This window comes from Staphylococcus sp. HMSC061G12 (assembly GCF_001838465.1).
In the GTDB taxonomy this organism is placed as follows: domain Bacteria; phylum Bacillota; class Bacilli; order Staphylococcales; family Staphylococcaceae; genus Staphylococcus; species Staphylococcus simulans.
This window is the reverse complement of the sequence record NZ_KV837152.1, coordinates 30,689-88,359: the sequence shown is the minus strand read 5'-3', so window position 1 is coordinate 88,359 and position 57,671 is coordinate 30,689. Positions and strand designations below refer to the sequence as shown.

Sequence of the window (57,671 nt, the reverse complement as noted above, 5' to 3'; positions counted from 1 at the left end):
TGAACAACGTGGTTTGACGTATGTAGCTTCACCTGTCGGTGTAGTATGTGGTGTAACACCGACAACGAACCCGACTTCTACAACAATTTTCAAAGCAATTATCGCAATTAAAACAGGTAACCCGATTATCTTCGCTTTCCATCCAAGTGCACAACAATCTTCTGCACTTGCGGCGAAAGTCATTTATGAAGCAGCACTCAAAGTAGGAGCACCAGAACATATTATTCAATGGATTGAACATCCATCATTAGAAGCAACTAAATTATTAATGAACCATGACAAAGTGGCATTAGTACTTGCGACAGGTGGTGCAGGTATGGTGAAATCTGCGTATTCAACAGGTAAGCCAGCATTAGGTGTAGGACCAGGAAACGTACCGGCATATATCGAAAAGTCTGCGAAAATCAAACGTGCAGTCAATGATGTCATTGTATCTAAGACTTTTGATAACGGCATGATTTGTGCTTCTGAACAAGGTGTCATTGTAGATAAAGAAATCTATGATGAAGTGAAAAAAGAATTTGAAGCACATCAATGTTATGTAGTGAAGAAAAAAGAATTATCTAAATTAGAAAGTATCGTGATGCGTGAAGATCGTTGTGCAGTCAATGCAGATATCGTAGGTAAACCAGCCACTGAAATTGCGGCATCAGTCGGAATCAAAGTGCCTGAAGGTACGAAAATGTTAATTGCGGAACTTGAAGGTGTAGGACCAGATTATCCGTTATCTCGTGAAAAATTATCTCCAGTACTCGCAATGGTGAAAGCAGAAAACCGTGAACATGGCTTAGAATTATGTGAAGGTATGCTTAATTTAGGCGGCTTAGGTCATACTGCAGTCGTGCATACAGAAGATGAAGCTTTACAAAGAGAATTCGGTATTCGCATGAATGCTTGTCGTGTGTTAGTCAACTCTCCATCAGCTGAAGGTGGTATCGGTAATATCTATAATGAAATGATTCCATCATTGACATTAGGTTGCGGCTCTTATGGACATAACTCAGTTTCTCATAACGTTTCAGCTGTCGATTTAATCAATATAAAAACAATCGCTAAAAGGAGAAATAATATGCAATGGTTCAAACTTCCACCTAAAATTTTCTTTGAGAAAAACTCACTTATGTATTTAACGCAAATGAAAGAAGTTGAACGTGTTGTAATCGTGACAGACGAAGGCATGGTAAATCTTGGTTATGCGAAACGTGTACAAGAAGTACTAGCACGACGTAATGATGCACCTGATGTGCGTATCTTTAGCGATGTTGAACCTAACCCATCAACTAACACTGTCTATAAAGGTTTAGAGTTAATGGTTGAATTCCAACCGGATACAATTATCGCAATCGGCGGCGGATCTGTTATGGATGCGGCGAAAGGTATGTGGGCATTCTTCGAACACCCAGATTTATCATTCTTTGGTGCGAAACAAAAATTCTTAGACATTCGTAAACGTGCTTATAAAATTATGCCAGCACAACGTGCGAAAATGGTTTGTATTCCAACCACTTCAGGTACAGGTTCAGAAGTTACACCATTTGCGGTTATCACAGATAGTGATACGCATGTCAAATATCCATTAGCAGATTATGCCTTGACGCCAGATGTAGCTATCGTAGATTCACAATTTGTATTAAGTGTGCCGAGAGGGGTTACTGCTGATACAGGTATGGATGTGTTAACACACGCAATTGAATCTTATGTATCCGTAATGGCGAGTGATTATACACGTGGTTTAAGCTTACAAGCGATTAAAATTGTTTTCGATGATTTAAAAGCTTCAGCGAATGATGGAGATCCAGATGCAAGAGAACGTATGCATAATGCTTCAACACTTGCAGGTATGGCGTTTGCTAATGCATTCTTAGGAATCAGTCACTCAATCGCACATAAAATCGGTGGAGAATACAACATTCCGCATGGTCGTACGAATGCGATTTTATTACCGCATGTCATCAGATATAATGCGAAAGATCCGCAAAAACATGCGATGTTCCCTAAATATGATTACTTCAGAGCGGATCAAGATTATGCAGATATTGCAAAATTCTTAGGCTTAAAAGGTAAAACAACAGAAGATTTAGTGGAAGCTTTGGCAGATGCTGTTTATGAATTAGGTCAAAGCGTAGGTATCGAAATGAATCTTAAAGCACAAGGTTTAACACAAGAAGTATTAGATAAAACAGTAGACCGTATGGCTGAACTTGCATACGAAGACCAATGTACAACTGCTAACCCGAAAGAACCATTAATCAGTGAACTAAAAGATATTATCATCACTGCTTATGATTATCAAAAATAAGTCGCTATGACCTTTCCAAATGACTAAAATTCAATCATCCATTCAAAACACGTCCTTGATATAAGGGACGTGTTTTTTGATACATAGAAAAAGACCGATGCTTTTGACATCGGTCTTAAAGTGAATACTTTATTGTTCGTTTTGTTTGTTGATCCAGTCTGTAGATAAATCCATTGCTGCACGTGTCGCATTTGTTTTGTCTAAATCGTTAACCATCACAAAGTCATGGACTGTACCTTGCATACGTGCATGTGTCACATCATTACCAGCTTCTCTTAATTTGTGCGCATAAGCTTCGCCTTCATCACGTAAAACATCTGCTTCAGCGTTAATAATCAACGCTTTTGGTAAGTCTTTTAATTCTTCTAATGATGCACGTAATGGTGAAGCAGTAATTTCTGCGCGTTCATTTTCATCTGTTGTATATTGATCCCAGAACCACTGCATACCTTCTTTAGTTAAATAGTAACCTTCCGCAAATTCATTATAAGAATCTGTATCAAACGCTGCATTTGTTACAGGGTAATAAAGTAATTGTTGGTGAATTGGTAAGCCATTACGTTGTTTTGTCATTAAAGTCATTACAGCTGACATATTACCGCCGACTGAATCACCCGCCACTGTTAAACGGTTTAAGTCTAAGCTTTTATCCTCTGCGACATCTTTTAATTGTTGTAAGACATCGTAGTTTTGTTCAATTGCTGTTGGATATTTCGCTTCAGGTGATAAATCATAATCAGGGAATACAACGACTGAATTTGTACGCACCGCAAGTTCTCTGACAAGTTTGTCATGTGTATGCGGGCTTCCGAATACCCAACCTGCACCATGAATATAATAAATCACTGGTAATTTTTCTTGATTTCCTTTTGGACGAATGAATCGAACAGGAACTTCGCCATAAGATTTTGTTTCAAATGTTGTATCTTCAATATCTACATCATATTTTTTAATATCTGATGATTGTACATCTTCTAATAATTTTCGACCTTCTTCTGGAGGTAACTCATATATACGTGGATGTGGGTCATTGGCTTTCGCAAAGTCAAGTGCTGCTTGTTCTAAAATAATTTTTTGAGTCATAATCAAGCTCCTTCATATATAGAATGTCTCTTTCTCTGGTAAAAGTATACCACTACGTTTACGAACTTAAACATAGATATGCTCAAAAAATGTTATTTTTGTAAATCATCTTCAAGAGAAGCAGTTAAAGCCTTTAACCAATCCAGTGTCGGACCTAGGTCAGAGCGATAGTAACGTTCAAGTCCTTTTTGTTCAACAGAAAGTATTCCTGCATCTAACATCAACTTTAAATGATGTGAAACTGCAGGGCGTGAGATGGTTACTAGTTCAGTTAATTGATTTACAGTTAAAGGTCCTTTTTTACATAACAGTACTAATAGTTCTTGGCGTCGTCCATCTTGTAAGATGTTTAAAATCGGTGTGCCTTCATTAAAAAGTTGAAGTGTTTCTTTAATCATAGTCGGCCTCTTTTCTAGCATTAATGTGATATTACTGCCTATTGTAGCACGTCTATAAGGTGTAGTGGAGGTTTGAAAATAAAATTATTTTTGAACTCTCGTTACAAAAATACATATATTCAAGATTGATATTGTAATAGTATTACAACTGTGTGATAATGTAAGCGATTACACATAATTGATTGCTTGATTTGATTCTCAGTCTTACATACTAAAAAGCAGTTGATTTAAATGAAAATAAAACTTTTAAAAGAGGTGGTTGGATTGGACTTAGGGTTTTCTGTCTATTTAGGAGAAGCGTTTGACGAAACATATATCGACAAAATGTTGAATCATGGATTTCGATATATATTTACATCACTTCAAATTCCAGAAGATGACCAAGATACGTATTTGAGGCGGTTAAAACAGTTAGCCGTAATAAATGGGAATCGTGCCCAAATTATTGCTGATGTGAATGGACAAACACTGCGTCAACTAGGTTTGTCTTTGAGTGAACCAGAATCGATTCGTGATGTGGGCATTGATATTGTTCGTTTGGATGAAGCGGTCGATATAAATAGTTTGGCAGAGTATGTAGAAGCAAAATATTCAGTGATGTTGAATGCGAGCACAGATGCATTTCAAATTCTACGTGAGCTGAGTGATCGCGCAATTTCTCAAGAGAATATCTTAGTTGCACATAATTATTATCCTAGACCTGATACAGGCTTGGAACGTACTTTCTTTCAACATATAAACGAGCGATTAAAAGGAGCATTTCCTGAAATTCAAATCATGGCGTTTGTCCCTGGTACTCAATTAAGAGGACCTATCTATCGCGGTTTACCAACACTAGAAGACCATCGTCAGTATCATCCATTAGCCGCAGCAGTCGAGCTGGAAGAGGATTTGTGTGATATTGCTTGTGTGGGAGACAGTCAAATTGACGATTTTATGATTCATCAATTCGATACGTATTTCAGATTAAACCGTGTTGTTTTACGAACAAATTTAAGCTCAGACAGTAAATATTTAGGGACTTATCATAATCGACCAGATGTCGCACGTGATGTTGTGAGAGCCATTGAAGCACGAAAAACATTTACTGAAGAAGTATCGCCGCATAATGTAGTAGAACGTCGTAAAGGTGCTGTGACGATAGACAATGCATTATATGGTCGTTATATGAATGAACTTCAAATTGTAAGGTGTGATTTACCTAAGGATGAAGCGGTCAATGTATTAGGTTATGTCGACGCCCGTGATTTAGATTGTATAAATATGATTGGGTCGAATACCGCATTTGAATTCGTTTCAGTGGAGGAGGAAAGTCATGGACATTAATAAAATGACAACTGAGCAACGTAATGAGAAAACGATGCATCTAGATGAATTAAGCACTGAAGATTTTGTTGCTTTGATGAACCAAGAAGATCAAACTGTAGCACAAGCGATTGCGAAAGAAAATACGTCTATTGCACGTGTGATTGATATTGTTATTGAAGGATTTAAGCAAGGCGGCAGATTGATTTATATGGGTGCAGGTACGAGCGGCAGGCTAGGTGTGTTAGATGCTGCTGAGTGTGTACCGACTTTCGGTGTAACTCGAGATGATGTGATTGGTTTAATCGCAGGTGGTGCTAAAGCAATGACTGAAGCTGTAGAAGGTGCTGAAGATAGTAAAACACTTGGCAAACAAGATTTAAAGCACCTTAAACTTAATGAAACTGATACAGTGATCGGATTAGCAGCGAGTGGCAGAACGCCTTATGTCATTGGCGGTCTAGAGTACGCGAATACGATAGGTGCGAACACAGCAGCGATTGCTTGTAATAAAAATACAGCGATTGGTGCAGTTGCGGATATTGCGATTGAAATAGAGGTGGGTCCTGAAATTCTGACAGGTTCTACACGCTTGAAGTCTGGAACAGCACAAAAGTTAGTGTTGAATATGATATCAACTGGCGCAATGGTCGGTATCGGTAAAGTTTATGAAAACCTAATGGTAGATGTTCAACCGACAAATGAAAAATTGAGAAGACGTGCGTTAAATATCATTTCAGAAGTGGCTAATACTTCAGAATCTGAGAGTAAAAAGTTATTTCATGACAGTAACGGTCATGTGAAAGCGGCAATTGTTATGGGATTACATGATATTACGTATGAAGAAGCTGTTGAACGTTTAGAAAAAGCGAATGGTTTTATCAGAAAAACATGAGGAGTTGAACAACAATGTCAAAAGAAAAAAAGATTGCCCAGGAAATATTAAATAATGTTGGCGGCAAAGCAAATTTAGAACGTGTGATTCATTGTATGACACGTGTACGTATGGATATTATTGATTACTCTAAAGTGAATCTAGAAGGACTCAAAGCAATAGACGGTGTCATGGGAGTAGTAGAAGATGAAACACTACAAGTTATTGTAGGTCCAGGTACTGTCAATAAGGTCGCAAATGAAATGAGCGAAATGATTGGCACACCTTTAGGTGAAAAAATCGTTCATCATGAACCTTCGCAACAAACAAATAAAGAACATGTAGAATCAGAAGCACAACTCTTTAAAAGTCAGATGAAGGAAAAACAGAAAAAGTCTAAATGGAAAAAAGTACTGAGAGTCATCGCGAATATTTTTGTACCTTTAATTCCGGCATTTGTTGGTGCAGGATTAATCGGTGGTATAGCGGCAGTGCTGACGAACCTATTGTCTGCTGGTTATATTGAAGGTGCGATGTGGAAGCAGTTGACTTTAGTCTTTGATATTATCAAAAGTGGTTTGCTAGCATACTTAGTCATCTATGTAGGGATTAATGCGGCTAGAGAATTTGGCGCAACGCCAGGACTCGGCGGTGTGATTGGTGGTACTACCATGTTGACAGGCATGACACCTGAACAACCATTGCATAATATCTTTAACGGTGAAGCATTAGCGCCTGGACAAGGTGGGGTCATCGGTGTCATCTTTGCGGTTTGGTTACTATCAATTGTTGAAAAACGTCTGCATAAAATTATTCCGAATGCGGTGGATATTATTGTGACACCTACGATTACTTTATTAATTATGGGACTTGCGACGATATTCTTAATTATGCCGATAGCGGGTGTAATTTCAGAAGGTCTATTAGGTATTATTAACTGGGTGCTAGATATTGGCGGTGCATTTAGCGGATTTATCCTTGGTGCGACATTCTTGCCATTAGTTATGTTTGGTTTACATCAAGTTTTAACACCGATTCATATAGAAATGATCAACCAAGATCATGCAACTTTCTTATTACCGATTCTTGCGATGGCTGGTGCAGGTCAAGTTGGTGCGGCATTAGCACTTTGGGTAAGATGCCGTAAGAACAAAAAGATTATTCGCTTATTAAAAGGTGCATTACCTGCAGGAATATTAGGTATTGGAGAACCTTTAATTTATGGTGTAACTTTACCATTAGGCCGTCCATTCATTACAGCATGTATTGGTGGAGGTATCGGCGGTGCAGTCATCGGCGGTATCGGACACATTGGTGCTGTTGCGATTGGACCGAGTGGTTTATCATTGATTCCTTTAATTTATGACAATATGTATTTAGGCTACATTGCAGGAATATTAGCTGCATATGCGGGAGGATTTATCGCAACATACTTCTTCGGAACAACAAAAGAAATGACTGCACCTCAAGATGTTGAAGAAGAGGTGTAAAACATATGGGAAATGAACAACTATTAATTTATATTGAAGAACAGATGGAACAACTGACTAAAAACGAACAACAAGTGGCACGATATTTGATTGAAGCACCGGAAGCGGTATTAGAAATGAGTGCACAAGCGTTAGGTAAAGAAACGCAAACAAGTTCAGCTACTGTTATCCGCTGTGTGCATAAATTAGGATTCAAAGGGCTAGTGGATTTGAAGTTAGCCATTTCGAGTTATTTACCTAATCATCAGGCTAGTGTGTATCAAGAAATGGAGCAAGATGAACCTGCTAATGAAATTAAAAGTAAACTGTTCAATCGAGCAGCGTATACTCTGAAAACAACAGAAACTTTATTAGATGATCAAACGTTAGAAACAATTGCTGAAAAATTAAGACAATGTAAGAAGTTAGTTGTGTTTGGAGTAGGCGCAAGCCATATTGTGGCAGAAGATATTTTTCAAAAATTTACAAGAGCTGGTATGAATGTTGTTCATAGTTCGGATGCACACATTATCGCTACAACGCTAGCTGGAAGTAAAAATGAAGGTACTTTAATGATAGGTATCTCAAATTCAGGCCAAAATCGAGAAACATTAAAGTTAGCGCAAGTCGCGCGCCATTATCATGTTCCGGTTATCGGTATGACCAGTCGAAAAGATTCAGAACTCGCCAATGAAGCGGATGAGTGTTTGTTCCATGACGCAAGCTCAGATCGTAGTTTACGATTAGCCGCAACAAGTTCGTTAATCGCACAGCTCATCACTGTTGATACTTTGTTTTACACATATCTTGCGAAAGACTATACAAATCATATCGCACATTTAAGTCAGACAAGAGATGCAGTTGATTTATATGTTGATGGAGATTGAGGTATGATGATAGTAATGATGGAGTTAAAGGAATGAGAGAAATGTATGCTTTAGAAACAAATAATGCAATCATTCGTTATGACATGATGGGACATGGACCGATTTTGTTATGTATTCCTGGCGCTAGCGGAATCAATGATAGTTATTTGGATTTAGCACATAAGCTAGAAGAGCATTTTACTGTTGTCTTACCTGATAGACGAGGTTATGGAGCAAGTGAATTGTTAACGGCTTTACCAAGTTCTATCGCAAACACCAAAGATACGTATTGTTTATCCATGGATGTTGAAGATATTAAAACATTAATACAAACGCTTAGTAATCATCCTGTTTATCTTTTTGCGACAGACACAGGTGCTGTGCCTGCATTAGAATTTGCGTGTATGTATCCAGAATTGGTTAAGACATTACTTGTTCATGAGCCTTTAAATACTTCTGTACTTCCAAACAGAGAAGATTATGTGCCGCAAACTGAACAAATCGCACGTACTGCAATAATTGAAGGAGTGCCGGCTGCAATGCGTCAGTATGAACGTTTGATTAATCCTTCGCACTCAGATATGCAGGTGTTAGTAGAGAATACGATTGCTCCTTGTGCGGTTTGTTCACCGAGCACTTCACAAATACGCAGTAGTGAATCAACAAACATTTGGCTTCAATATGAACTCCGGCAATATTTGAATTATCAAATTGATATAGAAACTTTGAAGGCCAAAGATGTTTCAATCAAGTTCTTGCAAGGTGAACAATCGAAAGAATCGCTAGGGTATGAAGCGGCTAAATATTTTGCGCATAGCTTAAATGCAAATCTGTTTCAAGTTACAGGTGGACATTACGGTTATGCACAACAACCTAAACAATTTGCGAAAGCTATTAAAAAGGTACTGCGTTCATAATGATAGAGTTCAAGACCTTCGTTATATGAAGGTCTTTTTATTATGACCTGTGATTTTAACTTTTAGAGTGTTATAATACATTCAAATTTATTTTTGAATGAGGTGACAAAGTGATACAGACCGCTTTGACTGCAGTTATACTTTATACAGCGACTGCTTTAGATTTATTAGTGATTTTGTTAATTTATTTCGCACGTGCACAAACCAAACGTGAGTATCGTGATATTTATATTGGACAGTTTTTAGGTTCAGGTGCCTTAATTGTCATCAGTTTGTTTTTTGCGTTTGTCTTACACTATGTACCTGAGAAATGGATGTTAGGTTTATTAGGTATCATCCCTCTATATTTAGGAATCAAAGTTGCATTATTTGATGATTGTGAAGGGGAAGCACGTGCCAAGAGAGAGTTGGATAAAAAAGGACTGTCCAAATTAGTTGGCATTGTTGCGCTTGTTACCCTAGCGAGCTGTGGAGCAGATAATATCGGTTTATTTGTACCGTACTTTGTCAGTTTGACTTTAGCGCAAGTTATTGTGACATTAATTGTATTTGTAATCATGATTTTCTTATTGGTATTCTCTGCACAAAAATTAGCAAAAGTTCCGGGTATTGGTGAAACTGTGGAGAAATATAATCGATGGATTATGGCAATTATCTATATTGGCTTAGGTTTATACATTTTGATTGAAAACAAAACCATACAAACATTGTTAAGCTTTGTTTCATAGAAAGGATGGGAGATAGGTGTCTAATGAACAATGTGACATCATGTATGTGCATGAAGATAAAGTGAAAAATGCTTCTGACTTTTTAAGTGAAACACACACTATTAAGGCAATGAATACTTTAAACGCAATAGGTGATAAAAAGAAATTAACGATTTTATTTGCGTTGCTTGAAGAAGAGAAACTGTGTGTTTGCGACATTGCGAAATTGCTTCAAATGAGTATTGCCTCTACTTCTCATCATTTACGCATACTCTATAAAAAAGAAGTTATAGATTTCCGAAAAGAAGGGAAAATGGCGTATTATTTCATCAAAGATCCTCAAGTTGATAAATTGCTGCGCTTTATGTTGACAGAAGTAGAAAACGAAAATAGTTAAATATATAAATAACTGTTGTGAATCAATTTTGCAGAATGATAGCACAACAGTTATTTAAAAATATACAACGCTATTTATTTTGTCTTTTACGATTAGTGTTATAAATGATAGAAGCAATTGCCACATAAATTAATGGACCGACAATTAAAATAATAGAAGCCATGTTTGCTTGGATATAAAATTTAAATAATAGAAAACCTAAAAAGGCAACCATTAAATACACAGGTATCATGAAGGGTTTCCAGAACATTGAGTCATTCATATTTAATGTACACACCTTTCTATTAGGGAGTATGTAGAAAAAAGAGGCGGATTTAACTCTGCCTCTTGTTTATGTTTTCAAGTTATAGCCCTAATTGCAACCAGCGTTTTCGCGCAAAGAAAAGTACGACGAAGTTGATCGCAAAGAGTAAAAGGAAATAAACAACCAGTAATGTAATATCGTAAGAAGTCAGTGCTAAGGTATCTCCGTTCAATGTAGCATCGACGTTAGGATACATGACATTGCTTGCTTCAAAAGGCGCAAGGATGCCGAAGATGGTTGGATTAAGCATTACTAAGACAATAGAAATAACCCAATAGATTAGACTGACAATAACGCTGATTAAAATTTTAGAAATTAAAATACTGATTGTTCCAATGATTAAGATATACTGCAAGATTAATAAAGAAAACATGATGATTAAAAAGAAATAATGCGAGAAATTACCAAACATCAAAGAAATGGCAGTGATGCCAATACATACAAATACAAAGCATTCTAAGAAAATGACAAACATCTTTTTGTAAAAGAAGGTGAAGTCTGTATTTCCTAATAACTTATAAAATAAGATGTTTTGATCTGCATACTCTTTATTGAAGTAATAAGCGATGATGAATGAAAAGAGTATGAATCCAGTTTCTACCGCAATCGTATATGTGTTGAAGAAATATTCACCATATGACAAGCTTTGACCATCATTCATAAAGGTGGTAAAGCCATAACCTAAAACGAATAGTAATAAAAAAAGCGAACCAAGAATCAGTGTTATTTTGTTAAACGCTGTTTTTCTTAACTCTAACCTCATTTTGTACACCTCAAGTTTTTAGAAACAAATGTATTCATCGACAACTGCTTCTTTAGAATCATATTCTTCAATCGTCAGGTCTTTAAATAAAAAGTACTTACCAGGCAGGTATGTTAAATCTTTTGCGCTATGTGTAATATTGATAATTACTTTTTCAGGATTATCCGAAATATAGTTATTAAAGAAAGTATAGAAGTCGTGAACTGTTGTTTCATCTAAGTCTTTTGTGATCTCATCTAAAATGATGATAGGTTTGTCTTCTGATAGAAAACTTAATAGCTTCAGCTTTTCTTGTTGTCCTTTGTTTAATTTTCGAATAGGGATGTGATCAGGAATAGTTTCAATCCCTAACAAGTCACCCAAGTAATCGATTTTGACGGTACAAATAAAATAACTCTTGAGTAATTGAATGAGAAAATCTTTAGTGATATCTCTTGGAATACATGATGCATTACTAATCAAAGTTGTGTTTTCTGTAATCTCTGGGCGCATATGACCGCTGTGATTAAGTACGAAATCTTTAGCTAATTGAGACTTGCCAACTTCATTTCTGCCAATAATATGATTGATTTCACCTTTGTGAAATACCAAGTCAGTCGGCTGTAATAGGATTTTGCTTTTGATACGCAATACATACTGTTTGATTTCCATTTAACTCGGCTCCCTCGCTAAAATTGTAAAGTTTTCGAGTGATACTATTTAACAAGTTTTAACAAAATTTTTAGGAATTCTTAAATATAGCGTATCATAAATATCAAATCATTATAATTTGTCTTTTGGTAATAATTTGTGAATTTTTTGTCATGCGTGAGAAAATTACAAAAAATTATTAGCTTACAAGACATACTGCTCAATTCTTTGATGATTACTTGAGTATTAAAGTATTTTGTGTATAATTACTGATATTAAGCGGCTTTAAGAGGTTCGGATGTCTTAGCTCAGACAACCGTGAGGCTACCGCGCTATAAAATGAGTAGTAAATAAAAAAAGAAATCAAGATGTCATTGCATCTTGATTTCAATAGTTAGTTATTATCAGAACGTTCTTTGATTAGGGCTTTTCTCATTTGTTGTCTAGAACCATACGTACTTTCTCGTACCAGTTCTTCGTTACGCATACCTGCACCAATGGCTCCCGCAATTGTTGAAAGAGAAGCTGCGAACCATGCGATAGACAGATAAAGAGTAAATGTGGCAGGATGTCCGAGTTCTAAGGTCTTTCCTAGGAAGGGTGCTGGTAATAAAATAGAAGCTGCAATCAAATATATCGTAAAGAGTGTTACATAATAAATAATGACTGACGTTGTCAGTGTGGTCAGAGTTGTTAAATTATACAACCGCGTAATACGTTTATTAATACTGAAGCGTTCACTTTCCCATAAGTTATGCGCTAAGATAATCCATAAAATCATACCGAAAATCGCAAAGAGGGACATGACTGTTAATCTCCATGTGGTAAAAGTATTACTTAAAGACCACATGGTGGAGAAGATTAAACCGGATGCGCCGGTTGTAAATGCGATTGCGATTACACTATTCATACTTTGCATTAATCTTAATGGGTTATTCGCAAAGGTCATTCCACTGAGTAAACGGAAGTAACCAGATGTTTTAGATGCGACAATATAACGGATATGCATCGTATGTGTATCATCAGTGTAAGTACGGATTTTTCTTAGTTTTGAGAAAGGAAATATTTCTCGATAGGTTGCTTGATGATTTTCATCTTCATTGTTTTGATTTGGGTTGTCACTGAAAAATAGATTGATTTCATGAATAATTGTCAGCACTGTTCTTTCTAGACGTTTGGTAACAGGACGCCAACCATAAGCGGGAATTGAAATAATACTAGCCCCGTTTTCTTCGTTGATATCAACAGCGATGACTGACTCATTATCATGAAGTAATGGTAAGTCAGTTAAACTGATAATATAGTTCCAGTTATAACGATCTAAGTAGTCTTCGGTTTTTTGATAGGCTTGGTCTGCATCTTCTGCAGATCCTGTTAACGCATCAACAATGACTTCAATTTTCCATTCGTATTGAGATGAAATGTAATCATTTAATAAACCGGGTAATGTGTCTACTAATTTATGCGAAAGTTTATTCGCAATACCAGGTGAAGCGATAATGCCTACGACAAGTTGCTCCATAAATTTACAGCCTCCTTTCTTTAATTGTTTTGATCGTTATCATCATTATCTTTTTGGTGTGATTCTGATGAATAGTAATTGGAAGCTTCCCATTCTTTTGCTTCTTCATAGCGTGCACGTTGACGATAAGAGTAAGTCATAGCACGAATTTTCTTTTCGTTTTCGACAGATGCGCCTAAAGCACCTGCTAAGAAACCAAGTGATGTCACAAACCATACAAGGTACAAGAACTGTCCGAGGGTACGCTGGCCTTCATTAATCGTCTGCATGTTATATAAATCATTCGGCACGAATAAAGCGACACTGATTGTAAGCAGTAAGAATAAGATGAGATAGCTGAATACAATAATAATCAATAGAGTTAAGACAGTTGTTACATTGTAAACTGTTCGATAAGTTTTAGTTGTTAACGAAGTTTCGTGTTCCCATAACGAGTGTGCATACATAATCCAAAGGGTCATTCCGCCAATGGCTAGCGTGGTCATAAAGATAAATCTTAAGTTAGTATATTCAATACTTAATTGCCATGGGGTAGAGAAAATGGTTAAGTATGTAGCTGTCGCAAAGGAAATGGAAATAATCTTTTTGAAGTTTGGAATTTCTTTAAGCGGTTGATTGGCTCTGGTCATTCCAGCTAATAATAAAATCCAACTTATAATAAGTGGGTTTAAAATAAACTTGGTTGTTGTTTTGGAGTGTGAAGTATCATCTCCGGCTTCTTGATCATCTTTCGATTCCATATCATTCTCTTGTTTATCATCGAATATATTTCTAATGGGCTTTACACGTGTAAATAATGAAAGATTTAATTTTTTCGTTTGATAATCCTCATTCGATTGATGTAAATATATAATTTCCGCAAAATAAAGCAGACATTGTTTCAATTTACGTTTCACACCAAATAAACCTAAAGCCGGAATTGAGATTAATCCAGTAGCCATAGGTTCATCTAAATTACCTACTATTACTTTACGTTGTTCGACAATGGGTAAGTCTGTCACAACAATCGCATAGTCCCATTTATGATGGGTTTTAAGAGATTGAGCTGCGTCTAAACTTTTGTTGACGTCTTCAGCAGAACCAATTAATGGGTCAGAAACACATTCGAAAGTCCATTTGATATCTTCTTTTAATTTACTATTTAGTGAAGTAGGCATTTGTTCAGCTAGTGTCTCTGATAAATCCATAGGAAACCCTGGAGCAGCAATGATTCCTACTTTAATCTCACTCATAAATTGCCTCCTTTCTCTCTACAAAGTTATGAACAAAATTAATTTTGAATTCATTTATAATTACATAATTAATAAGTTCCCGCAATGACAAGAAACAAAACTTATTAAAAAGACGAATTTGATAAGGATTACATAGTGAAAATGTAGCTTCTAATGTATAATATTTATAAAGAATAAAGTATCGGGAGGTATACATCATGAAACGACAACATTTATTGCTTGGACTGCTTTGTTCAACTCTACTTTTAGCAAGTTGTGGCCATAAAGACAACAATGAAAAACAAGCAGACCAAAAACAAGAAGAAACAACCGACACTCAATCACAAGACCAATCACCTAAAGAGAAAAAACAAACACATACGACGTACCACACTAAACAAGATATAAAAATAGAAGTGCATGAAGCGGAGAAAAAAGATAAAGCGCATGCTGACACTGATACAAATAAGAATGTACAAGCTAAACAAACACAACAAGAAGCTGATAAAGCAACAACTGAAAAAGATACACAATCCTCAGATTCATCAAAGAAAAATGAAGAACCAAATTTAGAAAGAGATGGCGGTAAAGTTAAGGGGCCTGAGGATCTTGCACCTGGTCCTGAAGCAGATATGGATAGAAAACATATCGCGATGATGTTGTTAGACCCTAAATTAAACAAAACTTACGTTAATGCTAAAGATTTAAAACAAAAAACTTATAAAACAGATGACGGTCAACAAGTGCGCATTCCGAACTATGTACTTTTCCAATCTCTAGAAGTACCTCAAGTAGAAAATGGTCCTGAAGGTATGCAGTATTATTTTGTAACACATACAAAAGATCCTGACAAGAAAACAGTAATCGGTGTATCTGATAATGAAATCGTTATTGGTAAATCAACAATCAGTTCTGAAGATGCAGTATCTCAAAAAGTAAAATTAGATTATAATCAATTCATTCAAGAAGAAGAGACACAAGTCTTTAAAGTGAAAGAACTTGAACAGTTGAAACTCGATTCAAATGAAATCAATGCGCTAACACGACATATCTATCAAGCAACACCGCACACATTACAGTTTGTCCCTGAGAATTGAGGCGTAAAAGATGAAACAACTTAGAATGATACTCACAATGATCTTGAGTCTACTTTTATTAGCCGCATGTGGAACACAATCACAAGAAGATAAACAAAATTCTAAGTCATCAGAACAGAAAACAGAGACAAAAGAAACAAACGCTAAACAAGACAAAGTAACATCAGAAACAAAAAATAATAATCAAACCAATACTTCAAAAGAAAGTACAGAGAATCAAAAAGAAGAACCGCAAACACAAAAAGGACCTTTAATAGAACAAGAGATTAAACACAATGTAGCATTGATGATATTGAATCCGAATTTTGATCAAAAATATATCACAGGACAAGAAGTGTTAGAAGGTAAATATTCAGGTAGAACAGATGATGGTAAAATACATCATTTCAAAGTAAATGAAGTCCATTTGATTCAGCCAGAAAGTGAAATGAAATTAATTCATGCGCCAACAGATATGGTTTATTATATATTTGACCCGCGTTCTGGACCATATTCTGTTTTAGTTGGTATTTCGCATGAAAAAGTTATAGTATGGGGAACACAAACATATTATGCAGATTATAATCAAGAGATTGAAAATGGGTTCATGAAAGAATATAAGGTTGCAGATTTGAAAAAATTAAATATTCCTAAGTCACAAATACAAGCGGTAGAAAGTAAAATCATGATAGGTAATAATGAACAACAACCTATTATTCGATTAGACTAATAACAAGAAGTGAGCTTTGGCTCGCTTCTTTTTAATGGAAATAATTAATAAAAGTTTAAAAGAATGATACGGTGAAGTTAAGAGAGATAAGAACTGTGACAATTAATGGTAAAGGATTTTAAAACGTCTATCAGATTTGGAGGTCTAATTATGAGCCGTTTTGGTTATGCGATAAGAATAGGGTTAATCGCATTTTTAGTCTATTGTACAATGCAATACATAATTCCAATGCCAAATGAAAAGTTATATATCCTCATTTATTCAGCCGTATTAGGCATATTAGTCATTTTATTTTCATATTTCTTAGTAGGGAAACCTCCAAAAGTAATGAAGCATTCTAAGAAGGATAAAGAATTTTAGCGCGATTTGTGATATTAAAAATTAATACAAGTTAAAGGAAGTGAGCTTTGGCTCGCTTCTTTTTTATGCTTTTTAACAAATAAACGATTTTAAATTTTTTGAAAAAATGAGACTTCGTTACTTTAATGTTACTTAAATATGAATTATAATGATTAAGTATCATTAATTTAATGTGGCAATATTTTGTTAATTAGAAAGGAGTGGGCTTTTCATGGAATGTGTGTTGCCGATTAAAGATAAATCAGATATTGAAGCTATGTATGAAACGTTACGTGAACATAACCAGCGTGATTATTTGTTGTTTCGTTTAGCAATACATACAGGTTTAAGAATTAGTATGTTAATTCATTTAAAAGGACTAGATGTTTTAACACAAGATGAGCATTGTCAGGCTGTGATTAATGTTTGGCGACAACCTGGGATATCTGAAATTAATGTGCCATTGCCTCAATCGTTATGTGAGGAATTGGATGAATTTATGAAAGATAAAGGAATTGGTCATGACGATTATCTATTTCGTTCTATGAAAACAAAGCGTCCGCTCTCTCGCCAACAAGCGTATCGTATTATTCATGATGCTGCTGTCCAAAATGGACTCTCTCAAATTGGTCTTCAATCTTTACGTAAAACTTTTGCTTATCATGCGTACCAATCGGGTACACCGCTTACAGTGATACAAAAATACCTCGGTCATCAGACTTTATCTGAGACCCTCAAATTTATAGATGTTCCGCAACAAAACCGCACGATTACGATTCAATTAGATCTTTAATTTTTATTTTTTAGATATGACTTTAACTCAACTATAGAAAGGAGTCTCACTTCTTATGAGCCTTATTTGGCTGTTTGTCTTTATTATTGTTGTGATGTTGTTCGTACTCATGACAAACCTGCCGAATCGTTCTGCACGACCAGCGTCAGCATCAGAACAAGCACAACAAGAAATTACGCATAACACGGGTCGATACAGAACAACTTTAAGCAGACAAGCTGGATGGATAGCGTTAAGTGCGCCCGTTATCAGCGCAATTTATTTTATAACCATGATTCCACGCATCGCCGCCAATCAACTGGTTATGGTTTCATTGCCGTGGATGCCGTCAATCGATGTGAATTTTGCGTTCAGATTAGATGGCTTGTCTTTAATCTTTGCCTTGTTAATCACTTTAATTGGTACAGGTGTTGTATTATATGCGAATGCATACCTATCAAAAGCACATGATGATTTGCCAAGGTTCTACGTGTATTTATTAATGTTCATGTTTGCGATGTTAGGCGTTGTGCTAGCAAATAATACCATACTGCTGTACGTATTTTGGGAGTTAACGAGTATTGCGTCTTTCTTATTAATTGCTTATTGGTATAACCGACCAACAAGTCAGGCAGGCGCAATGAAATCATTCTTAATCACTGTCTTTGGCGGCATGTTTATGATGGTTGGGTTTGTGATTTTATTTAACATTACCGGTACAAATACTATTTCTGAATTAGTGCAAATTCCCGTTCGCCAAACGATGTATGAATCTCCTTGGTTCCCACTTGCGGTTGTCTTTATTTTATTAGGTGCCTTTACGAAATCGGCACAATTTCCATTTCATATCTGGTTGCCAGATGCGATGGAAGCACCGACACCTGTCAGTGCTTATCTGCACTCTGCGACAATGGTTAAAGCCGGATTATACTTACTATTTCGTTTTACACCGATATTAGGTTATGAGCCATGGGTAGCTTATATTGTTATCACAATTGGTATTATCACTTTAATGGTCGGTTCCTTTGTGGCAGTTGGACAACGTGATTTAAAAGGATTGCTTGCTTATTCCACAATCAGTCAACTCGGCATGATTATGTCGATGGTCGGCTTTGGATTTTTAGCATATAGTCACCAAACACAAGGGTTCCAAGCCTTTTATGTTGCGAGTTTATTTGCGGGACTGTTTCATTTAATCAACCATGCGCTCTTTAAGAGTGTGCTCTTTATGGGTGTTGGTATTGTAGATCATGAAACAGGCACACGTGATTTATCGCGTTTAGGCGGTTTACGTAAACTATTGCCAGTCACAACTGTGATGATGACCATCAGCGCAATGGCGATGGCAGGTCTCCCGTTATTTAATGGTTTCTTATCAAAGGAAATGTTCTTTGCGACATTGGTCAGCGCGAAAAAACTTACGATGTATGACCAAGTCTTTGTTTCTGTGATGTTGATTGTTGGTGTGGTTGCCAGTCTCTTTACGTTCATTTACAGCTTACGTTTAGTGAAAGATACTTTCTTTGGCCCGTTACACAAAGAGGGATTACCGCAAGTACCTGAACACGAGCCGGTAGGACTGTATATTGCGCCGGCAGTGATCACACTCGGCATGCCATTATTCTTTATTATCCCGAACGTCTTAGGGCGATATTTAATCGGTCCTGCCTTACGTGATATCGGACATTCAGATAAAGTGGCACCATTTATTCCGCACATTGCCGCATGGCACGGTTTAAGCCCTGAGTTATGGATTACCTTAACGATTTATGTAGTGGGTATTTTACTCTTATGGCGTTCACGTTGGATGAATGTTTACAACAAGTTACCAGAGTTTCTATCCATTAACAGTATCTATCGCGGTATGTTAAGCGGAAGTGAGCGTTTTAGTAGAAGCGGGATGCAGTTGATGATGAATAACCGATTAAATCAATACTTACATGTGATTTATTTCTTATTCTTCGGTATGTTGGCTTATGGTTTTATTCGCGTCGGTTGGATACCTGTTGAAGGTTTCAAAGTGAAGCCGATTACGTGGTTTGAAATTTTAGTCACTGCCAATATTGCTTTCTTATCTGTTGCATTAGTGTTCTTACGTGAACGTATGGCGATGATTATTATTAACGGTGTTATCGGTTATACGATTGCGATTGTCTTTGTCTTAATGAGAGCGCCAGACTTGGCGATGACACAGTTAGTGATTGAAACGATTACGACTATCTTATTCTTATTAGTCTTTTACCATTTACCAAACGTACGACGAGATAAAGTACATGTCGGGAAAGAAGCGGTCAAGCTATCTATTGCTTTATTAATGTCGCTCTTTGTCGTGACATTTGTGATTATTGCACAACAAGAACAAGCGTTTAATAAGATTTCAAGTTTCTATGAACATAGTGATAAATTGGCAGGTTCTAAAAATATTGTCAACGCAATTCTCGGAGACTTCAGAGCACTAGATACCATGTTAGAAGGCATTGTCATTATGATAGTGGGTCTCGGTATCTATTCCTTAATTAAATTCAAAATCAGAAAGGGTGATTCAGATGCACGAAAATGACATTGTATTAGAAACGATTTCTAAAGTAGCAGTTTTCATTATTTTGACCTTCGGTTCTTATATTTTCTTAGCGGGTCATGATAATCCAGGTGGCGGCTTTATCGGCGGTTTAGTTTTCAGTTCAGCGTTTATCCTGATGTTTCTAGCCTTTGATGTGGAAAAGGTCATTCGTTCACTGCCGCTTGATTTCAGAGCAGTAACGATTACAGGTTCTTTATTATCCATTGCTACCGCAATCGTACCAATGTTTTTTGGACACCCTTTATTGTCACATGAGGATGTTTACGTCACATTGCCTTACTTAGAGAAAGTGCATCTTTCAAGTGTGACATTGTTTGAATTCGGTATTTTATTAACAGTCGTCGGTTCAGTGACGACAATTATGCTTGCGATAAGTGGTGATAAAAGTTGAACGTCATACTTATTATAATTATTGGTATTTTAACTTTTGCAGGCACGTATATGATTTTATCGAAAAACTTAATTCGGATTGTTTTAGGTACTGCCATTTATACACACGTCGCAAACTTAGTCATTTTAGCGATGAGCGGCTTTGATAGTACAAAAGTACCGATTATTAACGATGAAGGCAGTAATTATGTAGATCCCTTACCACAAGCGTTGATTTTAACCGCAATTGTCATCGGATTTGCGGTTTCCGCATTCTTACTTGTCTTAGTCTATCGTACTTATAAAGTGACACGGGTAAACCGAATTGAAGCGTTACGCGGTGAGGATGATGATGTCGATGAATAATATGATGTTAATCCCACTGTTGTTGCCTTTAGTCACAGGATTAATTTTATTCTTCTTTAAAGAACGTTTAATGGTTACGAGACGTATCGCGATTACGATTCAAATCATCAACACAGCAGTTTCAGCTTATTTATTAGCGTATGTCTATCAACATCAACCGCTAGTAATCAATTTTGGTGATTGGCAGCCGCCATTCGGCATTCAATTTGTCGGCGATACTTTAAGTATTTTCTTTGTCACAATTGCCAACTTAGTGGTTACTTGTGTTATTTATTTCGGTTTTGGTAAGCGTGAACATCTTGCGAACCGTTATTTCTTACCATCCTTTATTTTATTTATGCTGACAGGTGTCAACGGCAGTTTCTTAACTGCTGATATTTTCAACTTGTACGTGATGTTTGAAATTATGTTGATTGCGTCGTTCGTCTTATTAACACTTGGTCAAACACTAGAACAATTACGTGCGAGTGTCATTTATGTCGTAATGAACGTTGTCAGTTCTTGGTTCTTCCTTATCGGTGTCGCTTATTTATATGGCACACTCGGCACATTGAACTTCGGTCATTTAGCGATGCGGATAAGTGGAAGTGACCAACCGCCGATAATGACAATGATTGCGATTATTATGATCTTCGTGTTCGGCGGTAAAGCAGCTTTAGTCATGTTTATGTGGCTGCCTAAAGCCTATGCCGCATTGAATACTGAATTAGCTGCGTTATTTGCGGGATTGATGACAAAGGTCGGTGTGTATGCGTTAATTCGTGTCATGGTGTTGTTATTTGATCAACAGCCTGATATTACACATCAACTCATGTATTATATGGCAATCATTACGATGATTATTGGTGCTATCGGTGTACTGGGTTATGAAGATGTGAAAAAAATAGCTGCTTATCAAGTTATCTTGTCTATCGGCTTCTCAGTCATGGGTATCAGTACCTTGAATCAAGCAGGTGTGACAGGTGCGATTTTCTATGCCGGTCATGACATGATTATTAAGACCTTATTATTCTTAGTCATGGGTGTCTTTGTTGTCTTAACAGGTTACCGAAGTTATAAACAAATGGGCGGTTTGATTCATACGCATCCGTCATTAGGTATTATTTTATTTATTGTCACATTATCTATTGGCGGCGTACCGCCATTCAGTGGATTTCCTGGGAAATTACTGATTATACAAGGTGCACTCGCTGAAGGGTATGTGGTCGGTGTCGCACTGATGATTATCACCAGCTTGATTGCGATGTATAGTTTATTGAAAGTCTTTTTCTATATGTATTTCGGTAGAGAAGAGATGCCTGTAGTCCAACGACAACCAATCTTGCCGCATAAGTTGATTGCGATGATTTTGTTAACAGTTGCGACTATCCTGATGGGGCTTTGTGCCGAATGGATTTTAGATGTCGCACATCATGCGGCTGAATTTAATATAAACCCTAGTGACTATATCAAATCAGTTATCCCAAATGTGGAGGTGGAATAATGTTAGCCCAACTAACCCTGAATATTTTAATTGCTGTATTATGGACGCTCTTTCAAGACGAAGATAAATTCCACTTGTCTACATTTATTGCGGGATATCTGATTGGTATTGCGATTGTATATTTAATCCATCGATTCTTCTTTAAACGTGTCTTCTACTTAAAGAAAGTCTGGATTATTTCTAAATTCATTTTGATTTATAATATGCAGCTGTTGATATCGAGTTTATCAACCATCAACTATATCTTATTTAAATCACATGACATGAACCCAGGTTTATTAATTTATGAAACGTCATTGAAAAGAGACTGGGCGATTACTTTACTGACCTTGTTAATTATGTTGACACCAGGCTCGCTCGTACTCAGGGTATCACCTGATGGCAGTCGTTTCTTTATTCATGCGATCGATGTTTCTGAAAAAGACAAAGCAGTTTTAACCAAGCAGATTAAGAAATATGAACGTTTGATATGGGAGGTGCTCAAATGATTGAAATGGTCATAGATTGGATGATACGGAGTGCTTTAGTCATTTACGGTATTGCGGTGATTATCGCTTTGATACGTGTGATTAAAGGACCGACAACACCTAATAGGGTGGTCGCATTTGATAGTATTGGTGCGATGATTATCTCTATTGTAGGCTTACTCAGTATCGTCTTAAACACCTTAACTTTCTTAGATGCGAGCTTAATTATCGCTATCCTCGCATTCTTGAGTACCATTGGTATCTCACGCTTCGTAGAAGGAGGACGAATCTTTGATAATAAACGAAATCGTTAGTTTATTCGCAGCTGTCCTTATCTTGTTGGGATCTATTGTCGCTCTCATTAGTGCCATCGGTATTTTAAAGTTTGATGATATCTTCTTGCGTGCACACGCCGCAACGAAAAGTTCAACCTTATCTGTGTTGTTTTCATTAATTGGTGTATTTATTTATTTCTGGTTTACACGTGATTACTTCAGTGTCAGAACGCTATTAACGATCTTATTCTTATACATGACGTCACCAGTCGCTGGACAAATGATTGTACGTACGGCTTATAACGTTGGTTCGTATATGTATATGAAAGACAACACCCAAAAAGGGGCTTCTTTGAATATTGCTTATAATAAAAGAGAAGCTAAGAAAAACAGAAAGTTACGAGCTGAACGCAGACGAAAAGCAACAGAAGCGTTCACAAAAGGTGAGCATCAGCCGACAATTCGTTATAAAAAGAAAGATGACTAATCTAATACGCACGCTATAGTGAATTTCTAAACTATGGCGTGCGTATTTTTAGTTTAGCCAACCTCAATACTGTTTTGTCGTAGAGTTCCAAAATAGAAAGTGTCTAGATGTTTATAATCCAATAATTGTTCCAGAATCATGGTATATAGACACCGCTTTGTACAATGTTATTTAAAATTTTAAAAGTATTGAACAATCATATATGCAAACGTACGCAAATGGAGTATAATCAGTTTGACAGATTATTCAGATTAATTTGTAACCTATTGACTTTGTGAATGTATTCACATAATATATTAGATAGGATATGAATTACTCTACTATACAACTTTTAGAATTGAGGGAGTAATTATGACAAAAATTAAATTTTTTGGTACACGTGATTATGAAAAAGATGTAGCTTTGAACTGGGCTAAAGAGAATGATGTTGAAGTTTCATTCTCAAATGACTTTTTAAGCTATGATACTTTGGATCAGCTTGAAGGGTTTGACGGCGTTACAACAATGCAATTCGGCAAACTTGAAAAAGAAGCTTACCCTAAATTAGAAGCAATGGGCATCAAACAAGTTGCACAACGTACTGCAGGTTTTGATATGTATGATTTAGAATTAGCGAAAAAACACGGTATTATTATCTCAAACGTGCCTAGCTATTCTCCTGAAACAATTGCGGAATACTCAGTAGCTGCTGCATTAAATCTTGTACGTAGATTCCCACGTATTGAAAAACGTGTTCAAGACTATGACTTTACTTGGGATGCGACAATTATGGCAAGACCAGTAAAAGACATGACAGTCGCAATTATCGGTACAGGACGTATCGGCGCATTAACTGGTAACCTTTTCGCAGGCTTCGGTGCTAAAATTGTAGGTTATGATTTATATCCAAATGATTCATTAGATTTCTTAGAATATAAAGATACGATTGAAGAAGCAGTTAAAGATGCGGACATCGTTTCTTTACACATGCCAGGTTCTGCAGACAACCACCACATTTTCAATAAAGAAATGTTTGCGAAATTCAAAGATGGCGCAATCTTAGTTAATGCAGCACGTGGTGCAGTTGTAGATACAGAAGCATTAATCGATGCGGTCAATGAAGGCAAATTAACAGGCGCAGCTGTCGACACTTACGAGTTCGAAATGCCTTACTTCACATTTGACTTTACTGGTAAAGAACTTGAAGATGAAACATTCAAAAAATTAATCGAAAATGACAGAATTCAATTAACACCACATATCGCATTCTTCTCTGATGAAGCGGTACGTAACTTAGTTGAAGGCGGATTAAATGCTGCACTTAATGTCATCAAAACAGGCGATACACCAACACGCTTGAACTAATTATTGTGAGTCGAAGTTATTTTATATAAAGGAAGTCGGATCAGCTCAACTGATTCGGCTTTTTAATTTGTATCATATACACAAAAACAGGTGAAGACTTCAAATCTCCACCTGTTTGATGTGTTGTGTATTAATGTTTAATGCGATTTAAGCCACGGTTTTTAAAGCCGCCGACTTTATATGCGATAAATAATAAGATTAACCAGAATGGTGAGAAGTATAAGGCTACTCTTGTATCTTCAGCTAAGAATAAAATCGCGATAACAATAACGAAGAAGACAAGGGTACTATATGAACCAACTACACCAAAGAAGTTTTTAAATTTTGAAGCAGCATGTAATTCAGGATGTGCTTTACGATATTTGATATAACAAACTAAAATAATTGTCCAAATAAAGATAAAGAAAATTGTTGCGACTGTAGTTACGACTGTGAATACAGTATCTGGAATAACATAGTTCAATAATGCTGCTAAGAATAAGACAACCCCTGAGAAAATCAATGCATTGTATGGGACCCCGTGACGATTGGCTTTACCTAAAGCTTTAGGTGCGCTGTCTGAAACAGCTAAACCATAAACCATACGACTGTTACTGAATAATCCGCTGTTTGCGGCACTAGATGCTGAAGTTAATACCACAAAGTTAACGATACCCGCAGCAGCTGGAATACCGGCTAAAACGAATAAGTTAACGAATGGACTTTCTTTAGGATCTAATTTATCCCATGGTGTGATACTCATAATAACCATTAAGCTTAAAACATAAAAGATGATGATACGAATACCGACGCTGTTGATGGCTTTCGGTAAGTTCTTTTCTGGATCTTTTGTTTCACGTGCAGTAACACCGACTAATTCAATCCCTACGAAACTAAATACTGCCATTTGGAAAGCGAGTAAAAAGCCCATAACCCCATTAGGGAAGAATCCGCCGTGAGAGTAAAGGTTGCTGAAACCACTTTGAATATGGTTAGGTGATGAGAATCCAGTAAAGATTAAATAAAGGCCAATGACAATTAAGAATAAAATCGCAATAACTTTAATAATCGCAAACCAGAATTCGATTTCCCCATAAGCTTTAACGGTCATTAAGTTTAGTGCAAGTAGTAAGATAACTGTGATAATCGCTGTTAAGTATGGTGGGAAAGACGGCCACCAGAAATTAATATATTTGGTTACAGCTGTGATGTCCGCAATACCTGTAGCTACCCAACAAAACCAGTACGTCCAACCTGTAAAGAAACCAGCCATATGGCCTAAATAATCTTCCGCAATATCAATAAATGAATTGTATTGACTGTTTGATAAAAGAAGTTCACCTAATGCACGCATCATAATGAACAAGAAGAACCCGATAATGATGTAGGCCAAAAGAATGGATGGCCCAGCTAACGCAATACTTTTCCCTGCCCCCAAGAAAAGCCCCGTACCGATAGCGCCCCCGATGGCGATCAGCTGAATGTGACGATTGGTCATACTGCGTTTTAAATCATTGTTTTCCATGATGTTACACCTCTTTGTAGTTTTTATATAGAGAATGGATGGCGTGCAGAGTGAAACTGCGAACTGCATATCATCTATTTTCTTTTTATGTTGTACGGAATAGAATATGTGTATGGAAGTATTATACACTAATTTTAATGAGTTGCGTGACTAATTTTTAATTTTTCTAAATCAAATTTCAATGAAAGCGTTTTATATATGATTTTAGAAGATAACATCATACATTATGAGATTTAGGGTAAAAAATGACTGAGCGAGTGAATTATTAAAAAGATAAAATAAGGCGCAGAATCAAAGGAGAAGGTAACAGTGAAAAAATTAATAACGGGATTGCTTTTTGCGTCTATGACATTGATATTATCAGGATGTGCTTCTTCAGAAGTGAAAGAAGTCAAACAAGAGGCCAAACAAGAACCGACGCAAAAAGCACCGCCACAACAAGAACACAAGAAAGATACTGGATCTGCGACATCAGAAGGACAACAAGTGGATTTAAATCCGTCTATCTTTGACAAAAAGAAAAAGAATCAAAAATTGACTAAAGCAGAATTAAAACAAGATATCCAAACGTATTTGAATGCTGATCATGATATCACACGTATTTATGAACACTATCAACAAAAGCTTCATTCAAAAGAAGGGCTTTCTAAACGCGATGCAAAACATATTGAAAAAGCCAGTGAGCTAGCAAGTACGAATGATAACAACTTTGCGCAGTATATTAATGAAAATCGTTTACCGAAAGGTTATGACGGACACGCGCATAAAATTAATCGCTACATTACAAACTCTAACCAATACCTCAGAGATATCGATGAAAAAATAGATACCGCAATTGCTTCTTCAAAAAATGGACGTGTTTCTGTAAAAGAAGTCGGTGCGATTGAAAAAGGAAACGATAAACCTAACAAACGTGAACAAAAGAAAATTGAAAAAATATTGGAAGAAGAAAATATAGATACACGAGCATTCAAATAATCATGAGGGCATTCTTTTTGGAATGTCCTTATTTATTTATGAACCTTTTCTTGAGTGAAACAAGTGTATAATGGAGTCAAGTTCTTAAAGTATAGATGAATAATAGAAATAAGAAGGTGATCTATATGACATCAGTTCTAGAAATTAATAATCTCACAAAACGCTTTGGTAAATTCGAAGCACTCTCTAAATTAAATATGAGGGTTGAAGAAGGAGAAATCTTCGGCTTTATTGGTCCGAACGGTTCAGGTAAATCAACGACAATTAAGACGATGTTAGGCCAATTAAAACCAAGTTCCGGGAGTGTTACGTTATTTGGTAAGGATGCGTTTAAAGAAGCAGTAGCCATACATGAACGCATTGCGTATGTCCCAGGTGATGTGAATTTGTGGCCGAATTTAACTGGAGAAGAAGTTATTGAGTTCTTATTAAGCTTACAAAAGTCAGTGAACCATGAACGTAAACAAATGTTAATTCGAGATTTTGAGTTGGATATTCACAAGAAATGCAGTGCGTATTCTAAAGGGAATCGACAAAAAGTTGCTTTGATTGCCGCACTAAGTATGGAAGTAGATTTGTATATTTTTGATGAACCAACGTCTGGTTTAGACCCTTTAATGGAACGTGTCTTCCAACATCATGTAAAAGCGTGCCGTAAGTGTGGAAAAACAGTGCTATTATCAAGCCATATTCTTTCTGAAGTAGAACAACTATGTGACCGTGTAGGAATTATACGTAAAGGTGAATTAATAGAAACAGGCACATTAGATGAAATGCGTCATTTAACACGTATGCGCTTTACCGTCATGACACAAGAGATACTAACACATTTAGACGCGCAACCAGGTGTACATGATGTAACCAAACAAGATGAAACGTATCAATTTCAAGCGGATACTGATCAAACCAGTACAGTGATTCAATATTTAAGTCGCTTCAACATTAAAAAGTTAGAAAGCCAACCGATGACTTTAGAAGATTTATTCTTACGACACTATGGCGAGCAGCTAAAAGAAGGTGAGTAAGATGGCACAAAAGCGACTGACACTTTCTAAGATAATGTTGTTTTATTTGAAGCGGAATAAATGGTCTATCATCTTTTGGTTAGTAGGGTTAATCGCATTAACCTTAATGATTCCGCAATCATTTGCGAATTTGTATCCTGATAAACAAGCATTAGTACCACTGTTTGAAATGTTTAAGAATCCTGCGATGCAAGCGATGCTTGGTAAATTCTCTTTAGACCAAATGACTATAGCGACGATGTTCAGCTATGAGATGTTGATGTTTACTGTGATTCTCGTCAGTATTATGAATATCTTATTTGTTTCGAAAGATTCAAGAGGGGATGAAGAAGCGGGACGTTTAGCGATGTTATCTGCTTTACCGATAGGACGTATGACATTGATTTTGAGTACGATAATTCAACAAGGAATCGTTAATGTCATTTTAGGTATATCAATCAGTATAGGCTTGATGTTTACAGGTATTGATCATTTTACTGTTGAAGGCGCATGGCTATACGGCATGCTTATTGCGATATCAGGTTTTATGATAAGTATGTTGACATTACTTGTCGCGCAATTAACCACGACACAAAGTCAGACAACAGGCATCAGTATTAGTTTGTTATTGATAATGTATTTAATCCGTGCCATAGGCGATGTGTCAGCTTCTTGGCTTTCTTACATTGTTCCGCTTGGCTGGATCACACGTACCGATATTTATAGTCATAACCATTGGTGGCCGGTTGCTGCGTTATTTGGAATGTCTCTCATATTATTAATTATTGCGGTGATATTGAATAGACACCGTGATATGGAGTCTGGGTTATTGCCAACGTTTAAAGGGCATTCGTGTGCATCATATTTATTAAAATCACCTTTAGGACTACAACTTCATTTACAGCGTACGGGAATAATCGTTTGGGCTATAGGTATGTTGATGTTAGGTTTGTCGTATGGTTCGGTATTTGGAGAATTAGAAAATTTCTTTAAAGAAAATCCGCTGTTACAAAGAATGTTGACTGGCAAAGGAAATAACTATGCTGAACAATTTGTGCCGATATTGATGGCAATTATGGGTATGATTTCAACGATACCTGTTTTAATGGCAATCTTTAAAATCCAAAAGGAAATCAGATTAAGCCATACAGAAAGTATACTGGCTTTGCCCATACATCGCATACGTTATTTAATGAGCTTTATTTGGATTGGATTGATCAACAGTGTCTTGATGATTAGTTTAGCTACGTTAGGAATGTATATGGGTGCTGTCTCAAGTATGGATAAACCTATTGCTTTTAATAAAATCTTCACTGCAGGGTTAGTTTTTATTCCAGCAATATTAGTCTTTGCGGGATTGGCTGTTTGTATTATCGGTTGGTTTAAGAAAGGGAGTTTAATTGTCTATCTCTATTTAGCTTACTCTTTCTTAGTCGTATATCTAGGACAATTATTAAATATAAAGCAATGGTTGAAAAAAGTGACGCCGTTTGGGCATGTACCACGTCTGCCGATTGCAGATATGGATTGGTCTGCGACTATAATTATGCTTGTGATAGCAACGATACTATTTATTTTGGGCATTGTTGGTTTTAAATATAAAGATATTTCTTAGACATGAATATAGAAAACAATTCAAAAAAATTAAATTCTAATCGCTGATATATCTTTTTCTATGGAAATATGGTAGATTTAGAGGGTCATTACAGAGCATGGAGGAGAACATGGAACAAACATTACCTAATTGCCCGAGCTGTGGTTCGGAATATACGTATTTAGATGGTGCGTTATTTGTCTGTCCGATGTGCGGACATGAATGGACGCAAGATTCAGTAGAAGAAGCTGAGGAAGCGTTAAAAGTACGAGATGCCAATGGTCAAGAATTACAAGACGGTGACACTGTGACAGTGATTAAGGACTTGAAAATCAAAGGTGCTTCATCTGTGATTAAGCAAGGTACGAAAGTTAAAGGTATCCGTCTAGTAGATCCTGAAGACGGTCATGACATCGATTGTAAAATTCCAGGTGTCGGTCAAATCGGTTTAAAATCGATTTATGTTAAGAAAATCAAATAGTATTGCGTTGATGTAAACAGATATCAGCGTAGGAAAGCCCTCCTATTCAAACCGAGTAGGAGGGCTATTTGTTAATGTTTGTATTTAAGTTTTCGTTTTAAAACGGTACTGATGATATCGCTGATTAAACAAGTAGCAAATAACAGTGATACAAAAATAATGTTAGTAGTGCTTTCAATTTTAAATCCTGCTGAAAAACCATTTGTTTGCATATTAAAGTAGAAGTTAATGGACAATAAAACTAATAAAGCAATAAAGCTGACAATCGTGATAATATCGGCAACACGCTTAGCAAAAGAAAGATTCATAGTAGACACACCTTCTTTGTATGTGATTTATATTGCTTTTCTTAATTGTAATATAACATATTTTTTAATTGAATGATTGTAGAATCTAACCTCTTATCACATGAATAATCATTAGTCAGACTATATAATAGAGGTGTATCTAAAATATGAATTGATGATTGAACACAAAAAGGGGTTGTGCACATATGAAAAAATTAATTCAAGATAAAACTACAATACTTTCAGATATGTTAGAGGGTTTAGCACTTTCAAATCCCGAGCAAACTGTCATTTCTGAGACGGTTGTTGTTAGAAAAGAGAAAAAGCAACAAGGTGTTGCGTTAGTTTCTGGCGGAGGAAGCGGACATGAACCTGCACATGCAGGCTATGTTGCACAGGGAATGTTAGATGCGGCAGTATGCGGTGAAATCTTTACATCGCCGACACCGGATAAAATTTTAGAAGCGATTAAAGCTGTTGATAATGGTGACGGTGTCTTATTGATTATCAAAAATTATGCCGGAGATGTTATGAACTTTGAAATGGCGCAAGAAATGGCTGAAATGGAAGGTATCAAAGTCGGTAAAGTGATTGTCAGAGATGATATTGCGGTAGAAGATAAAGAGATGCGCCGTGGTGTAGCAGGCACAGTTTTTGTGCATAAGTTTGCAGGTTACCTTGCTGAACAAGGTGAATCGCTAGAAACGATTGTAGAACAAACTGAAGCATTATTAGCTGATATGCGTACTATTGGTATGGCGCTTACACCGCCATTTGTACCATCCACTGGTAAGTATGGCTTTGATTTAGAACCTGGGGATATGGAAATCGGTATCGGTATTCATGGGGAACGTGGATTGAAGAGAGAAGCGGTTAAACCTATCCAAGATATTGCGACTGAATTAGTTCAAGCTTTGAACGAAGAAGTCCAAGCGAAAGAAGTCATAGTGATGGTAAACGGCATGGGCGGCACACCGCTTTCAGAATTAAATATCGCAGTGAAGTATATCAAAGCAGCACTTGAAGCAGAAAATGTTTCAGCCAAAGACTGGTTTGTCGGTGATTATATGACATCGTTAGATATGCAAGGTTTCTCATTAACATTATTAGAAAGTACTGAAGACCGTTTGAACGCATTAAATGCACCGACAACAAGCCGTTATTTCGGATAACGCACAAGGAGGAAATGAACTATGAATGCAGAAACATTAAAACAACGTTTAATTCATTTACAAGAAATTTTTCAAGAACGTGAAGATACATTAACAGAACTTGATCGTGCCATTGGTGATGGTGACCATGGTGTCAACATGGTAAGAGGCTTTAATGCCTTACCACAAGCATTAGAAAATGCGGACACAGTCCAAGATGTTTTGAAAACAACGGGAATGACTTTAATGTCTAAAGTTGGTGGTGCTTCAGGTCCATTATACGGTTTCAGTTTTGTCAAAATGGCACAAGTTGCGGAAGATGAGATTACAGAAGACAACTTACCTAAGTTGTTAGAGGCATTTTCACAAGCGGTACATCAACGCGGTAAAGTTGAACTAGATGAAAAAACAATGTACGACGTGATTGAAAGAGCGAGAGAAGCGGTAGAAAATGGAGAGACTGTTGATATCGCATACCTTCAAACACTCGCAGATAATACAGAAGATTTAGTTGCGACAAAAGGACGTGCAGCTTACTTCAAAGAAGAGTCAAGAGGTCACACAGATCCAGGTGCACAAAGTAGTGTTTATATCTTAAACGCATTGATAGGAGATGAGTAAATCAATGACAGCGATTATTGTAGTCAGTCATAGTGAAGAAATCGCAAACGGCATCAAAAAACTTATTAGCCAAATGGCTGAAGGCGTGCAAGTGATTCCAGTCGGCGGCAGTGATGGTACTATTGGAACATCCTTTGAACCTATACAACAAGCAATTGAAGGTTTAAAAGACGATGCGATTTGTTTCTATGATTTAGGTTCAGCAGAAATGAACTTAGATATGGCTATTGAAATGTACGATGGACAATATAGAGTAGAGAAAGTAGAAGCACCTATTGTAGAAGGCAGCTTTCTAGCAAGTGTCAACATCTCTACTAGTATGAGTTATGAACAAGTTGTAGAATCAGTTGAAAGTGAATATAGATAAAAATAACGGCGCATTTGTGTAAGCAAGTGCGTCGTTATTTGTTTATTGCACAAATATAGATTGGCAATAAATACACTCATAATATGTGTTGTGAAGTATTAAAATTTAAAATAAAGATTGAGCAACATTTACTTTTGTTTAAAAACGTTATGTAGTATATTGATTATAAGGCAAATGCAAACCACAAAGAAATACAACATAGAATCGAAAGCGTTGGTGAACAAATGTTTAGCTTTATACTGCCTGCTTATAATGCAGAAGAGACAATCAGTAAGACGATTGAGAGTATCTTAAACAATAGGACATCTCAAGAGATAGAAATCATTGTGATAAATGATGGAAGTACAGACAACACTAAAAGAATTTTAGAAAGATATGATGATCAAAGAATAAAAGTTATAAACCAAGAAAATAAAGGTGTCAGTGCGGCACGTAATGCCGGCTTAAATGCATTGGATAAAGCTTCTTTATTTACTGCATTTATAGATGACTCTGATACTATTAGCGAAAATTATATTGAAGCACACCTGGAAATTTTTGAGCAATATCCAGAATTAAAGTTATCAGTAGCTCCGATTATACTAAATAAAAATAATCAATTATCCCCACAATCTTTGAATTTCAAATTTAAAAATACATCAGGTTATGTAGATATCAGACAACATTCAACATCTATTCAGTACCATATGGGAGGTACTGTGTTTCGAAGTGAAGTGTTTAACTCACAACACCATAAGTTTCAAGAAAACCTGACTTTTTGGGAGGACGCTTTATTAATCAATACGATATTACTAGAAAATCTGAGGTATGGACTGGTTAATGGTGCTTATTATTATTATGATCGCAATAATACAAATTCATTAAGCCATGCTGCATGGGGCGAAGAAAGCAGATATACAGCACATTTGAAAAATGCATATTTTCCATTAATTGACCTATCAAAGAAATTATACGGTGAGGTTCTTCCTTATATTCAATACTTAATCGCAAGACACTATTTAGGATATCTTGCAGAGTATAATCAAAAGTACATAATCGAGCATAAGTCATTTATTACAGAGACATTTATGCATCTTTCAAAACAACTGTTTATAAATATAAGTACTAAAACAATAGACCAATTAGAATGCCCGCTTTACTGTAAAATTTACATGTACCAATTGAAAGATATGAAAATGGATTTATCTTTACTTCACAAACAAATTAAAGTACTGCTTCAGGGTTACAATTTTAAAAACGGAACATTACAATTCACTTTTTCTAATGAAGCTGTTGGGATACCTGGAGAAAGTAAGATTTTTATTACTAACACAGAAGCGACAATCTTTAGTTACTATGAGAGATGCATATTAGGTAAAGAAATTGATAGGGATGTAACAGTTAACAAATATAAAATTCGAGTTAGCTTATGGAGAGTGTTCCTTGGATTTATAGTACAAATAAAAGGTGAAGAAAATAACTATTCGATAATAAGTCCTTCAATATTTAAAAGACTATCTACGAAATTGCATAGGAGGAAATAAACGATGATTTCAGTGATTTTACCAGTTTATAACGTCGAAGATTACATAGAAGAGTGTTTAGATTCATTATTAAATCAAACTATCGGCGAAGAAAATTTAGAAGTGATTTTAGTAGATGATGCGTCAACTGATAATTCAGTTGATAAAATAAAAAGCTATAAAAATAAATTCACTAACTTAGTGTTATATCAATATCAAAAGAATAATGGTTCGCCAGGCAAACCAAGAAACAAGGGCGTTTCCTTAGCAACTGGAGAATTCATACATTTTATGGATCCTGATGATGTGCTATATGAAAATACTTATGAAATATTATTAAAAAATATTAAAGAAAAAGATGATTTTGTGATGGGGAAAATGGTGGCTTTCAATGAGGACGGAAGCACTTTCCAACATGTTACTTTTAGAAACTATAAGATGCAAAAAATATATGTAAGCACTAATTTAAAATCAACTCCATTTTTTGCACAAGTTAAAGTGGGAGTAGTTTTAAAGTTAATTAGAAAGCAATTTTATTTAGAAAAGAATGTTCATTTTGTAGAGGGTATGAAGAACGGCGAGGATAAATTAGTAGATGCAATGCTTTATACAATGGCAAGACATTTTACATATATTCCAGAACCGGTTTATCTATATAGAAATCGAATTGAAGATGAAAATGAATCTTTAACACACGGTGAAATCAGTAGAAGTATTAATAATGACATAGAAGCCTTTAGTATTTGCAGACCATATTTTTCTTCTGAAGAATTAGAGTTCTTCAAAATAAATGTATTCAGATCTTTGTTCTGGAAAATTATTTCAGAGGACTTTTTAAATAGCGCAGAGTCATACAAAGTTAAGGTATTGAAGGAAATTCATAATAAAATTCTTCCAATAAATGAACAGATTTTAAAGTTATATATGGATAATGAAGCTACAATTATAAAATTGATTTCAAAGAGTGAATATGAGCTAGCTATTAAATATATTGAATTATTTCATAATAGAAGAAAAAGTTATTATAGAGGTTCAGAATTATTAAGAAAAACAAGAGAGGCAAAAAAATTTATTAGCAGCAAAAGTTATAAGCTATATAGCTTGTTGAGTAAATATAATATTTTGAGATAGTAGGGGTAAAAATGAAGATATTACAAATTGATTTAAACATTAAAAAGACTGATGAAAATGCGAATGACTTTCAAAATATTATCAAAAATGAAGGAGATACACCTCAAATTGATCCATTTAAAGAAATAAATCGCAAAATAAACACTCGGGATTATGACTATGTTTATTTTAGAAATCCAGCTTATCTTGTAGAAAAAGATACTATCTTAAAAACTGCTGAAAAATTACGAGAAAATAAAATTCAAGATGCGGAATTCACCTTTAGAGAAGTGGACCAAGTTGACCTTTCTGTATTAACAACATTTAACTACAAAGGTTTACTTTCTAGTAGTTTGATTGAGGTTAAAGATAGACAAGATATTATTTTCGGAGATACCTTTTATAAAACGAAATTTGAAAAGAAACCTAAAATATACATTCAAGCACATTATGCAGAGCAACCCTTGTTAAGTGAAAGCAGCAAGTTGCATGTTGATCTTGAGAAACTGGAGCCTTATGAAGTTATACATGCAATTAACGTTTTGATTGAAACAAACTATATTTATGAATTGAAAAGCAATGGAAAAATCAATATGAGTGATAATGAGATATTAAAAAATATTCACAGTCTTATTAGTAGCGATGAGTTTGTAAAAGACATAGGTAAGGATATACAATATCAAGTTTTGGTGAAAATAGAACAGCTTTTAAACATGGTTGATTTAGAGGAGAATATTGAGAACAAATTATTCTTCGAATTAGTGAAAAAAGGATATTTCGATGAAGCTTTAAAAGAAGTTGCTATTTTTAAGAGTTACAGTTATTGGAATAATATCGAAAAGGATATTGAAAATAAATATAGTGTTGAGTTTGTTGATATTAGAAACTCAATTGCATGGAAGAAAACCCAAAAATTCCGCGATTTCAGAATTAGTTTAAAAAAGAAAAAATACCAAATTGAAAGACACATTTTGGAAATGATAGCTAAAGTAAACTTTAGAAAAGATAAAGAAATTTGGCTTATTTCAGAAAGAACTAATACCGCCTCAGATAATTCCTACTTCCTTTATAAATATCTAAAAGAAAAGCAAAAAGAAGTGGATGTTTATTATTTAATTGATAAAAAAGCACATAAGGCAATTGATAAATTAGAACCCTTAGGCAGAAAAAGTATTATTTATCTTTCTACATTAAAGCATAAACTGATGATGATAAAAGCGGATAAATTGATAACTTCTTTTACTATTGAAGAAACGATGATGCCCTATAATACTAAAAATTATTTAGAGATTTATAGTGATATCTTGGAAAGGAAAGATGTAGTTTCAATTCAGCATGGGATGATAATCAACAATGTCTCGCCATATTTATCCAAGAATAGTTATTGGGTAGATTATATTACTGTTAATAATAAGTATGAAAAAGATATTATAATGAACACTTTAGGATTTAAAGATGATGAAGTGTTCATTACAGGTATGGCAAGACAAGATAATTTGTTGAAGAATAGCAGCATGGGGAACAAAGTAATTTTTATGCCAACTTGGCAAAGAGAACTTCAACATTTAAGTCCTTCGCAGTTTGTACATTCTGAATACTATTTAAAAATAAAGGAATTAGTAAATGATAAAAGAATGTTTAACTATTTAAAAAATAATAGATTGGTTTTAAAGGTGTTGCTTCATCCTCAGTTTAATAAATATATAAATTTGCTAAATAGCAATAACCCTTTGATTGAGTTTTTATCGCTAGAATCAATAGATTTACCAACGTTGATAGCAGAAGCTAAGTTCTTAATTACTGATTTTTCATCAGTAAGTGTAGACTTTTTATTCCAACAAAAAAACATCTTATTTTATCAATATAATAAATACGCATTGCATCACGTACCAACTGAAGATATTAGATACATTGATATCGGAAAAGTTGTAACTAATTTAAACGATTTGTTTGAAGCTCTTGATAGTTTTAGTGCTAATGACTTTAAATTGTTACCTGTGTATCAAAGTTCATATGAAAAATTATTTGAAATAAAAAGTGATATTCGCTCCCATATTTTCCAAACGATTAAATCATTAGAAAAGAAGGCACATCATCATGTTAAAGAGGATTAAATATAAGTTAAATATTTTAAAAGTTAGAAGTAATGAAAAAGTCCGCTATAGTTATGTAGATATGATCGGTAGATTTTCTAATCGTATTAATTTAAGTATTAATCAAGTTGGAAGGTTTTCTGAAATTGACTTGACGCCATTAAAAACTCAGCAAATTAAACCAATCAAATTGAAACTTAGTGCTAGATTGAAAAAACCAGCATCTATCTTGATTAGAAACTTGAACAATTTGTATGATATTAAAGTTTATACGGAAGATAAACAAGTGTATTTAGAAACTGTAGCGAAACCAGATGATAGTTTAAGAACTATACAAGACAAGGGTTTTTCAATAGGTTCTGATTATAAAGTTGATGCAAAGTTATGTTTAATGTTAGAAAAAGGATCTCAGTTTTATACTGATTATGTAGATTTATCTCCTATAAATGGTGTTTTTGAAATTGATGATGTTTTAAAAATAATTCGAAAACATAACTCGGTAAACTCAGTATGGAAAGTTTTCATTACACTTAAAGATAACTGTGATAATACGATAGAAAAAACAATGGATTTAAGTACAGTATACTCAGAGTTTAAAGAACATTTTCTAAAAAATAATATTCATTATAATCAACGTACTAATGATTTATATATTGATGTCCCTACGAATGATGAAGAATTTAAAATTGGTGATATTTCTTTTGAAAACGAAAGATTGAATTTGTTAATTCAATCTAACATTAAATCACCGAATTATAAGTCAGTGTTTATTGCTAGACGAAATAGACAAGGAAACATTTTTGAGTATCAAGATGTAAAAAAATATGAAATTAAAAATCAAAAGTGCAGCATTCCTTTAGAGTCTTTATCTAGTGCTCAATTTTATAATGATGACAATTTAGACGTCCTAATCGGCGATCGATTTGAATCAGCTCATTATTTAACTAGTGCAGCTAAAGTTAAGGTGCCTAAAAATTACTTAAGAATATCGAATGATTTCATCGGAAAACTCTATAAAAATGGAAGAGGATCTATTTCAATATATGTAAAACAAAATGTAATTAATCCTGACGAATCCGGAGTTAAAATTGCTGTTCTTGGCACGTGTTTTTCTAGAAATGCTTTCAATTCTAGTGATTATTTTAATCCTGATTATAAAAAGTATTTTAATTGTGTTTATACTCAATTCCATAGTTCAATCAAGTCATTGATTTCACCTGCTGCTCCAAAAAAGCTTATAGAGCAATACAAAGATGATAGAGAATTTAAACATATTAACACTGATATGAACAAAACATTCTTTAAAGAATTAAGGGATAGCAAAGCAGAATATCTTATTATCGATTTATATCCAGATGCAATGTTACAAGAGCTGGAGTTAAATAATGGTTCAACTATCACTTATTCATATTTAATTAAAGAAAACCTTGTATTAGGTGATTTTGTATCAAATTGGGGACATGAAAAATTTAATAAGATTGATCGATTTTTAGGTGAATGGGAAAGTAACCTAGAAATATTTATAAGAGAATTAGTAAAAATTATCCCCGAGGATCATATTATTTTAAATCGAGGCAGACTTGCTGAAAGATTCTATACTCAATCTGATAAATTGGGGCGTTTTGGAACGATTGATTTTATAAGAAGAAATAACTATATATGGGAAAAACTAGACAATCTATTTCTAGAAAAGTATCCAAAGATAAAAGTCTTAAATATGAGTAACACACACTATAATGCTGACCGTAACTATCCATTCGGCTTTTCATTTTCACATTATGAAAGTGGATATTATAAAGAATTTTTAAATCGTCTCGTGAAGATAATATATCTAGATGAAAATTAAATCTATAAAAGCAAGAAGAAGTCGCTAAGCGGCTTCTTTTTTTATTAAATGTAAAACTTCCTTACAAGTGTTATACTTTTGTAAAGATTCATTAAACTCTATTAAATATATTAAGTTTATACTAATGAGTAAATGTATGTATGAACGTATTTTCGAAATAAATGCACAATTGTTTGCAAAATACATAGTAGAGTATGTGTTTCATCATAAATAAAGAAAAACGAATGAAAGAGTGGACAGTATGAAGAGAGTAATTACTTATGGAACTTATGATTTATTACATTATGGACATATTGAATTATTAAGACGTGCAAGAGAAATGGGAGATTATCTTATTGTGGCATTGTCTAGTGATGAGTTTAATAAAATTAAGAATAAAAAATCTTACTATAGCTATGAACAAAGAAAGATGATGTTAGAATCAATTCGTTATGTAGATTTAGTAATCCCTGAAAATGATTGGGGCCAAAAACAAAAAGACGTTGATCGATATGAAATAGATACATTCGTGATGGGGCACGATTGGGAAGGTGAATTTGATTTCTTGAAAGAACAGTGTGAAGTCATTTATTTAAAACGTACGGAAGGTATTTCTACGACACAAATCAAGAAAGAGTTATACGGTAAAGAATAAAGCTTTTGTTTTAATGTTGATAAAAAAGATAAATAGGAGTGTCTACATTGAATAAAGTAAGCGGATTTATACTGAATCAAGCGAAAAGAAAATATAAGTTTATTGAGCAACCTGTCAAATCGAAGTTTAAGAGCAAGTATGTCTTAAAAACAACTAAATATGCGAACTTTTATAAAAAGAACAAAGTTAACGATAGACAAATAGTTTATCAAGCACGAGATGGTAAGAGTATGACAGACAGCCCTTATGCAGTTTTTAAATATCTATTAAGAGATAAGAAATATAAAAAATTAGAACATATCTGGGTTGTAGATTCTGAGAAAAAACGTAAAGCATATACTAAACAATATAAATCATTTAAAAATGTGCGATTCATTGTAAAAGAAAGTGACGATTATTTAAGTGTACTTACAACTGCTAAGTATATTATCAATAACTCAACTTTCCCCGCTTATTTTACAAAGAAACCAGAACAAGTGTATGTAAATACTTGGCATGGCACACCTATTAAAGCTATGGGCCTAGATGTAGAAGATAACTTAGTCGGCTCTCAAAATATCATTAAAAACTTTTTAAGTGCAGATATATTAGTCAGTCCGAACCCTCATACAACAGAAGTGTTCAAAAGAGCGTTTAGTTTAGATGGTATTTATAATGGTGATTTAGCTGAAATTGGTTATCCAAGAATTGATTTAACATTGAATAGTGATAAAAAAGATGTACGTAAACATTTAAAACAAAATGGTCTTAAATTAAAGAAACGTAAAACACTTTTATTTGCGCCAACATGGCGTGGGACTGATGTTAATGACCCCGAAGATAGTGTGGCTGACATTCATGAAATGGTCTTAGAACTTGAAAAGAAAACAGACTATCAGGTTATTGTTAAAGTACATCCTTTTGTTTATAAAACAGCATTAAATTATAAAGAACTAAAGCCATATCTTGTTCCTGATTCATTTGATACGAATGAATTGTTAGCAGCTGTAGATTTGTTAGTAACGGATTACTCTAGTATTTTCTTTGATTATCTTGTAACAGATCAACCTATTGTTTTTTATGCGCCTGATTATGAGGATTACAATAGTGACCGCGGACTTTATATTAATACAGATCTACTTCCTGGACCATCGGTCTATGACATAGATGAGCTTGTATCAGCTGTTAATGAAGCGGAAACAAACCAAGATGTATATCAAACTAAATATGAGCGTTTTAAAGATTTATATGTTCCTTATGAAGATGGACATGTAACTGAACGTCTTGTTAACAAAATGTTCCAACCAGTAGTTAGTAATCAAGAAAACGCTAAGAAGAAAATATTGATGTATCCAGGCGGAATGAAAAATAATGGTATTACTACATCTGCAATTAATTTATTAGAAAATATTGATTACGATAAATATGATGTAACGATTTTCTTGGGAGATACAAAGAATCGTGAAATCTTAGATAATTTGAAAGAAGTTAATAAAAATGTACGTATTATCTTAAGAAAAGGACCTTTATTAGGTACTACTTTAGAGAAATACAGAGATATCTTTGTTAAAAATAGAGGTGTTAAATCTGTATTGGAAGAATCAGTTTATCCAACAGAAGTATTTGAACGCGAATTTAGAAAGATTTTCGGAATTTCAAAATTTGACGTTGTAGTAGACTTCAGTGGTTATTCTATGTTCTGGTCAAAAATTCTATTAGGAACAGAATCTAAACGTAAACTAATGTACCTTCATAGTGACATTAAGAGTGATATGAATCGTAACGTAAATGGTATACGTCCGCATTACCAAAACTTAAAAGGTGTCATCAGTTTATATAATCGTTTTGACTATTTAGTCAGCGTTTCAGAAGAAACATGTAGAATTAATAAAGAAAACTTAGCAACGTCTAAAACAAAAGATAAATTTACATCAGCTATGAATACAATTAATTTAACACGTATTAATAAATTAAAAGACGAAGATACAGATTTCTTTATGCATCGCGGACAAAAAGTATTAGCATACTTAAATAATGGAGAAATCGTGAGTGTTCCGTTTAATGATCAAGATTTCAAAGTTATGGCGATGGGCAGGCTTTCTCCAGAAAAAGGCTTTGATATTTTAATTGAAGGCTTCAAAGATGCAGTTAAAGAAAATCCAACTGCGAAATTGTACATTTTAGGTGAGGGGCCGTTACGCTCTAACTTAGAACAATTGATTCGCAAACTGCAATTAGAGGACAATGTTTTCTTGGTGGGTCAAAAACGAAACCCATTTAACATTATGAAGCAATGTGATGTCTTTGCGTTAACTTCTCATTATGAAGGACAGTCTATGGTGTTGCTTGAAGCGTTAACAGTTGGTGTTAATGTACTTGCCTCAAACATCCCGGCTAACAGATATGTTTTACGTTATGGTGACTTCGGAATTCTTACAGAAAATGAACCAGAAAAAGTCGGTGAAAACATTAAGAGTTTCATGAATGGTCAGATTCCTGTCTTTGAAACATTTAAAGGACAAAACCATAATGAAACTGCACTAAATGAGTTTTATTCATTATTAGATTAATAAAACGGTTAAAGATAGGCTTGCGCGCCATGCGTAAGTCTATTTATTTTTTAAAATAACTTTTGATAGAACTAAATAGTGTTCTTAACTCTATTGCGTAAATGATGTAAGTTACATATAATTGATGATGATGAACGTATTTGTGAAATCATATCTCTTTTAAATATCGCTTGCTGATATTTAAAAGAATTTTTTATGTATTCATTGAAAGCGTTTTAACACTAGGGATAAATATTAAGGGAGTACGCAAAATGAAAAAGAAAGTAGAACTGACATATGCGCGTGCTATTTTTTGTGTCATTATCGTTGTTGTTCATGCAATGACAGGTTTTGTGAATGATCCGCATATCACAGAGTTCCAAAAACGAAGCGCAAGTTACATTCAAGTCTTATTATTTAGTGCGACACCGTGCTTTATTATGTTATCTGAAATGTTATTAGGTATGAGGTATTCTAAACATATACCTAATAACTTTTTAACTAAACGCGTGAAGTTTATTTTAATACCATACATTTGCTTTGCATTATTTGTGATTGTCGAGATATATTTTGATCCAAGTAAAAATTTCTCAATGAGTCACTTATTGATTAATATTTTGTTAGAAGGTAAATTCTTTGGATGGTTTGTACTGGTTATTTTCCAATTCTTTGTATTACATATGTTGTTTTATAAAGTGCTAGATCGCATGAAACCACTTATACCTATCGTTGTGTCATTAGTTATTAGTTTTGGACATGCTTTTTTAATGTACTATAGTACAACTTATTTAGAGTTTTGGAATACGTATTATCCATTATTTAACCGTACAATTATTTTGAATTGGTTGTTTTACTTTGTTATCGGTTTCTATATTGGTAAGAATTTTGATGCAGTTATGCAGTATGTGCAACAAAAAGTACTATATGTACTTGGGGCACTTTTACTCAGTGGACTAGTTATAGCATTCGATTTCTTTGTGTTGAACGTTACATGGAGAGAATCAAATCGTTTTGACCTATTCATCTTCACAGCAGCATTCTTTGTTTTAGCTATTTATGTTGCAAAACAATTAAGCCGATACCACTTAACAGCTTTATATATGATTAGTGAAATCTCGTTCTTTATCTATTTATCACATCAAATTATTATCCAACATATTTCTAGAGGACTAGCTTCATTTGTGAAGTATCCTTTCGCATTCTTTACATTAACTACTATATTCACACTAGGTTTTTGTGTAGGCTTAGCTATCATACTATCTTTCTTCCCATACGTAAGAATAGTCGTTGGCAGAAACACACTTTATCCGATGGTGTTGAACAATTATAGTATTAAACCAGAAGAACCTAAGTCTGTTGTGGAAACTAAATAATATCATTTTAAGCATTTGCACTAAGTTGCAAATGCTTTTTTTGAGAAATAAAAGTAAAAAAATGATTTAAAAGAGGGAGAAGCAGGTAATAGAAATAAGTATGATTGATTGGGGTTATTCAGATATTTTAAGTTTGGTTTAACTACCTCAAATAAATAACAGTTTTCTTTAATACATTCAAAACACCTTTTCAAAGTTTGTTCATAAATTGTGTATATATTAAAAGAAAATGTTATTGCCCATTATGCGAGCGTGCGTTAAACTGTAACAGGAAGCTATGATTAACATTATCAAAAGGGATAAAAGTAACAGAGACAAATAAAAAGTTATTTTTTTCAGTATGTAAGCGCATTCAATAAGGAAGGGTTAAAGAAGCGGCTGAACAGTACGACAAATACAAAGATTTTTAAAATCCATGTATGTGTTGTGCGGTATGGTCTTTTATTTTTGTAATAATATTGAATGATACTGTTTTAATAATGTATAGCGTCTCTCTACTTGCTTATCACGTATGAGTAAATGGAGGATAGATAGAAATGAGTAATCAAAATGAGCTTAAACGTAATTTAGGTTTCTTCTCAGCCATTTCCATAGTTATGGGAACGGTAATCGGCGCTGGCGTATTCTTTAAAGTTTCCAGTGTCGCAGAAGTAACGGGCTCTACAAGTATGGCAATGTTGGTATGGCTGTTAGGTGGTTTAGTAACAATCTGTGCAGGGTTGACTGCAGCCGAACTTGCCGCCGCAATTCCAGAGACAGGCGGACTTGTTAAATATATTGAATATACTTACGGTAACTTCTGGGGTTACTTATCAGGATGGGCGCAAGCATTTATTTATTTCCCAGCAAACGTTGCTGCTTTAGCAATTGTCTTTGCGACGCAATTTACTAACTTATTCCATATTAAAGCACATTGGATTTTGTTGATTGCATTAATAACTGCACTAACTGTATACTTTATCAACTGCTTAGGATCTAAAGCAGGAGGTATGCTTCAGTCTATTACATTAGTAATTAAACTGATTCCAATTATCTTAATTGTAGCCGTCGGCTTCTTTGCACCTAGTAATGTAGAATTCTCACTATTCCCAATTCAATCAGGTGAGCAGCAAGGCTTCTTTACAGCCTTAGGTGCAGGTTTACTTGCGACTATGTTCGCTTATGATGGTTGGATGCATGTTGGTACAATTGCTGGTGAGTTGAAGAATCCAAAACGTGACTTACCAGGTGCAATCACTATCGGTTTAGGTGCTGTAATGGTTGTTTACCTTTTAATCAACGCAGTATTCTTAATGACATTACCAATTTCAGAAATCAGTGGTAACTTGAACGCAGCAAGTGAAGCTTCTGTTAAAATCTTCGGTAATGGCGGAGGTAAAATTGTCACAATTGGTATCATGGTATCTGTATATGGTGCTTTAAATGGTTATATGATGACAGGTATGCGTGTGCCATATGCGATGGCTGAACGTGGCGGTTTACCATTCAAGAACTTCTTCTTGAAATTGACACCAGGACAAGCACCATGGGCAAGTGGTTTAGTTCAAATCGTTATTGCTTTCGTTATGATGTCTTTAGGTGCATTCGATACAATTACAAATATGTTGATCTTTGTTATCTGGACATTCTACACAATGGCTTTCGTAGCAGTAATGATTCTTAGACGTAGAGAACCAGAAATGGAACGTCCTTATAAAGTACCGCTTTATCCGATCGTACCATTAATTGCGATTGTGTCAGGTGTGTTCGTATTAATTAATACATTGTTCACTCAAACATTACTCGCATCAATTGGTATTATCATTACTTTATTAGGTATTCCAATCTATTATTATACAAAGAGAAAAGAAGCTAAATAATCTCAATCATTACGATTAGCCGGCAAAATTGCCGGCTAATTTTTCAATATAAGTTATCTCAATATTCAAAAATAACAGAATTAAGCGTTATAATATAAACAGATACAACTTTAGATACGGTAATAACTTACCGCAATACAAACATAAGGAGTACGATGAATATGAAAATTGCAGTTGCAGGTGCTGGTGCTATGGGCGGCCGTGTAGGCACACAAATTCAAAAAGCAGGTTACGACGTTACATTTATTGATAGTTGGTTACCTCATGTTGAGGCTGTACAAAAACATGGCTTTGAAATTCAAACAGAAACTGAGACTTATCAAGTAGATGCGACGATGATTACACCTGAAGAAGTGAATGATCAATATGATTTAGTCATCATTCTTACAAAAGCAATGCAATCTGTAGAAATGTTGCAAAAGCTGAAAGATAAAGGGGCTATTACTAAAGACACAGCAGTATTGACAATGATGAACGGTTTGGGTCATGACGAACGTTTTAAACAAGTCGTACCTGAGGAACAAATCTATCTTGCTGTTACAATGTGGACAGCTGGTTTAAGAGGACCGGGCAAACTATTACTTGAAGGTGTAGGTACTGTAGACTTCCAACGTGTTGATGGTAAAGAAAGTGAAAGAACAAGAGAAATTAATCAAGTCTTTGAAGATGCAGGTTTAAATCCAACAATCAGTCATCAAATTATGCAAACAGTTTGGTTAAAAGCAGCACTTAATAGTGTAGTTAATCCACTTTGTACAATTTTAGATAAACGTATCGTTGATTTTGCAGCATACGAAAATTCACGAGAAATGATTACACCAATCATACGTGAAATCGTAGAAGTAGCAGCTGCTAAAGGCGTTGAAGTAGATTTTGACACAATCGTGCATAAAATCGAAGGATCTTATCCTGTTGAAACACAAGGTTTACATCATCCTTCAATGCACCAAGACTTATATAGTGGTCGTTTAACAGAAGTTGATTACCTAAACGGTCAAGTTGAAGAATATGGTCAAGAATTTGGTATTCCAACACCAAACAATACAATGTTGAAACATTTAGTACACCAATTAGAAATGACACATGTAAAAGCATAATTAAGATCTTTAAAAGCTCTGCATGATGCAGGGCTTTTTTCATTGGGATGGATTCATAAGCACATTGTATGACTAACTTATTTAATTATGTGATAATTAATATACAACTGAAAACGCTTCACAATAGGTTTTAACAAGGTTTCTAAGCTTTTCATAAACCTTGAGCTTTAAAGGAGGCTTTTAATCATGAGTGTAAATGTAAGAGACTATATCCAAGACAGTTATGATTTATTTATTAATGGTGAGTTTGTACCGAGCGAATCAGGAGAAACAATTGACGTTTCAAACCCAGCAACAGGTGAGGTTATCACTAAAGTAGCTAAAGCAAGCGAAAAAGATGTTGATAAAGCTGTTCAAGCAGCACAAGCAGCATTCGACAGCTGGAGTAAAACACCTAAAGCAGAGCGCGTGAAATTATTACGCGAAATTGGTGACAAATTATTAGAACAAAAAGATCGTTTCGCAGTTATCGAAACATTAAATAATGGTAAACCGATTCGTGAAACATCCACAATCGATATTCCATTATCAGCACGTCATTATGAATACTTCGCAAGTGTAATTGACACAGATGAAGGTACAGTTAATGACATGAGTGAAGATGTTATGAGTATTGTACGTCATGAACCAATTGGTGTTGTAGGTGCCGTAGTAGCATGGAACTTCCCAATGTTATTATCAGCTTGGAAATTAGCACCAGCACTTGCGGCTGGTAACACAGTAGTCATCCAACCATCATCATCTACACCAGTCAGCTTAATTGAATTAGCTAAAATCTTCCAAGAAGTATTACCTAATGGTGTAGTAAACATCTTAACAGGTAAAGGTTCTGAATCAGGTAATGCAATCTTCAATCACGAAGGTGTAGATAAATTATCATTCACTGGTTCAACAGAAGTAGGTTATCAAGTTGCTGATGCTGCAGCGAAACGCTTAGTTCCTGCAACACTAGAACTTGGTGGTAAATCAGCTAACATCATCTTAGACGATGCAAACTTAGATGTTGCGGTAGAAGGTATTCAACTTGGTATCTTATTCAACCAAGGTGAAGTCTGCAGTGCTGGTTCACGCTTGCTTGTACAAGAAGATATCTATGATAAATTAATGGATCGCTTAAAAGATGCATTCAGCCGTATTAAAGTAGGTGACCCTCTAGATGAAAATATTCAAATGGGTTCACAAACAGGTGAAGCACAATTAGAAAAAATCCAAAATTATGTAGATTATGCTAAAGAATCAGGTGCAGAAATCTTAGTTGGCGGTAACCGCTTAACAGATGGAGAATTATCTAAAGGTTATTTCTTCGAACCAACAATTATTGCCGTAGAAAATAATAAAAACAAACTTGCACAAGAAGAAATCTTTGGTCCTGTCTTAACAGTTATTAAAGTTAAAGATGAAGACGAAGCAATTCAAATCGCAAATGATTCTGAATACGGTTTAGCAGGCGGCGTTTTCTCTGAAAACATCAACCGTGCATTGAAAGTTGCACGTGAAGTTAGAACAGGCCGTATCTGGGTTAACACTTATAACCAAGTACCAGAAGGCGCTCCATTCGGCGGCTACAAAAAATCTGGTATTGGTCGTGAAACTTACAAAGCAGCTATCCAAAACTATCAACAAGTTAAAAACATCTATATTGATACAAGCAACCAAACTAAAGGTCTATATTAATTTAAAGCGTTTAGCTTTAATAGATTATAAAGCACTTTAAAAATCAACCGCTCATTTCAAGCAGTGTCTTGGAATGGGCGGTTTTTCTATTTTGGTTACAATATTGGATTGTCTTGAATGAAAAACAGTGAAGCAACTTAGTGCAATTGAATTGCATAAATTATATGGTTGTATTAGACCATATTTAAAATACAATGTATAATTATAAATGACTATGACTCAAGTTATAAGACATCATCAATGTGTAAGAATTATTTAGATTTTGTAAAGATGGCCGGTTTTATTGGAGTATGTAAAGTGAAGTATGTATAATCAAGGACAAACTTTACTTGAACATTATACAAGGTAAGTGACTGGCCATAAAAATGGGTATATATAAAGACTAACCTTTTGTTTTATTAAATCAGTAATTTTAAACATAGAACGGAGCTATAAAATGGTTAAAGTAAGAATGTTAATCCCATGTTTCAATGAAGAAGATGTTATCAATTACACATATAAAGAATTAACAAAAGTATTGGAAACTGACTCAAAGTTGCAAGGCTATGATTATGATTTGCTATTTGTAGATGATGGCAGTAGTGATCAAACCATTCATCTAGTTAAGCAATATGCTTTAAAAGACTCACACGTAAAATACATTGAATTCAGTAGAAACTTTGGTAAAGAAGCTGCAATGTATGCTGGACTGGATCAAAGTAGAGATGTAGATGCAGTGATTATTTTAGATGGTGATCTACAACATCCACCTGAATTAATTCCACAAATGATTGAGAAGTATTTAGAAAATGGTACAGACCAAGTTATTGCTAAACGTAATCGTGAAGGAGAAAAAGCTACACGTAAATTTATGACGCATTGTTATTATAAGTTGGTCAATCGCTTTGTTGATGTACCAATTGAAGATGGTGTAGGTGATTTCCGTTTATTAAGTCAACGTGTCGTACGTACACTTGCTGATTTAGGAGAGACACAAAGATTCTCTAAAGGATTATTTTCTTGGGTAGGTTATAAGACAGAAACGATTGAATACGAAAACCAAGAACGCATAGCTGGAGACTCTAAGTGGTCATTCTTTAAATTATTAGATTACGGTGTAGACGGTGTTATTTCGTTTAACAACAAGCCGTTACGTACAATTATGTACTTTGGTATGGGGATCTTTGGTATTAGTTTATTATACTTGTTAATCAATTTCTTAATGATTATCTTTAACGGTATTGACGCACCAGGTTATTTCACTACAATTTTTGCGATTTTATTCTTAGGTAGTATTCAGTTGATTTCATTAGGAGTTATTGGTGAATATATTGGACGTATTTATTATGAAGTGAAGAATCGTCCGAAATATCTTCAACAAGATTCAAATTTAAAAGAACAGTCAGCAGAAAAGAAGAAAACAGAGGAATTCGAATCAACATCTAATCAACGAGAGAAATATCCTAATATAGAACCCTTGCATCATGCGATGCCAAAACCTCAAGAACCTGTATCATACAAAACAAATTTACAAGAACGAGAAGAAAGTGAATTAAAAGAAAAAGAAAAACAGGCACAACGTATCAAACAAATGAATGTATAAAATAAAGCGGCATGTTTAAGAAAGCAAAATCTTTCGTTAAACGTGCCGCTTTTATAATATTAGTCAGTTTCATCATGTGCTTTATCAGATTTGAAACCTTGAAGTACGATGAAGAATTCACCGACTACAATAAAAATAACTGTATGAGCTAATAAGATAATACCTTGCAAATTATACCCGATAATTATAATGAAGAATAAAACAGGAATGATAAATTTAGCTTTGCCACTTGCTTTTGACGCAATTACTTTTTGAAGAAGAATCGCAATAATCAGCGTAACAATCGGTACAATCCAATGCATTAAAAATGGAGACATGTTTTATGACACCTCTTTCTTTTTGTCTGCTTCAGAATGTTTCTGTTTATTTTTCTCATGTCGTTTAAGTTGTTGTTCAAGGCCGAAGAGTTGAACTGCGCCTAATATAAAGAAAATAATAAAAGTTGGTAAGTTAATGATATGTGTTAAGAACAGCACCAACAAAATGACTGAATATACAATCGGTACTACAAACTTATATTTCTTATTGGTATGACGCAGTATGTAGTGCTGCGTAAATAGTGCGGCAACATAAAGAATGACAATACTGATAGTACTTAGAAAAGTAGCCAACGTTGCACCTTCTTTATAATATATTATTGATTATGGTTATAGTTTATCATATTGGTTGAGCTTGTTAAGACAATAAAAAACATACCTAAAATCAATTAGGTATGTGTGTAAGTCAATCTTTGAAACCTTTAAAGTTTTTGACAGTACCGTGTGTGTATTTATAAACGTGAAACGCAGTCACAAGTACATAAAGAATGTAGACTGGAACGACGATATAGTTTGCGATGAATAAACCTGTCATCACGAGTACAGAAATTACAGGCACGATTAAATTCCAGTCGCTTTTAATACGTTTCATTAAAGAACCTTGAATTAAAATAACCGTCACGAAGAAAATTAATGATAATACCCACATTAAAACTGGAGACATATTAGACGAACCTCCTCACTTATCTATGTTTTTGAGCTTACTTTCATTCTAAAGGCAGTTGGTATGTTAAGCAAATACATGAGAAGCGGGACAGTGCCGTTTTGACACTGCCCCGCACTCTACATGATTATTAATTTAATGAGTTGTTAGAATAATTGATTGTCTTTAGGGAAGACATCATCGCCTAATGCACGTTGTGCCAAGACGTTTAGATAGTTCCATGGACGATCAAAGTTAGGTTGGAAGAAGAAGTCAACTAACGCTAAATCTTCCAATTTCCAGCCGGCATTGATTGCGACTGAAATTGTATTGATAGATTCTACTAAGTCTTCTTTACTCATAATTTGACCACCTAAGATACGGTGAGAATCTTCATCATAGATAATTTTCAGATGCACAGTTGTGTCATCTTGTCTGAATTTAGGACGTACAGGTACTTCGATATACGTTGCACCTAAATTACCGTCATAATTATCTTTTTCTGATTCGTGTACACCTGTTTGACCAAATTTATAATCGAATAATGATAAGCCAGATGTACCAGAAACTCTAGGCATTTTCATATCATGGCCAGCCATGTTGCGTGCTGCGACATAACCTTGACGACGAGAGTTTGTCGCAAGGGCAATATAGCGTTCTTCTTCAATAGGTGCATAAGGAATCATTGTTGCGTCACCGCTTGCGTAGATATCTTTTTCAGATGTTTCAAGGTGGTCGTTAATTTCAATAATACCTTTAGTACCTAATTTCACTTTACCATCTAACCATTCTGTCGCAGGTTTAACACCTACGGTAAAGATAACTGTATCGGCTTCGAATTCTCCGTTGTCTGTCACAACGCCAGTTACGTTATTGTTATCATCTGCTTTTAATGCTTTCACATTTTCGTTACCTCTGAATTTTAAACCGTGTTCTTTCGCATTCTCTTCGAGAATATCAGTAAATTCTTTGTCTAGATACGTCTTAATTAAACGATCTCCGTCATCCATCACTGTTGTATCAATACCAGCTTTAACGAAAGCTTCTGCAGCTTCAATACCGATATAACCGCCGCCGACAACGATTGCTTTTTTCGCAGATTTCATGCGTTCTTTGATTTTGCCTGCCCAGTCAGCACCACGCATGAATAACACATTATTATAGTCATTGATGCCATCAATTGGCGGTGCATTTGGTACGCCGCCTGGACTTAGGAATAATTTATCATAATCAACTTTAGATTCATTATTGTCTTTATCTTGGACTGTTACAGTTTTATTTTCAGTATCTAAGTCAGTTACTGTAGTATTCACATGAACTTTAACACCACGATCTTCTAGTGATTCCTCGCTTGCATAGTGTAGTGAATCTAAACTAGGCGCAACATCTTCTAGATAACTTTGAATACCACAGGATAAGAATGAAGGTTTATCTGCACTTTCAAACACTTCAATTTCTGCTTCTGGATCTGAAATTAATAGCGTTTCGATTGCCGCATAACCTGCGTGAGAAGTTCCGACAATTACATATTTCATAAAGAAATAGCCTCCTCTAATATAAGTTGTATTTATATATAAATAGTCTCATTATTATATTTACCCTTAAGGTTAATTGCTAGACTTACATATCAGGCTATTGTTCAAAGTTGATAAAATTGTCATATTTAAAATGTGTAATTAAGGTGTTTTAAAAAGGTGATACGTTGTTCGTAGACCAGAATGGCTTATAATGAAAGTAATATGAATATGCAATGCAGAGATAGGAAATGGGGGAGAAGTTATGCAAGCTGTCGCACAGTTAACACATGCATCTAAAGCGTTTAATAAGCAAACGGTGCTGGAAGATATTTCGTTGACGCTTCAACAAGGTCAAATTATGGGATTAATCGGACCGAGTGGTTCAGGCAAAACAACAGCTATTAAATGTTGGCTAGGTATGGAACAGTTGGATGGAGGAGAAGCATCTATTTATAATCATTCAATGCCAAATCGTAAAGTATTGAGCCATGTCGGTTATATGGGACAAACACTCGCTTTGTATGAGAATTTAAGTGCGAAAGAGAACTTAGTATTCTTCGGAAATTTAAAAGGATTATCCGGCAAGCAATTAAACAAGGATATTAAACGCTATATGAAACTGGTCGATTTAGAAGATAAACAATCGCAAATTGTACATACATTTTCAGGCGGTATGAAACGGCGTTTATCCCTAGCAATTACTTTATTAGGGAGACCAGACTTGCTTATTTTAGATGAACCGACTGTGGGTATTGATCCGAGTCTACGTCAAAAAATCTGGCATGAACTGCGTCAACTAGCTGAACAAGGCCAAACCATTTTGATGACAACACATGTCATGGATGAAGCAGAACGTTGTGATCAAGTTGGCTTATTAGTAGACGGTCATATCTTTGCGTTAGGCTCACCAAATGAATTAAAACAACAGTTTAATGCTTCAAGTATTGAAGAGGTATTCTTAAAAGCAGAGGAGGCGAAGGGTCATGAGGTTTAAAGCAGAGGAGGCGAAGGGTCATGAGGTTTAAAGCAGTCTTAAAACGTGTCATGATTGATCTAGTTCGTGATAAACGTACGCTCGCTTTAATGTTTATCGTCCCTTTAATCATTTTGACAATTATGTTCTTCTTGTTTAATAGCGATAATGAAGAACACTTAAATATCGGCTTCTCTGAAGATGTTCCTAAATCATTTGTTAAAGCACTGCCAAAAGATAAAGTGCAGACAGAAACTTATTCTAATTCTGAATCTGTCAAAACCTTAATCGAACAGCATGATTTAGATGCTTATGTTCAAAAAGATGATAAACAATTAGTGGTCACTTATACGAATGAGAATCCAAGTAAAACGACAGCGGTAAAACAAATTCTAGCTGGTACCCTTCAAAAAGATAAAATGCAAGCACTTGCGGGCGAAATAAAAACTATCAAAACAAAACTGGCTGAGATGCCTCAAGCAAGTAAAGCAGCTATGAAATCAAATCAAACATCAGAATTAACCTCACTTGATGTGCATTATTTATATGGAGATGCTGACAGCAGTTATTTTGATAAAATGTTTCCGATTTTAATGGGCTTCTTTGTCTTTTTATTTGTATTCTTAATTTCAGGTATTGCGTTATTAAGAGAAAGAACGACAGGTACTTTAGAACGTATACTTGCGACTTCAATCAAGCGTAGTGAAATTGTGTTCGGTTACTTAGTAGGATACGGTATCTTTGCGGTGATACAAACGTTGATTATTGTACTGTTTTCAATTTACTTATTGAAAGTTGATGTCGCAGGCAATATCTTGTGGGTACTATTAATCAATATACTGATTGCCTTTGCGGCACTTACTATGGGATTATTCGTATCCACGTTTGCGAATTCAGAGTTTCAAATGCTGCAGTTTATTCCGATTGTAGTCGTACCGCAAGTATTATTCTCTGGTATTATTCCGTTGGATAATGTGAATCGCTTTATCGCAAGTATCGGTTATTTGTTCCCATTACGGTATGCAGGGGATGCGTTGACTAAAGTTATGATTAAAGCACAAAGTATTAATACATTCTGGTTTGATATCGGTATTTTAGTTCTCTTTATTGTAATATTTACGATACTGAATATTGTAGGCTTAAAACGTTATAGAAAAGTGTGAGTGATTCATACATTGAGATCTGTTCAAAAAGGACAGGTCTCTTTTTTAGTTTTTGTATACTTATCTCAATATTCATAAACATGATACTATTTACTGCGCTCGAAAATACATGAACCACCAAACACTACCAATATTTAGTAAATCACTTGTTAAAGTGTAAGAATAAACCTTAAACGTTTAAGATATTTATTGACAACGCTTTCATTGTGGATTACGATTTATGATAACGGTTACACAGTTGTATATACAACTGTTACATAAATAGAGAAAGTGAATGAATATTAGGAGAAGGTGGAAACTGTGGAAAGGATTAAGGAACAGATTGAAGCTGGAGATATCAGTGTAGGTATAGAACTTGGGTCTACACGAATCAAAACAGTCGCAGTTAATGCACAATGTGAAACAATCGCAACAGGGTCATTTGAATGGGAGAACACATTCAAAGATGGATTTTGGACATATTCACTTAATGATGTCTGGAACGGTCTTCAAATCAGTTATCAATCGATGACAGATGAAGTGAAAGACAAGTATGGTGTAGCTATTAAACAGTTAAAGTCTTTAGGTATCAGTGGTATGATGCACGGCTATTTAGCGTTTGATGATAAAGACGATTTATTAGTACCATTTCGTACTTGGCGTAATAATAACGCACATGATGCAGCACGTAAGCTGACAGAACATTTTGGGGTGAATATTCCTGAAAGGTGGAGTATTGCGCAGTTATATGATGCGGCGATTCATGATGCACCACATACGCAACATGTCCGATATATGACGACATTATCTGGTTATGTACATTGGTATTTAACAGGTGAACGCGTTTTAGGCGTTGGAGATGCTTCAGGTATGTTTCCAATAGATTCGAAAACGCATCGCTTCAGAGAAGATTTATTAAATCAATTTAATGATCTTTATCACAAAGAAGGTTATACGCAAGATGTGCATGATGTTTTACCGAAAGTGTTGGTAGCTGGAGAAGATGCAGGCTACTTAACAGAAACAGGTGCGAAGTTGATTGATCCAAATCAAGAGTTACAAGCTGGATGCCCGATGTGTGCACCTGAAGGTGATGCGGCAACAGGTATGGTCGCAACGAAAAGTGTCGCACCAAGAACAGGAAATATTTCTGCAGGGACAAGTATCTTCTCTATGATTGTCTTAGATCATCCATTAGAGAAATTGTATCCAGAAGTTGATTTAGTGACGACACCTGCAGGTGATGAAGTCGCGATGATTCATGCGAATAACTGCACGTCTGATATCAATGCTTGGATGGATTTATTCGCAGAAGTGCTGGATACGATGGGAGCTGCGTATACAAAGGAAGACTTATTTACACGGATGTTCGAAAAGGCGCTTGAAGGGGATAAAGAACTCGGTCATTTATTATCTTATGGCTATGTTTCGGGTGAATTTATTACAGATGTGCCAAAAGGTTATCCAATGTTCCTTCGCAGTGTAGAAAGCCAGTTTAATTTGGCGAATGTGATGAAAACACATATTTTCAGTGCTTTTAGTACGTTGAAAATCGGTATCGATTTATTGAAACGTAATGAAGCGTTGGAAATCGACAGTATGATTGGTCACGGCGGTATTTTTAAAACAGAAGGCGTAGCACAAAGCTTCTTAGCTGCAGCACTTGAAAGTCCAGTCAGTGTGATGCAGACAGCGAGTGAAGGCGGTGCATGGGGTATTGCGGTGCTTGCCCGTTATCATGTGGACCACCAAGATCAAAAACTATCAGATTACTTAGATCATCATGCATTTGGTGATGTCGAAGCATTAGTGCTTGAACCAAAAGCAGAGGATGTAGAGAGTTTCAAACAGTATATTGAGCGGTTTGAAGCGGTATTATCTTTAGAACGTCAAGCAGATACACACTTTAATTCATAAAGATAAACAAAGGAGAATATTGTGCAGACATTAGAGAGAAATAAGTCAAAATCAAAGAAACCCGGTAAGGATAACGGCCATTGACCATTTCCCTACCGGGTTTCAGTATAGGTGTTAATTTTTAGAAAGAATAACGATTAAATTATTCGTTTTCTTTACGACGACGTGCATTTAATAAGAATAATGTACCAGCACTTGCGAATAATGAACCAGATAATAATCCGAATAATACTTGATCTTGTTCACCAGTTGCAGGTAATTGTTTTTTAGCGTCTTTAGCTTTTTGTTGAGCAGCTGCTTTGTTAGTAGTAGCTGTAGTTTGACCAGCTTTTTGAGCAGCTTTTTGACCAGTTACAACTTTACCATTGTTTTGAGTAGTTGTAGTTTGACCAGCTTTGTTAGCTTGACCTGGAGTAGTTGTAGCTTTTTGAGCAGGTTTAACTTCTTTATTAACTGGTGCTTGTTTAGCATTTTCAGCTTGAGCTTTTTGAACTATTGCTGCAACTTCATCAGTAGCTGCTTGTGCAATTTGTTGATTGTAGCTAGCTTTTGCATCTTTTGAAAGTTTATCAAGTTTATTAACTAAAGCTTGAGCATCAGCAATTTGTTTAGCATGAGCTTTTTGAGCTGTAGTAATTTCTTTTTTAGCAGCAGCAGCATGAGCATCTTCAGCTTGAGCTTCATTAACGATTGCTTCTACTTCATCAGTAGCTGCTTTAGCAATTCTGCTGTTGTATTCATCTTTAGCTTCTTTAGAAAGGTTTTCTAAATTGTTAACTAAAGCTTGAGCATCAGCAAGTAGTTGAGCGTGAGCTTTTTGAGCTGTTTCAATTTTTTGTTTAG

Annotated in this window: 55 protein-coding genes (1 of these 55 cut by a window edge); 41 read left to right on the top strand and 14 right to left on the bottom strand. The window is 35.0% G+C overall.

Annotation, left to right across the window (positions count from 1 at the left end):
- A protein-coding gene (gene adhE / locus HMPREF2937_RS10690; protein WP_083326941.1) for a bifunctional acetaldehyde-CoA/alcohol dehydrogenase crosses the window boundary here: on the top strand, positions 1-2,299 show its 3' portion. 323 nt of this gene lie to the left of the window's left edge; the window shows 2,299 of its 2,622 coding nt (coding positions 324-2,622); its start codon lies off the left edge, out of view; it ends in the stop codon at positions 2,297-2,299.
- A gap of 129 nt (positions 2,300-2,428) precedes the next feature.
- On the opposite strand, the gene HMPREF2937_RS10685 is transcribed toward adhE, so the two are convergent.
- Together HMPREF2937_RS10685 and HMPREF2937_RS10680 are read right to left on the bottom strand one after the other, a co-directional pair.
- Positions 2,429-3,382, bottom strand: coding sequence for an alpha/beta hydrolase (locus HMPREF2937_RS10685; protein ID WP_070864561.1), 954 nt, complete (start codon positions 3,380-3,382; stop codon positions 2,429-2,431).
- A 92-nt stretch (positions 3,383-3,474) separates the two neighbouring features.
- Positions 3,475-3,780 (bottom strand): ArsR/SmtB family transcription factor, encoded by a 306-nt coding sequence (locus HMPREF2937_RS10680; RefSeq protein ID WP_002479982.1) that lies wholly within the window; start codon positions 3,778-3,780, stop codon positions 3,475-3,477.
- A gap of 231 nt (positions 3,781-4,011) precedes the next feature.
- Between HMPREF2937_RS10680 and HMPREF2937_RS10675 the strand changes: the two genes are divergently transcribed.
- The 7 genes from HMPREF2937_RS10675 (at position 4,012) to HMPREF2937_RS10645 (ending at position 10,315) form a co-directional block, all read left to right on the top strand.
- Positions 4,012-5,106 carry a MupG family TIM beta-alpha barrel fold protein gene (locus HMPREF2937_RS10675; RefSeq protein WP_070864560.1) on the top strand — a complete coding sequence of 365 codons (1,095 nt, stop codon included), beginning with the start codon at positions 4,012-4,014 and terminating at the stop codon, positions 5,104-5,106.
- On the top strand, positions 5,096-5,980 hold the full coding sequence (gene murQ / locus HMPREF2937_RS10670; RefSeq protein WP_070864559.1) for an N-acetylmuramic acid 6-phosphate etherase: 885 nt from the start codon (positions 5,096-5,098) through the stop codon (positions 5,978-5,980). The genes HMPREF2937_RS10675 and murQ overlap by 11 nt, the downstream gene beginning before the upstream one ends.
- Positions 5,981-5,994: 14 nt before the next feature.
- On the top strand, positions 5,995-7,449 hold the full coding sequence (locus tag HMPREF2937_RS10665; RefSeq protein ID WP_070864558.1) for a PTS transporter subunit EIIC: 1,455 nt from the start codon (positions 5,995-5,997) through the stop codon (positions 7,447-7,449).
- A gap of 5 nt (positions 7,450-7,454) precedes the next feature.
- Positions 7,455-8,315 (top strand): MurR/RpiR family transcriptional regulator, encoded by an 861-nt coding sequence (locus tag HMPREF2937_RS10660; protein WP_070864557.1) that lies wholly within the window; start codon positions 7,455-7,457, stop codon positions 8,313-8,315.
- Between the two features lie 32 nt (positions 8,316-8,347).
- Complete coding sequence (locus HMPREF2937_RS10655; RefSeq protein WP_070864556.1) at positions 8,348-9,211, top strand: alpha/beta fold hydrolase; 864 nt, start codon at positions 8,348-8,350, stop codon at positions 9,209-9,211.
- Between the two features lie 110 nt (positions 9,212-9,321).
- Entirely contained in the window at positions 9,322-9,939 is a 618-nt protein-coding gene (locus tag HMPREF2937_RS10650) for a CadD family cadmium resistance transporter (protein ID WP_002479976.1), read from the top strand.
- Between the two features lie 40 nt (positions 9,940-9,979).
- Positions 9,980-10,315 carry an ArsR/SmtB family transcription factor gene (locus HMPREF2937_RS10645; protein WP_242543498.1) on the top strand — a complete coding sequence of 112 codons (336 nt, stop codon included), beginning with the start codon at positions 9,980-9,982 and terminating at the stop codon, positions 10,313-10,315.
- Between the two features lie 70 nt (positions 10,316-10,385).
- On the opposite strand, the gene HMPREF2937_RS10640 is transcribed toward HMPREF2937_RS10645, so the two are convergent.
- From HMPREF2937_RS10640 to HMPREF2937_RS10620, 5 genes are all read right to left on the bottom strand, one after another.
- Positions 10,386-10,577 (bottom strand): hypothetical protein, encoded by a 192-nt coding sequence (locus tag HMPREF2937_RS10640; RefSeq protein ID WP_057510076.1) that lies wholly within the window; start codon positions 10,575-10,577, stop codon positions 10,386-10,388.
- 82 nt (positions 10,578-10,659) lie between these two features.
- Positions 10,660-11,382 (bottom strand): peptide ABC transporter permease, encoded by a 723-nt coding sequence (locus tag HMPREF2937_RS10635; RefSeq protein WP_070864555.1) that lies wholly within the window; start codon positions 11,380-11,382, stop codon positions 10,660-10,662.
- Positions 11,383-11,400: 18 nt separating this feature from the next.
- Positions 11,401-12,033, bottom strand: a complete 633-nt coding sequence (locus tag HMPREF2937_RS10630) for an ATP-binding cassette domain-containing protein (protein ID WP_060804433.1) — start codon at positions 12,031-12,033, stop codon at positions 11,401-11,403.
- Positions 12,034-12,406: 373 nt separating this feature from the next.
- Positions 12,407-13,534, bottom strand: a complete 1,128-nt coding sequence (locus HMPREF2937_RS10625) for a 5,10-methylene-tetrahydrofolate dehydrogenase (RefSeq protein ID WP_070864554.1) — start codon at positions 13,532-13,534, stop codon at positions 12,407-12,409.
- 20 nt (positions 13,535-13,554) lie between these two features.
- Positions 13,555-14,766, bottom strand: coding sequence for a hypothetical protein (locus HMPREF2937_RS10620; RefSeq protein ID WP_070864553.1), 1,212 nt, complete (start codon positions 14,764-14,766; stop codon positions 13,555-13,557).
- Positions 14,767-14,963: 197 nt separating this feature from the next.
- On the opposite strand from HMPREF2937_RS10620, the gene HMPREF2937_RS10615 reads away from it, so the two are divergent.
- From HMPREF2937_RS10615 to HMPREF2937_RS10560, 12 genes are all read left to right on the top strand, one after another.
- The gene (locus HMPREF2937_RS10615; RefSeq protein WP_070864552.1) at positions 14,964-15,842 is read left to right on the top strand and encodes a hypothetical protein; all 879 of its coding nucleotides are present in this window, start codon (positions 14,964-14,966) and stop codon (positions 15,840-15,842) included.
- Positions 15,843-15,852: 10 nt separating this feature from the next.
- On the top strand, positions 15,853-16,551 hold the full coding sequence (locus tag HMPREF2937_RS10610) for a hypothetical protein (protein ID WP_070864551.1): 699 nt from the start codon (positions 15,853-15,855) through the stop codon (positions 16,549-16,551).
- A 150-nt stretch (positions 16,552-16,701) separates the two neighbouring features.
- Positions 16,702-16,911, top strand: a complete 210-nt coding sequence (locus HMPREF2937_RS10605; RefSeq protein WP_057510069.1) for a hypothetical protein — start codon at positions 16,702-16,704, stop codon at positions 16,909-16,911.
- Positions 16,912-17,122: 211 nt separating this feature from the next.
- Positions 17,123-17,683 (top strand): tyrosine-type recombinase/integrase, encoded by a 561-nt coding sequence (locus HMPREF2937_RS10600; RefSeq protein ID WP_070864550.1) that lies wholly within the window; start codon positions 17,123-17,125, stop codon positions 17,681-17,683.
- A gap of 55 nt (positions 17,684-17,738) precedes the next feature.
- Entirely contained in the window at positions 17,739-20,222 is a 2,484-nt protein-coding gene (locus HMPREF2937_RS10595) for a DUF4040 family protein (protein WP_070864549.1), read from the top strand.
- The gene (locus HMPREF2937_RS10590) at positions 20,209-20,634 is read left to right on the top strand and encodes a monovalent cation/H+ antiporter subunit B (RefSeq protein ID WP_002479965.1); all 426 of its coding nucleotides are present in this window, start codon (positions 20,209-20,211) and stop codon (positions 20,632-20,634) included. Before HMPREF2937_RS10595 ends, HMPREF2937_RS10590 begins: the two co-directional genes overlap by 14 nt.
- On the top strand, positions 20,631-20,978 hold the full coding sequence (locus HMPREF2937_RS10585) for a Na(+)/H(+) antiporter subunit C (protein WP_070864548.1): 348 nt from the start codon (positions 20,631-20,633) through the stop codon (positions 20,976-20,978). Before HMPREF2937_RS10590 ends, HMPREF2937_RS10585 begins: the two co-directional genes overlap by 4 nt.
- Complete coding sequence (locus HMPREF2937_RS10580; protein WP_373879077.1) at positions 20,965-22,461, top strand: Na+/H+ antiporter subunit D; 1,497 nt, start codon at positions 20,965-20,967, stop codon at positions 22,459-22,461. Before HMPREF2937_RS10585 ends, HMPREF2937_RS10580 begins: the two co-directional genes overlap by 14 nt.
- The gene (locus HMPREF2937_RS10575) at positions 22,461-22,949 is read left to right on the top strand and encodes a Na+/H+ antiporter subunit E (RefSeq protein ID WP_002479962.1); all 489 of its coding nucleotides are present in this window, start codon (positions 22,461-22,463) and stop codon (positions 22,947-22,949) included. Before HMPREF2937_RS10580 ends, HMPREF2937_RS10575 begins: the two co-directional genes overlap by 1 nt.
- A complete protein-coding gene (locus HMPREF2937_RS10570) occupies positions 22,946-23,242 on the top strand; it encodes a Na(+)/H(+) antiporter subunit F1 (RefSeq protein WP_023015570.1) in 297 nt (98 codons plus the stop codon). Before HMPREF2937_RS10575 ends, HMPREF2937_RS10570 begins: the two co-directional genes overlap by 4 nt.
- The gene (locus HMPREF2937_RS10565) at positions 23,220-23,690 is read left to right on the top strand and encodes a Na+/H+ antiporter subunit G (protein ID WP_002479960.1); all 471 of its coding nucleotides are present in this window, start codon (positions 23,220-23,222) and stop codon (positions 23,688-23,690) included. Before HMPREF2937_RS10570 ends, HMPREF2937_RS10565 begins: the two co-directional genes overlap by 23 nt.
- A 351-nt stretch (positions 23,691-24,041) precedes the next feature.
- On the top strand, positions 24,042-25,034 hold the full coding sequence (locus tag HMPREF2937_RS10560; RefSeq protein ID WP_002479959.1) for a D-lactate dehydrogenase: 993 nt from the start codon (positions 24,042-24,044) through the stop codon (positions 25,032-25,034).
- 130 nt (positions 25,035-25,164) lie between these two features.
- Here HMPREF2937_RS10560 and HMPREF2937_RS10555 read toward each other — a convergent pair whose 3' ends face one another.
- Positions 25,165-26,538, bottom strand: a complete 1,374-nt coding sequence (locus tag HMPREF2937_RS10555; RefSeq protein WP_002479958.1) for an amino acid permease — start codon at positions 26,536-26,538, stop codon at positions 25,165-25,167.
- A gap of 309 nt (positions 26,539-26,847) precedes the next feature.
- On the opposite strand from HMPREF2937_RS10555, the gene HMPREF2937_RS10550 reads away from it, so the two are divergent.
- The 4 genes from HMPREF2937_RS10550 (at position 26,848) to HMPREF2937_RS10535 (ending at position 30,595) form a co-directional block, all read left to right on the top strand.
- Positions 26,848-27,516 carry an NDxxF motif lipoprotein gene (locus tag HMPREF2937_RS10550; protein WP_057510064.1) on the top strand — a complete coding sequence of 223 codons (669 nt, stop codon included), beginning with the start codon at positions 26,848-26,850 and terminating at the stop codon, positions 27,514-27,516.
- Between the two features lie 125 nt (positions 27,517-27,641).
- Positions 27,642-28,541: an ABC transporter ATP-binding protein gene (locus HMPREF2937_RS10545; RefSeq protein WP_070864546.1), complete on the top strand. Its 900-nt coding sequence runs from the start codon at positions 27,642-27,644 to the stop codon at positions 28,539-28,541.
- Between the two features lies 1 nt (position 28,542).
- The gene (locus tag HMPREF2937_RS10540) at positions 28,543-30,135 is read left to right on the top strand and encodes an ABC transporter permease (RefSeq protein WP_070864545.1); all 1,593 of its coding nucleotides are present in this window, start codon (positions 28,543-28,545) and stop codon (positions 30,133-30,135) included.
- A 109-nt stretch (positions 30,136-30,244) separates the two neighbouring features.
- Complete coding sequence (locus tag HMPREF2937_RS10535; protein ID WP_002479954.1) at positions 30,245-30,595, top strand: zinc ribbon domain-containing protein YjdM; 351 nt, start codon at positions 30,245-30,247, stop codon at positions 30,593-30,595.
- 71 nt (positions 30,596-30,666) lie between these two features.
- Here HMPREF2937_RS10535 and HMPREF2937_RS10530 read toward each other — a convergent pair whose 3' ends face one another.
- On the bottom strand, positions 30,667-30,903 hold the full coding sequence (locus HMPREF2937_RS10530; RefSeq protein ID WP_002479953.1) for a hypothetical protein: 237 nt from the start codon (positions 30,901-30,903) through the stop codon (positions 30,667-30,669).
- Between the two features lie 185 nt (positions 30,904-31,088).
- Here HMPREF2937_RS10530 and dhaK point away from each other — a divergent pair, with 185 nt between their 5' ends.
- The 14 genes from dhaK (at position 31,089) to HMPREF2937_RS10460 (ending at position 50,319) form a co-directional block, all read left to right on the top strand.
- Positions 31,089-32,054 carry a dihydroxyacetone kinase subunit DhaK gene (gene dhaK, locus HMPREF2937_RS10525; RefSeq protein WP_070864544.1) on the top strand — a complete coding sequence of 322 codons (966 nt, stop codon included), beginning with the start codon at positions 31,089-31,091 and terminating at the stop codon, positions 32,052-32,054.
- 21 nt (positions 32,055-32,075) lie between these two features.
- Positions 32,076-32,654, top strand: a complete 579-nt coding sequence (gene dhaL, locus HMPREF2937_RS10520; RefSeq protein WP_060804421.1) for a dihydroxyacetone kinase subunit DhaL — start codon at positions 32,076-32,078, stop codon at positions 32,652-32,654.
- Positions 32,655-32,658: 4 nt separating this feature from the next.
- Positions 32,659-33,021: a dihydroxyacetone kinase phosphoryl donor subunit DhaM gene (gene dhaM, locus HMPREF2937_RS10515; protein WP_070864543.1), complete on the top strand. Its 363-nt coding sequence runs from the start codon at positions 32,659-32,661 to the stop codon at positions 33,019-33,021.
- 224 nt (positions 33,022-33,245) lie between these two features.
- Positions 33,246-34,544 (top strand): glycosyltransferase family 2 protein, encoded by a 1,299-nt coding sequence (locus HMPREF2937_RS10510; protein ID WP_070864542.1) that lies wholly within the window; start codon positions 33,246-33,248, stop codon positions 34,542-34,544.
- 3 nt (positions 34,545-34,547) lie between these two features.
- Positions 34,548-35,654 carry a glycosyltransferase family 2 protein gene (locus HMPREF2937_RS10505; RefSeq protein ID WP_070864541.1) on the top strand — a complete coding sequence of 369 codons (1,107 nt, stop codon included), beginning with the start codon at positions 34,548-34,550 and terminating at the stop codon, positions 35,652-35,654.
- Positions 35,655-35,665: 11 nt separating this feature from the next.
- Positions 35,666-37,747: a CDP-glycerol glycerophosphotransferase family protein gene (locus HMPREF2937_RS10500; protein ID WP_070864540.1), complete on the top strand. Its 2,082-nt coding sequence runs from the start codon at positions 35,666-35,668 to the stop codon at positions 37,745-37,747.
- Complete coding sequence (locus tag HMPREF2937_RS10495) at positions 37,731-39,572, top strand: DUF6270 domain-containing protein (RefSeq protein ID WP_070864539.1); 1,842 nt, start codon at positions 37,731-37,733, stop codon at positions 39,570-39,572. The genes HMPREF2937_RS10500 and HMPREF2937_RS10495 overlap by 17 nt, the downstream gene beginning before the upstream one ends.
- Before the next feature lie 241 nt (positions 39,573-39,813).
- Complete coding sequence (gene tagD / locus HMPREF2937_RS10490; protein ID WP_070864538.1) at positions 39,814-40,206, top strand: glycerol-3-phosphate cytidylyltransferase; 393 nt, start codon at positions 39,814-39,816, stop codon at positions 40,204-40,206.
- A gap of 47 nt (positions 40,207-40,253) precedes the next feature.
- A complete protein-coding gene (locus HMPREF2937_RS10485) occupies positions 40,254-42,755 on the top strand; it encodes a glycosyltransferase (RefSeq protein WP_083326939.1) in 2,502 nt (833 codons plus the stop codon).
- Positions 42,756-43,006: 251 nt separating this feature from the next.
- Complete coding sequence (locus HMPREF2937_RS10480; protein ID WP_002479944.1) at positions 43,007-44,107, top strand: acyltransferase family protein; 1,101 nt, start codon at positions 43,007-43,009, stop codon at positions 44,105-44,107.
- 536 nt (positions 44,108-44,643) lie between these two features.
- A complete protein-coding gene (locus HMPREF2937_RS10475; protein WP_023015557.1) occupies positions 44,644-45,966 on the top strand; it encodes an APC family permease in 1,323 nt (440 codons plus the stop codon).
- Between the two features lie 161 nt (positions 45,967-46,127).
- On the top strand, positions 46,128-47,063 hold the full coding sequence (locus HMPREF2937_RS10470) for a ketopantoate reductase family protein (RefSeq protein ID WP_083326938.1): 936 nt from the start codon (positions 46,128-46,130) through the stop codon (positions 47,061-47,063).
- Positions 47,064-47,249: 186 nt separating this feature from the next.
- Positions 47,250-48,737: an aldehyde dehydrogenase family protein gene (locus tag HMPREF2937_RS10465; RefSeq protein WP_002479941.1), complete on the top strand. Its 1,488-nt coding sequence runs from the start codon at positions 47,250-47,252 to the stop codon at positions 48,735-48,737.
- Between the two features lie 436 nt (positions 48,738-49,173).
- Positions 49,174-50,319, top strand: a complete 1,146-nt coding sequence (locus tag HMPREF2937_RS10460; protein ID WP_070864536.1) for a glycosyltransferase family 2 protein — start codon at positions 49,174-49,176, stop codon at positions 50,317-50,319.
- A 59-nt stretch (positions 50,320-50,378) separates the two neighbouring features.
- Here HMPREF2937_RS10460 and HMPREF2937_RS10455 read toward each other — a convergent pair whose 3' ends face one another.
- From HMPREF2937_RS10455 to HMPREF2937_RS10440, 4 genes are all read right to left on the bottom strand, one after another.
- The gene (locus tag HMPREF2937_RS10455; RefSeq protein ID WP_057510056.1) at positions 50,379-50,636 is read right to left on the bottom strand and encodes a hypothetical protein; all 258 of its coding nucleotides are present in this window, start codon (positions 50,634-50,636) and stop codon (positions 50,379-50,381) included.
- A gap of 3 nt (positions 50,637-50,639) precedes the next feature.
- Positions 50,640-50,930 carry a hypothetical protein gene (locus tag HMPREF2937_RS10450; RefSeq protein ID WP_070848864.1) on the bottom strand — a complete coding sequence of 97 codons (291 nt, stop codon included), beginning with the start codon at positions 50,928-50,930 and terminating at the stop codon, positions 50,640-50,642.
- 112 nt (positions 50,931-51,042) lie between these two features.
- Positions 51,043-51,300 (bottom strand): hypothetical protein, encoded by a 258-nt coding sequence (locus HMPREF2937_RS10445; RefSeq protein WP_070864535.1) that lies wholly within the window; start codon positions 51,298-51,300, stop codon positions 51,043-51,045.
- Between the two features lie 146 nt (positions 51,301-51,446).
- Positions 51,447-52,814, bottom strand: coding sequence for an FAD-dependent oxidoreductase (locus HMPREF2937_RS10440; RefSeq protein ID WP_023015553.1), 1,368 nt, complete (start codon positions 52,812-52,814; stop codon positions 51,447-51,449).
- Between the two features lie 244 nt (positions 52,815-53,058).
- On the opposite strand from HMPREF2937_RS10440, the gene HMPREF2937_RS10435 reads away from it, so the two are divergent.
- From HMPREF2937_RS10435 to HMPREF2937_RS10425, 3 genes are all read left to right on the top strand, one after another.
- On the top strand, positions 53,059-53,790 hold the full coding sequence (locus HMPREF2937_RS10435) for an ABC transporter ATP-binding protein (RefSeq protein WP_070864534.1): 732 nt from the start codon (positions 53,059-53,061) through the stop codon (positions 53,788-53,790).
- 20 nt (positions 53,791-53,810) lie between these two features.
- Complete coding sequence (locus HMPREF2937_RS10430) at positions 53,811-54,932, top strand: ABC transporter permease (protein ID WP_070864533.1); 1,122 nt, start codon at positions 53,811-53,813, stop codon at positions 54,930-54,932.
- Between the two features lie 300 nt (positions 54,933-55,232).
- Positions 55,233-56,828: a xylulokinase gene (locus HMPREF2937_RS10425; RefSeq protein WP_070864532.1), complete on the top strand. Its 1,596-nt coding sequence runs from the start codon at positions 55,233-55,235 to the stop codon at positions 56,826-56,828.
- Between the two features lie 142 nt (positions 56,829-56,970).
- On the opposite strand, the gene HMPREF2937_RS10420 is transcribed toward HMPREF2937_RS10425, so the two are convergent.
- The coding region (locus HMPREF2937_RS10420; RefSeq protein ID WP_142351437.1) for an LPXTG cell wall anchor domain-containing protein at positions 56,971-57,671 on the bottom strand (701 nt) is incomplete at its 5' end.

Coding starts and splice junctions, on each gene's coding strand:
- HMPREF2937_RS10685 (WP_070864561.1), bottom strand. CDS start 3,382: ATGACTCAAAAAATTATTTTAGAACAAGCAGCACTTGACTTTGCGAAA.
- HMPREF2937_RS10680 (WP_002479982.1), bottom strand. CDS start 3,780: ATGATTAAAGAAACACTTCAACTTTTTAATGAAGGCACACCGATTTTA.
- HMPREF2937_RS10675 (WP_070864560.1), top strand. CDS start 4,012: ATGAAAATAAAACTTTTAAAAGAGGTGGTTGGATTGGACTTAGGGTTT.
- murQ (WP_070864559.1), top strand. CDS start 5,096: ATGGACATTAATAAAATGACAACTGAGCAACGTAATGAGAAAACGATG.
- HMPREF2937_RS10665 (WP_070864558.1), top strand. CDS start 5,995: ATGTCAAAAGAAAAAAAGATTGCCCAGGAAATATTAAATAATGTTGGC.
- HMPREF2937_RS10660 (WP_070864557.1), top strand. CDS start 7,455: ATGGGAAATGAACAACTATTAATTTATATTGAAGAACAGATGGAACAA.
- HMPREF2937_RS10655 (WP_070864556.1), top strand. CDS start 8,348: ATGAGAGAAATGTATGCTTTAGAAACAAATAATGCAATCATTCGTTAT.
- HMPREF2937_RS10645 (WP_242543498.1), top strand. CDS start 9,980: ATGTATGTGCATGAAGATAAAGTGAAAAATGCTTCTGACTTTTTAAGT.
- HMPREF2937_RS10640 (WP_057510076.1), bottom strand. CDS start 10,577: ATGAATGACTCAATGTTCTGGAAACCCTTCATGATACCTGTGTATTTA.
- HMPREF2937_RS10635 (WP_070864555.1), bottom strand. CDS start 11,382: ATGAGGTTAGAGTTAAGAAAAACAGCGTTTAACAAAATAACACTGATT.
- HMPREF2937_RS10630 (WP_060804433.1), bottom strand. CDS start 12,033: ATGGAAATCAAACAGTATGTATTGCGTATCAAAAGCAAAATCCTATTA.
- HMPREF2937_RS10625 (WP_070864554.1), bottom strand. CDS start 13,534: ATGGAGCAACTTGTCGTAGGCATTATCGCTTCACCTGGTATTGCGAAT.
- HMPREF2937_RS10620 (WP_070864553.1), bottom strand. CDS start 14,766: ATGAGTGAGATTAAAGTAGGAATCATTGCTGCTCCAGGGTTTCCTATG.
- HMPREF2937_RS10615 (WP_070864552.1), top strand. CDS start 14,964: ATGAAACGACAACATTTATTGCTTGGACTGCTTTGTTCAACTCTACTT.
- HMPREF2937_RS10610 (WP_070864551.1), top strand. CDS start 15,853: ATGAAACAACTTAGAATGATACTCACAATGATCTTGAGTCTACTTTTA.
- HMPREF2937_RS10605 (WP_057510069.1), top strand. CDS start 16,702: ATGAGCCGTTTTGGTTATGCGATAAGAATAGGGTTAATCGCATTTTTA.
- HMPREF2937_RS10600 (WP_070864550.1), top strand. CDS start 17,123: ATGGAATGTGTGTTGCCGATTAAAGATAAATCAGATATTGAAGCTATG.
- HMPREF2937_RS10595 (WP_070864549.1), top strand. CDS start 17,739: ATGAGCCTTATTTGGCTGTTTGTCTTTATTATTGTTGTGATGTTGTTC.
- HMPREF2937_RS10590 (WP_002479965.1), top strand. CDS start 20,209: ATGCACGAAAATGACATTGTATTAGAAACGATTTCTAAAGTAGCAGTT.
- HMPREF2937_RS10580 (WP_373879077.1), top strand. CDS start 20,965: ATGTCGATGAATAATATGATGTTAATCCCACTGTTGTTGCCTTTAGTC.
- HMPREF2937_RS10575 (WP_002479962.1), top strand. CDS start 22,461: ATGTTAGCCCAACTAACCCTGAATATTTTAATTGCTGTATTATGGACG.
- HMPREF2937_RS10570 (WP_023015570.1), top strand. CDS start 22,946: ATGATTGAAATGGTCATAGATTGGATGATACGGAGTGCTTTAGTCATT.
- HMPREF2937_RS10560 (WP_002479959.1), top strand. CDS start 24,042: ATGACAAAAATTAAATTTTTTGGTACACGTGATTATGAAAAAGATGTA.
- HMPREF2937_RS10555 (WP_002479958.1), bottom strand. CDS start 26,538: ATGGAAAACAATGATTTAAAACGCAGTATGACCAATCGTCACATTCAG.
- HMPREF2937_RS10545 (WP_070864546.1), top strand. CDS start 27,642: ATGACATCAGTTCTAGAAATTAATAATCTCACAAAACGCTTTGGTAAA.
- HMPREF2937_RS10540 (WP_070864545.1), top strand. CDS start 28,543: ATGGCACAAAAGCGACTGACACTTTCTAAGATAATGTTGTTTTATTTG.
- HMPREF2937_RS10535 (WP_002479954.1), top strand. CDS start 30,245: ATGGAACAAACATTACCTAATTGCCCGAGCTGTGGTTCGGAATATACG.
- HMPREF2937_RS10530 (WP_002479953.1), bottom strand. CDS start 30,903: ATGAATCTTTCTTTTGCTAAGCGTGTTGCCGATATTATCACGATTGTC.
- dhaK (WP_070864544.1), top strand. CDS start 31,089: ATGAAAAAATTAATTCAAGATAAAACTACAATACTTTCAGATATGTTA.
- dhaL (WP_060804421.1), top strand. CDS start 32,076: ATGAATGCAGAAACATTAAAACAACGTTTAATTCATTTACAAGAAATT.
- dhaM (WP_070864543.1), top strand. CDS start 32,659: ATGACAGCGATTATTGTAGTCAGTCATAGTGAAGAAATCGCAAACGGC.
- HMPREF2937_RS10510 (WP_070864542.1), top strand. CDS start 33,246: ATGTTTAGCTTTATACTGCCTGCTTATAATGCAGAAGAGACAATCAGT.
- HMPREF2937_RS10505 (WP_070864541.1), top strand. CDS start 34,548: ATGATTTCAGTGATTTTACCAGTTTATAACGTCGAAGATTACATAGAA.
- HMPREF2937_RS10500 (WP_070864540.1), top strand. CDS start 35,666: ATGAAGATATTACAAATTGATTTAAACATTAAAAAGACTGATGAAAAT.
- HMPREF2937_RS10495 (WP_070864539.1), top strand. CDS start 37,731: ATGTTAAAGAGGATTAAATATAAGTTAAATATTTTAAAAGTTAGAAGT.
- tagD (WP_070864538.1), top strand. CDS start 39,814: ATGAAGAGAGTAATTACTTATGGAACTTATGATTTATTACATTATGGA.
- HMPREF2937_RS10480 (WP_002479944.1), top strand. CDS start 43,007: ATGAAAAAGAAAGTAGAACTGACATATGCGCGTGCTATTTTTTGTGTC.
- HMPREF2937_RS10475 (WP_023015557.1), top strand. CDS start 44,644: ATGAGTAATCAAAATGAGCTTAAACGTAATTTAGGTTTCTTCTCAGCC.
- HMPREF2937_RS10470 (WP_083326938.1), top strand. CDS start 46,128: ATGAAAATTGCAGTTGCAGGTGCTGGTGCTATGGGCGGCCGTGTAGGC.
- HMPREF2937_RS10465 (WP_002479941.1), top strand. CDS start 47,250: ATGAGTGTAAATGTAAGAGACTATATCCAAGACAGTTATGATTTATTT.
- HMPREF2937_RS10460 (WP_070864536.1), top strand. CDS start 49,174: ATGGTTAAAGTAAGAATGTTAATCCCATGTTTCAATGAAGAAGATGTT.
- HMPREF2937_RS10455 (WP_057510056.1), bottom strand. CDS start 50,636: ATGTCTCCATTTTTAATGCATTGGATTGTACCGATTGTTACGCTGATT.
- HMPREF2937_RS10445 (WP_070864535.1), bottom strand. CDS start 51,300: ATGTCTCCAGTTTTAATGTGGGTATTATCATTAATTTTCTTCGTGACG.
- HMPREF2937_RS10440 (WP_023015553.1), bottom strand. CDS start 52,814: ATGAAATATGTAATTGTCGGAACTTCTCACGCAGGTTATGCGGCAATC.
- HMPREF2937_RS10435 (WP_070864534.1), top strand. CDS start 53,059: ATGCAAGCTGTCGCACAGTTAACACATGCATCTAAAGCGTTTAATAAG.
- HMPREF2937_RS10430 (WP_070864533.1), top strand. CDS start 53,811: ATGAGGTTTAAAGCAGTCTTAAAACGTGTCATGATTGATCTAGTTCGT.